The following is a 46,828-nucleotide window of genomic DNA, read 5'->3' as shown; positions in this document are numbered from 1 at the left end:
GACCGGCGCCGGCGCATTCTGGGCCAGCGCACTGCCGACGCCCGTCACGGCGGCGGCGGAAGCCGCGAGCCCTTGGACAAGCGTTCGTCGGGAAACGTTCGTGTCGCGCCGCGGTTGTTTCTGGTCGCTTCGTGGTTCTGTTTGATCGCTCCGCTCGTGGCGTGTCATCGCATCCTCCCGCTACTGTTGGCCGGCCGTTGATCCGGCCTGGCTCATGGGAGGTTAGACTGCTCGCGCCGAGGTTGCGAGTGACGGTTTTTCATCGCAGCGGGCGGAAATCTCACATTGTTGCGATGCCGCCTCCGTCATCGCAGTGTGAGAAGGCAAAAGCGCTGTACTCGCCACAAGCCCTCTTCGTTCGTTTGGTGCACACGTCGCGCCACATTCACAACTGTCGTCCCTGCGAACGCAGGGACCCATACGCCGCGGCGGGTGTTGTGAATGGGGCTCGTCGTTCCAGCATAATGCAACAATGAACATTCGTGGTTATGGGTCCCTGCGTTCGCAGGGACGACACTGAGTATGTTGCGCGATTTGTGAGGCAAACTCCGTTGACTCGCAATTGTCGGCTACGTGGACAAGCTCAATCCGGCCGGATCATCTCGAACATGTTTTCCGGCTTGATCTCGAAATAGTCGCCACGGCGGCCGGCGCGGACGATCGGGTGTGCGAGACCGGTCTGATAGACGCCGTCCTTGATGAAGGCCTTGTCGATGTGCACGGCGACGACCTCGCCGAGCGTCAGCCAGGCCTCGGCCTTCTTGCCGTCGGCGCCCTGGAGCTGGACGATCTGGCTCACCTTGCATTCGAACGACACCGGGCTCTCGGCGACGCGCGGCACGTTGACGAGCTTGCCGGCGACCTGCGTCAGCCCTGCGAGCTTGAACTCGTCGACATCGCGGGCGACATGCGCCGCGGTCGCGTTCATGTGCTTCGCCAGATCCATCGTCGCCAGATTCCAGACGAACTCGCCGGTGTCCTGGATGTTGGCGACGCTGTCCTTCCAGTTGGTGGAGGAGAAGCCGATGATCGGCGGCACGTAGCAGAAGGCGTTGAAGAAGCTGTAGGGCGCGAGGTTGACGTTGCCGCCCTTGTCACGCGAGGAGATCCAGCCAATCGGCCGCGGCGCCACGATGGCGTTGAACGGATCGTGCTTCAGGCCGTGGCCGTTCTTCGGCTCGTAGAAGTGCAGGTCTTTTGCGGTCACGGGCGCCCCTTCTCACGGTAGCCCGGATGAAGCGCAGCGTAATCCGGGACTCGTCTCACAAGCGGATGAATACCCGGATTGCGCTGCGCTTCATCCGGGCTAAGATGTCGCTTCGCTTGCAATGCGGGAAGAGTCAACTGACGAAAACGTCAGTGCTGGCGCTCAGTTCGCGCGGGCGCGCGGCGACAGGCCGGCGATGACGAAATCGATCATCTGGTCGATGGTCGGGCCCGGCTTGGTGGCGCATTGGGCGATCATCTGCGGATGGAAGAACCGCATCATCGCCGTGCAGGCGCAAAGTGCGGCGACCTCCAGATCCTCGACCTCGAATTCGCCCAAGGCCACACCCTGCGCGATCACCTCGCCAATGATGTTTCCGATCAGCTCCATATGGGCGACGCAGACTTCCCAGTCCTCCTGCATCGCGATCTCGACCATCTCGTGCAGCTTGGAATCGCCGACATAGCGCTCGGTGTTCATGCGATTGATGGTCGTCATCATCTGGCGCAAGCGCGTCGCCGCCGGGCCCTCCGACCGCGCGATGCGCTGCGCCTCGATCTCGACCTCGCCCATCAGGCCGCGCGCCACGCCTTCGTGGATCGACTTCTTCGAATCGAAGAAGCGATACACATTGGCGGGGCTCATCCGCAGCTCTTTGGCGATGTCGGCGACCGTGGTCTTCTGGTAGCCGATCTGCCGGAACAAGCGCTCCGCCACCACGAGAATCCGCTCGCGGGTGTCGGTTTCGCTATGTTCATGGATCAGCGTCATGTTGGCCTGCTGCTCAATCTTCAATTATTCGGCCGCCTCAGCAAGCGGAAATGCGAGTTCTCCCTTACCGGCATGCTGCGGCGCAGTATTGGTTTGCTCGGGGCCGCTCTCCTCGAGGGTCTTGCGGAACCAGAGGGCGTAAAGGCCCGGCAGATACAGCAAGGTCAGGAAAGTCGCAACAAACAAACCACCCATGATGGTGATCGCCATCGGGCCCCAGAACGCCGAGCGCGACAGCGGGATCATGGCCAGGATCGCGGCGAGCGCGGTCAGCACCACAGGCCGGGCGCGCCGGACGGTGGCCTCGACGATCGCCTCGCGCCGGGTCAGGCCGGACGCCACGTCGCTCTCGATCTGATCGACCAGGATCACGGTGTTGCGCATGATCATGCCGGCGAGCGCGATCAGGCCGAGCAGCGCCACGAAGCCGAATGGCTGGTTGGCGACGTTGAGCCCGAGCGAGGCACCGACGATGCCGAGCGGCGCGGTCAGGAACACCAGCGTCAGGCGCGAGAAGCTCTGCAGCTGGATCATCAGCAGCGTCAGCATCACCATCACCATCACCGGGAAGAGGATGAAGATCGACGCATTGCCCTTGGCGGATTCCTCGAACGCCCCGCCCGGCTCGATCCGGTAGGCCGGCTCGAGATGGGCCTGGATATCCTTCAGCTTCGGCGAGATCTGGTTGGTGACGTCGGGCGCCTGCACGCCGTCGACGACATCCGAGCGCACGGTGATCGCCATGTCGCGGTTGCGCCGCCACAGGATCGGCTCCTCATGCGCATATTCGATCTTGGCAATCTGCTGCAGCGGCACGGCGACGCCGTTGCGGGTGGTGATGGTGAGATCGCCGACGCGGCCGAGATCGAGCCGCTCGGACGGCACCGCCCGGGCGACCACGCCGACCTTCTCGATGCCGTCGCGGATCGTGGTGACTGGCGCGCCCGAGATCAGCATCGCCAGCGCCTGCGAAACGTCCTGCGGGGTCAGGCCGAGTGCGCGCGCCCGATCCTGGTCGACGGCGAGCTTCAGATAGGGCGACTGCTCGTTCCAGTCGAGCTGCACGTCCTTGACGTTCTTGTTCTGGCGCATGACGTCGCGGACCTGATAGGCGATGTCGCGCACCTTGTTGGCATCCGGCCCGATTACGCGGAACTGGACCGGGAAGCCGACCGGCGGACCGAAATTGAAGCGGTCGACCCGGACCCGCGCCTCGTTCAGCGCGCCGTCGGCGGCGGCCTGCTCGATCTTGGCCTTGACGCGCTCGCGCGCCTCGACGTTCTTGGCGAGGATGACGATCTCGGCGAACGCCTCGTTCGGCAGTTGCGGGTTGAGGCCGAGCCAGAAGCGCGGCGAGCCCTGGCCGACGTAAGCCGTGTAGGTCTGGATGTCGTCGTCGCCCTTCAGCAGCCCTTCGGCCTTCTTCACTGCCTTCTCGGTGACGTTGAAGGCCGTGCCTTCCGGCAGGCGGAGTTGCAGGAACAACTCGGGCCGCTCCGACAGCGGGAAGAACTGCTGCTGGACGTGGCCGAAGCCCACGATCGCGGCGACGAACACGCCGACGGTCGCGACCACCACCTTGATGCGGTGATCGACGCACCACTGCACGACGCTGCGCAGGCCGCGATACATCCGCGTCTCGTAGATCGCGTGCGGATCGTGGTTCTGGTGCACCTTGATGTTGGGCAGCAGCTTGACGCCGATATAGGGCGTGAAGATCACCGCGACGAACCATGAGGCGACCAGCGCGATCGCCACGATCCAGAAGATGCCGCCGGCATATTCGCCGACCGCCGAATTGGCAAAGCCGATGGGGAGGAAGCCAGCGGCTGTGACCAGCGTCCCCGTGAGCATCGGAAACGCAGTAGATTCCCAGGCAAAGGACGCCGCCTTCATGCGGTCCCAGCCCTGTTCCATTTTCACCACCATCATCTCGACCGCGATGATGGCGTCGTCGACCAGAAGGCCGAGCGCAATGATCAGCGCGCCGAGCGTGATGCGGTGCAGGTCGAGCGACATCGCGTTCATCACGATGAAGACGATGCCGAGCACCAGCGGCACCGACAGCGCGACCACGATGCCGGTGCGCCAGCCGAGCGCGACAAAGGAGACGAACAGCACGATCGCCAGCGCCTCGACAAAGGAGTGCACGAACTCGCCGACGGCGTGCTCGACCACCTTGGGCTGGTCGGCGATCTGCTGGACGTCGATGCCCTGCGGCACCGCCTTCAGGAACTCGGCGGTGGCCTGCTGGACCTCCTTGCCGAGCTCGAGGATGTTGGCGCCCTTGGCGGTGACGACGCCGATGCCGAGCGCGGGCTTGCCTTCCTGGCGCACCTTGAAGGTCGGCGGATCGACATAGCCGTGGCTGACGGTTGCGATATCGCCGAGCCGGAACACGCGGCCGTTGCTCTCGACCGGCGTCTCGGAGACCGCCTTGACGCCGTCAAGCGCGCCGGTGACGCGCAGCGGCACGCGCTGCGAGGAGGTCTCGACGGTGCCGGCCGGCGTGACGTTGTTCTGCTTGGCGAGCGAATCGAACAGCGCCTGCGGCGTGATGCCGAGCGTCGCGAGCTTGGCATGCGAGAACTCGACGAAGATGCGCTCGTCCTGGGTGCCGTAGAGGTCGATCTTGGTGACTCCAGGCACCTTCAGCAGGCGCTGGCGGAAGCCTTCGGCGACCTTCTTCAGCTGCGCATAGTTCGCGCCGTCGCCGGTCATCATATAGAGGATCGAATCGACGTCGGAGAATTCGTCGTTGACGACGGGACCGAGGATGCCGGAGGGCAGCTCGCCCTGCACGTCGACCAGCTTCTTGCGCAGCAGATAGAAGAGATAGGGCACGTCCTTCGGCGAGGTCGAATCCTTGAACGAGACCTGCATGGCCGTGAAGCCCGGCTTGGAATAAGTCTGCACCTTGTCGAAGAACGGTAGTTCCTGCAGCTTCTTCTCGATCGGATCGGCGACCTGCATCTGCATTTCCTGCGAGGTCGCGCCCGGCCACATCACCGAGACGTTCACCACCTTGACGGTGAAGAACGGGTCTTCGGCGCGACCGAGCTTCTCATAGGAGAAGAAGCCGGCGACGCCGAGGATGATCATCAGGAACAGCACCAGCGTCGGATGGCTGACCGCCCAGGCTGAAAGGTTGAAGCGCTTCATCGAACTCTCCAGGTCCAAATCGTCTCGACTTCAATCGTCATTGCGAGCGAAGCGAAGCAATCCATTCTTCAGGTCGCGGCGACGTGGATTGCTTCGTCGCTCCGCTCCTCGCAATGACGCGGGACTAAAACGACAGCGACGACACGACCCGCACCTTCTGGCTCGGATCGAGTTTCTGCACACCGAGCGCGACCACCTTGGCGCCATCGTCGACACCGCCGGAGATCACGACGTTATTGCTCTCATAGGCCTTCACCTTGACCGGCTTCAGCGCGATGTCGCCCTTGTCGTCGACGATGTAGAGCGAGGGATCGCCGCCCTGGCTGTACAGCGCCGACAGCGGCAGCTTCGCCACCCGCTCGCTCGCCTTGTCGGCCAAGGTCAGCGTCGCGGTCATGCCGAGCGAGACCGCCTCGTCGGCATCCGGCAGCGAGAATTTTGCGAGATAGGTGCGGGTGGCCGGATCGGCCTGCGGCGCGACCTCGCGCAGCCTGGCGGCGTAGGTCTTCTTCGCATCCGACCACAGCGTCACCGTGGCAACGCCCGACCTGGCACGAGCGAGAAGCGTCTCGGGGATCGCGACGACGGCTTCCTTCTCGCCAAGTCGGGCGACACGGATCGAGGCCTGGCCCGCGGCAACCACCTGGCCGGGCTCGATCATGGTCGCTGTGACGACACCCCGGGTGTCGGCCACCAGCGTTGCGTAAGAGAGGGAGTTCCTGGTCAGTTCGACCGAGCGCTCGGCGCGGTTCAACCGCGCGCGGGCCTCGTCGCCGGCAGCCTTGGCCGAATCGAGCGCCGCATCGGTGGTCCAGCCCTTGACCTTCAGATCCTTGGCGCGCTGCTCGGCGGCCGCGGCCTGCGCCAGCACGCCGGTGGCGGCGCGGAACTCGGCCTCCGCCTGCTCGGCCTGCAGCTTCAGGTCGACCTCGTCGAGGGTAGCCAAGGGCTGGTCGACGTCGACTGTCTGTCCGACTTCGACCAGCCGCTTGGCCACCTTGCCGGCAACCCGGAAGCCCATATCGGCTTCGATACGGGGCTTGATGGTGCCGACAAAGCTGCGCTCAGGGGTTTCGGCTTCGTAATGGACGGTCGCCACCAGGACGGGGCGTCCGGGATCGGCGGTTTCGGCTGCCTTTTCGTTGCACCCGGTCAGCGCGAACACCGCGAAAGCCAGCGCGGCTCCCGTCAAGAGCCTGTAATAGCTCGAGAAAATGGAACGGCCGAACATCTGAAATCTCCATCGGGCTGACGACTGATGAAGAGTATCGATTTATCACTGATGAATGTCAATATTCGTCATTAGTAACCAGTTCGTGAGGAGGGGCGGCATTCGGCCGGGAGACTGGCGAGTGGAAAGCAGTGCGTAGCAGGATGAAGGCAGCAGCTCGCGCGAATGCGCGCCCGATGACTGGCTTGGCGCAATCCGGGACTGTGCATGGGGTTGTTTTCGATTTTTTTGTCTAGTGCGTAGCCCGGACGGAGCGAAGCGACGCAGCCGTCACGACGCGAGCTACTTCGCCCCCGCAAACTCGGTCTTGGTCTCGTGGCTGCCGAGGAACACCAGGAGCCCGCCGATCAGCGGCAGCAATGACAGCACCAATAGGCCGGTCGAGGTGCTGCCGGTCGCCTCCTTGACCCAGCCGATCAGATAGGGTCCGCCGAAGCCGGCGAGGTTGCCGATCGAGTTGATCAGCGCGATTGCGCCGGCGGCGGCAGTGCCGGACAGCCAGGCCGTCGGCAGCGTCCAGAACACCGCGAAGGTGCAGAAGATACCGATCGCGGCGACCGTCAGCACGACCATGGTCATGATCGGATCGGTGATGGAGCTGGAGACGGCGAGCGCCAGCGCCGTCAGCAGCAGCGGCGCTCCGACATGAAACACCCGCTCGCGCGCGGCGTCCGAGCGGCGTGCCCACAGGATCATCGCAACCGTGCCGAACGCATAGGGGATCGCGGTGACGAAGCCGGTCTGCGCGTTGGTCAGGCCGAACGCCTTGACGATCTGCGGCAGCCAGAACTGCATGCCGTAGAGCGCGGCCACGAAGCCGAAATAGATCGCGCTGAGCGCCAGCACCTTCGGCGAGGACAGGGCCTCGAACAGCGTGAAGTGCTTGGCCGCCTGCTTCGCCGCGACCTCGGCATCGAGCTTCGACTTCAGCCAAGCCTTCTGCTCGGCCGAGAGCCAGTCGGCCTTCTCCGGCCGGTCGGTCAGATAAAACCAGGTGACGATGCCGAGCAGCACCGAGGGAACGCCCTCGATGATGAACAGCCACTGCCAGCCCTTCAGACCCAAGACGCCGTCGAGCCCGAGCAGAAGGCCCGAGATCGGCGCGCCGATCGCCGTCGAGACCGGGACGGCGATCGCGAAGGCGGCGAGGAAGCGGGCGCGATATTCGGCCGGGTACCAGTAGGTGAGATAAAGGATGATACCGGGGAAGAAGCCGGCCTCGGCGACGCCGAGGAGGAAGCGCAGCGCGTAGAAGCTGTGCTCGTCATAGACCGCCGCCATCAGGGCCGAGAGAATGCCCCAGCTCACCATGATGCGGGCGATCCATTTGCTGGCGCCGAACTTCTCGAGCGCCAGATTGCTCGGTACCTCGAAGATGAAATAGCCGATGAAGAAGATGCCGGCGCCGAACGAGAACACAAGCGGCGAGAACTTCAGCTCCGCGTTCATGGTGAGCGCGGCGAAGCTGAGATTGACGCGGTCGAGATAGGAGAAGAAGTAGGCCAGGATCAGGAACGGGATCAGCCGCCAGGAGATCGCGCGGATCGTGGACGTCTCGACCTCGCTGCGGGCGCCGCCATCAGGCGCAAGGGTTGCGGTCTGGCTCATCTGTTTCCCCCAAAGCTATTGCTTGCCCTGAGGATTATTGGGTGGCCCGGCCTTGAGCAATGACAAAAACTCGTAGCGCACAGCCGGAATGCGGAACTTTATTCGGCGAGCTGGAATCGCTCGAAGCGGTCGAGCTCCTCCTCGATGCGGCGCTTCAGCTCCTTGCGCGAGGCCGGCTTCCTGCCGTTGCCGACCCAGCTCCATTTCTGCATCAGCAGCTTCTTGTTCTGCCGGTCGGTCTTCAGGTCGAGGGCCGCGACGATGTCGTCGCCGACCAGCACCGGCAGCGCGAAATAGCCGAACAGGCGCTTCTCCTTCGGCACATAGGCCTCGAAGCGGTGGCCGTAGCCGAAGAACAGCTCGGTCCGCTTGCGCTGGATGATCAGGGGATCGAACGGCGAGAGGATGTGGACCAGGGAGGGATCCCCCTCGCCGGCCGCTTCCAGAACCTCGGGGCGCGCCCAATGCTCCTGCTTGCCGGCGCCATCGAGCGCGATCCGGACCAGCTCTTTTCGGCGCACCCTCGCCTCGATCAGGCTGCGCACCGCCTTCTTGCTCGGCGCATCGAGATGGCAGATCGAATCCAGGCTGACGATGCCCTGCGAGCGCAGCGCGCGGTCGAGCAGATAGGTTGTCCGGGCCGAGGCCGGTGCGGGTTTCGGCGGCTTGTCCCAGCCGAAATGCCTGCTCATCAGCTCGTAGGTCTTCAGCATGCCGGCGCGCTCGCTGATCGTGACCACGCCGCCATAGAAGGCGAGCTGCAACGCGCGCTTGGAGGGTTTCCGGCTCTGCCAGAGATGCTCCTTCTCGGTCAGCACGTCATCTTCGATGTCGCGGATGGTCAGCGGTCCCTCGCGCAGCAGCCGCATGATCTTGCGGGTATCCGCGGGGGTCACCGACGAGAACCATTTGTGGCCGTCGCGCTTGTGCGCCTTCATCGCCGGCAGGAAGATGCCGATGTCCTTGGACGGCACGTAGGACAGCGCGTGCGTCCAGTATTCGAACACGCTCTTGTCCTGGCTCTGCGCCTGCTTGAGGTCGGCGCGGCGGTAGTCCGGAATCCGGGTGAACAGGATGTGGTGATGGCAGCGCTCGATCACGTTGATGGTATCGATCTGCACATAGCCGAGATGGTCGACCGCGGCCGCCACGGCTGACGCCCCCTCTCCGAACGGCGCCTGTGTATCGAGCCGCTGCGCGCGCAGCCAGATGTGGCGGGCGGCGGCATTGTCCAGGGATAAGGGTTCGGCGGCGCGGGGCATTGCCCAAGCAATGTAGTGAGATTCGCGCAGGTGTGGAGAGCCGCGCGGTGGAAATCAGCCCCGCATCATCATGCCTGCTCTGGCGTACCAGCTATTCCGGCCTGCCAGGCCGATCCACAGCCCGCCGCAGCCAGGGAACGTCTGCCATCGCCGCCGCGAGCGCGGCGCTTTCCTCATGGAAGACCCGGGACGAATGGCCGCCAATTGGAAACCAGCCGCGGCCATCTTCCACGTCCCGCCGAAATTCCTCGAAGCCGATGCTGCCTTCCGGGCGCAGGAAGATATCGACGCAGCGCGTGGCGTCCTCGTCATTGATCGAGCGAAGGACGCGATTGACGTGGGCCATGCTGCCCTCCCTCTCCGCAGTCTACCCCCGGTTGGCACAGGGGGCGCGGCACACCAAACCGTGACCCAGATCACATTCCGGACTTTGAACCGGTCCTAGGTTCCCAGCATCAAAACGACAGCAAGCCGGATCGGCTGGCACAGATTTAAGGACGAAAACCATGCCCCGCTCTCTTTCCATGTCTCTTTTGACAATCGGCGCCGCGCTGTCGATGACGGCGGGCGTCGCACTGGCCGGCAGCGACACCATTCCGGCCGCCCAGATCCTCAATGCGTTGAAACCGAAGTCCGCCACCCGCAGCCTCTCCGGCACGCAGGTCGACCCGGCCGCAACGGCCAGGGAGACGAGCTTCCTCAACACCGTTCGCAACCGGCAGACCCGTTCGCTTTCGCTCGGCGAACGCCAGGAGATCGCCGACATCGCCGCCAACAAGCCGAAGATCGATCTGGAGATTCACTTCGACTACAACTCCGCCGATATCAGCAAGGGCTCGACCCAGGCGGTGCAGGAACTCGGCAAGGCGCTGTCGGATGCCAGCATGAAGGGCTCCACCTTCGTCCTCGCCGGCCATACCGACGCCATCGGCGGCGAGGCCTATAATCAGGACCTCTCGGAGCGCCGCGCCGACACCATCAAGACCTATCTGGTCGAGCACTACGGCCTGAACGGCTCCGATCTCGTGACCGTCGGCTACGGCAAGACCCGGCCGAAGGACCCGAACGCGCCGATGGACCCGACCAATCGCCGCGTGCAGGTCGTCAACATGGATACCAAGACGGCGCAGCAATAATCTCCCGCACTCCCGATCCGCCTGCCATGCCCGGCAGGCGGATCGCTTGTTTCAGAGAGATTCAAATCCAGCTCTGGAACAGCATCAGCCGATTGAAAGTCGCCATCGACGTACCGACGAATGCGGCCGTGACCGGCAGCATCGCGATGAATCCCGCGCATCCCACCGCCACGAAAGCCCATAGCAGCCAGTGCGGTGCGCCCCTGCGCGTCAAGGCGTAGACCAGCACGAAGCTCGCAGTCGTCGCGGCCGGAAGATAGTAATAGATGAAGCCGAGCGTGCGCGGCAGCAGCGCCCAGGCGAGATACGGGCCAAGGTAGAACGCCAGTACGAGAAACGCATCGCGGCTGCGCCCGACGATCCAGTCGCGCAACGCGACGATCAGCGCGATCAACGCCGGCCACAGCACCAGCGGGTTGCCGAGAAACACGATCGCGGCGAAGGTGTCGTCGCCGACCTTCTCGAACAGATACCAGACCGGGCGCACCAGGAACGGCCAGGACGGCCACGAGCTCATATAGGTGTGGCCCGCGATCGCGGTCGTGGTGTTGTCGGCAAAGATGCGGCGCTGCGCCTCCATGATGTCGCTGAACGAGAGGCCGTAGAGCGGCACGAAGGTTGCGAGATAGGCGGCAGCCGGAATCAGCACGAAACAGGCAATGAACTGCGAAAGGCGGAAATCCGGCCAGAGGTCCGGCCGGTACCAATCCTCCGCATTGGCGTCGGCAAAGCGCGTGCGCCAGCCCTGCATCAGGCGGATCACGACTACGATCGCGACACAGGTCGCGAGCACGAACAGCCCGCTCCATTTGCACGCACACGCAAGCCCCGCGGCCAATCCCGCCAGCGCGAAGGCGGCGTGCGGCCGCGCTTGCCGGAAGCCGTGGATGAACGCTGCAATCGCGAACAGGCAGAAGGCGAGCGCGAAAATATCCAGCATCGCAATCCGCGACTGCACGAACAGCATCTGGTTGAAGACGGCGAGCAGCATGGCTGCGACGGCGCGTTCCTGCGATGCGAACAGCGCCAGCGCGCCGAGATAGACGGCGACCAGTGCGAGCGCACCGAACAGCGCCGCGGGATAACGCCATCCCAACGGCCCGTCGCCGAACGCCTTGATCGAGAGCGCGATGATCTGCTTGGCGAGCGGCGGATGCATGGGGTTGAGGATCGGGCCATCGAGCACCGGCAGGAGCATCTGCCGCGCCGCCGGCACGTAATGCACCTCATCGAAATAGAGCTTGTCCGGCGTGGTGATCCCGAGCAGCAGCGCGACATGGGCGATGACGAAGATGATCGCCGCGACAACCGCCGCGCGCGCGGCAGGACGCCGCAGACCTGAGGAAGATTTGGATGCAATGATCAAAGGGCGAGCACGCTGCGAGGAGAACGAGTGTGAGCGAAGTGTGAGCTATCGCGCCGTCGCGCGCGACGAGTGTGACCTGTGTGATCGGAACTCACTTTCACATCCGCGGCGTTGAACGTATTCGAATCGACCGACACTAACCATCCAGTCACCTCGGGGGAGTTTGTGACATATATACAATATCAGATGCATGGCCGATCCGGTACGATGACAGCGTTCAGTCGATCGGTATTGCAATGAATTCGCCTCGCAGCCTTTTCTCCCTGCTTACACTCGGTCTTGCCGTCGCACTGACGGCGCATCCCGCTCAGGCGCAGACACGCGTCGGCGAGGCGGCGATGGTGAAGAACGAGGTGGTCCGCGTTGCAGCCGCCACCACGCCGATCAATGTCGGCGATGCGCTGCTGCGCGATGAGACGGTGCGCACCGGTCTCGAAAGCGCCGCGCGGCTGGTGATGGCCGACAGCACCAACCTCTCGCTCGGGCCGAATGCCTCACTCAAGCTCGATCGCACCGTGTTCGACGACGAGCATCATTATCGAGATGTCGCGATCCGCCTGACCTCGGGCGCGTTCCGCTTCGTCACCGGCCACTCTGATAAGGCCGCCTACAAGATCGTCACGCCGCTCGCGACCATCGGCGTTCGCGGCACGATCCTCGATATTCTGTCACAGCGCGGCAAGACCGTTGTGGTGTTGCAGGAAGGCGCATCGACGGTGTGTACGTCGAACCGGCAGTGCATCGACCTGACCCAACCCGGCGACACCGCGATCATCACCTCGAGCGGCGGCCGCACCACGATCCAGAAGACCAACAACCCGCCCTGGACCTTTGCCGCGACTTGTAGCCAGGCCGCAGGGCTCTGCACCGTCACCCAGTTCGCCGATGCGACACCGGTGACGCCTCCGGTCGACGACACCGGCATGCTGTGCGGACGGTGACGATGGCGCGGCGCTTCCATCACCTGATCCTGCCGGCGGCCGTGACGTTGGCGCTGTCGCTCGCGATGCTGCAGGCGCTGGCTGCTCCGGCCCAGGCTCAATCTCCAACGCCGAACTGCAACTCGGATACCAACCTGTCGTCGAACTGTGGAGCGACCCCCACACCGACGCCGACACCTACGGCCACACCATCGCCTACGCCGACACCCACACCCACTCCCACGCCGACCCCAACGCCGAGCCCCTCTCCGACACCGATCACCGGCGCGCCGTCGAGCGGCAGTTCGATCAACGGCCTCGCCGACCAGCGCTTCAACCAGATGATCACCAACCGCGTGCTCGGCTCGGTGCTGCTCGGCGTCAATGAGCAGGTCAATTGCGACGACTGCATCAGCGCGTTCGGCTCGGCCGGGTCGTTCTCGGCCGGCATCCACGGCCGCAAGACCATTACGCCGAATCTGTCGCTGCTCGCCGGCATCGCCTACACGCAGTATGGCGAGGGCGGCTACAACGTCACCAGCGCGCCGATCGGCGCCTTCGCGCTGCGCTACGACTTCGTCGACTGGGGCTCGTCGCGCCCGTTCTTCGACATCGGCACCATCCTCTCGCCGTCCGAGAAGGTGCGCTACACCCGCAACTATGCGACAAGCCTCGGCCCGGTGTCGGTCACCAGCCAGACTTCGAGCGAGAATTACGGCGTCTACGGCCGCGCGGGCTGGATCAACCGGCTGTCGGCGCGTGACGAGCTCGCAGCGTCCGTCGAAGTCTGGCAGCTGTGGCAGCGGGTCAAGGGCTACAGCGATCCCGCCATGGCTTTCAATCCGTTCGACGCCACCATCGCCGACGGCACCGATCGCACCAGCCTGGTCAAGATCGGCGGCCAGTGGACGCATCTGTTTGGATCGAACATCGAGACCAACATCAATGGCGGCTGGGTGCAATCCTTCGCCTCCCATTCCGGGATCGTCGCCACCGTCACCGGCGACGGGACCATCGTGCCGACGATCGGCAACCAGGGCTGGTTCGAATATGGCGGCCGCGTCGGCTTCCGCATCACCAAGGGCTGGATCGCCGATATCTTCCTGAACGGCACCGCGGGGCCACAGCCGGTCGGCAACACGCTTCACGGCGGCGTCGGGCTGCGGATCAGCTATTAGGACGGGGCTTCCGGTCTGACTTCTCACAGCGTGGCGGAGACAGCGGAGATCCTTCTCGCCCATCAGCGGCGGTGATGTGCGGCCAGTTGGGCGCCGTCGCCGACTTGCAGCGACGACGCCCAACTGCGTTCAATCGTTATCCCAGTAGCCATCCGAGTATCCTTCGCGATATCCGGATGTATAACCGTGATCATATCCGCCCGGATATTCGTCGCCATAGTCGTAGACGTGACGATGGTAGTGGACGACAGGGGCAGGCGAATAATAGCCCCTCTCGTAGACATAGGCCGGAGCTGCCCGCGCAGTCATGGTGGAGCCCAGCAGGGCGCCGACGGCGAGGCCGCCAACAATGCCAACAGCCACGGCATCTCCGCGCCTACCACCCGCAGCAGCTTCCGTCGACGCGAGACTCCCCATGACGATCACGGCGACGGCCGAGACAACAGCTACTCGTTTCATTCAAGCATATCCCTATTTGAGTTCAGGTGCCGCGCCGGCCGATCGCAGTGATCGACCATCGGGCTTACCGCAGGATGACATCGCGGCGGGACCAGCGTTCTCCGATGTGCCCCCGCGCCATTCGGATTGTTTCGTCGAATCCACGCCGAACGACCGGCATGCGGCGAACAAGGCTCCCTAGAACGTGACGAGATCCTTGATCTCGATCCTGACAAATCGCGGCACGATCCGTCTCGCCACGAAATCGTTCCAATCCTTGAATTTCGACTTCGCCCTCGCCTCCGTGATCGCGGTAACGCCGCGGACGCTGAGGTGCGGAATCTTCACCAGCTCGCTGACAGGAGCGGTGTTGAGGTTGACCCTTTCGACTCGACTGGCCGCCTCTCGCGTCGCGGGCGCCTGGTGGCTCAAACCGGTCTTTGATGGAGATGTCTGTGCGAATGCAGTAGCACCGATTACACCGCAAACGCCCAGGCTGATGCAAACCGACCTGATAAGCATGGACCGCTATCCTTCGTGATATGACTTGACCCCGGCTGCCGATAAAGCGGCCGTCGATTACCGCAAGATTACCGTCGCGATCGTCGCTGTGACATTCTGGCGATGAGTCTGTCAGCGCATCAAGACGAACAGGTTTTGCGACTCCATGATTCTGTCTGCGGATATCTTGCCCGCACCAACATCATTGGCGAGACTTGAGGATGTGCTGTCCGGCTCGCGAAGCGGTGCCACCAGGAATGCAACGAGGTTTCGTTTGACACCCGGAATTCCGAGCAAGCTGGATTGAACGGAAAATTCGCGCCTGAGATAGCTTCCGGCCTGGGCTGCCATTCGCTCGGTCCATTCAATGCAATCGTACTGATCGTCGAAGCACAGCGCTGCCCAGCCACGCTCCGGTGTCACCTCGTGAGGCAATGCCAATGAATATTGGTAGGCGAAAGGGTCCCCATAGTGCGGGTGATCGGAGCTGTAGAAGGCCACCGCAAGTCCAAGGCTGTCGTTGCCTCCGACGATTGAAAGCGGGGTACCTATCTGCTCGTGCCACAGGCGGGTGAGCTCCTCGGCCGCCTGGTGGTAAAAGCTTCGTCCTTCCTCATAGCCGTGGCTGTTGCGGTAGAGAGCATGGGCCGGGGCCGCGATCAGGGCAGCAACAATCGCTATTCCGGCAACGAGGAGCGCTGCATTGACCGTGTAAAAGCGCTCGATCCGGTATCTTGTGCTGCAAACGACAGGCACGGCAAGCAGAAACAATCCTTGAAGCGCCCACAGCGACGGAAGGTCGGTGCAAAGGAATACGGATATGGCGACAGGAAGAACGATCGTGCCGATCGCGACGTGCCAGATCAGCTTCAGATTCGGATCCGACGCCGCGATATCCCGAGAAAGGCGCTTTATGCGATATCCGGCGATCAGCACCCACGTCACGGCGGACACACTCACTGCCGCAGCAAGACCCAACAGGAAATTGGCGGCGTCCTGCAACGACGTCAGGAAATCGGCCCGCACGTGTGTCGCCGCATAGTAGACCGGCTCCGCGCCTGTCTCGGCCAACCACTGAAGATGCGGACATAGCGCGAGCAACCCGGCCGCGGTGGAGATCCAGGGCGAACTGGACGTGAGATAAGCACGTCGCGCAGGGTGAATGGTGGCCGACAACGCGAAGCTCGCCACCAGAAAGATGGAATAGTATTTGCCGAGCATGGCGAGAGACGCCGCGAACCCGGCGGCAATCGCCCAGAGCGGCGCCCTTGTTTCAAAGGCGCGGAGGAAGCAGTAGGTGGCAAGCGGCCAGACAGCGAGCAACACGGCATTGGCGTTGAAGCGCTGGGCATGAAACTCGTAGGCCGGAGTAAGCATCAGCAGGAGCAGCACGATCAGGCGCTTGTGTCCGGTCACGAACCTTCTTGCAATGAGGTCCACGAACCACAATGCCAGCGCTGCATTGGTCATCGCCATCAGCTGCAACGACCAGTCGGTGAGCGGAAAGACCGAGGTCCACGCACCGGCAATCCACCCCATCAGCGGCGGGTGCTTGGGATACCCCCACGCGAAATGCCGTCCATACGTCCAGGTCTCCAGCACGTCGGGATGCAGGCCGGCACCGTGATAGGCCACTGACAGATACAGAGTCCAGACGCTGACGAAGCAGGCGAGGAGCAGTGGCACCGACCACCCCGCCTCTACCCCCTCCAGCCATCGATTGAACGGACGGCGCCAAGACACCGGGCTGCGATCTGACCGCTTGGCCATCGCTGAGAACGCAAAATCGACCGGCATATCGTTCGGAAGCCTGGGACGGAGATCGGAAAGCGCGATGCGAGCCGCGTTGTCCGACATGCTTTTCACAGCCACCATTACGACAGCCTGACGTGACCCCGCTCACGCCTCTGTCGACGTATTGTCGCGCGCGCCGACGCGCCGTCATTCGTCGGTCATGTTGATCGACCTCTCTGGCGGGGACATCGCCGAGAGGAGATGCGCATGCGACAGCTCGCGACCATGACGCCGATCGGCTTTGGAGCGCTGAAGTGTCCCGCGCCGGTTACGGGGCAGCCGTAGCCGCAGGGGCCATTGGCGGTTCGGCGATCGGCGTGTTGGCCGGTGCGGTGCCCTCGATGAGTCTTTCGGGCTGACGCGCATCGGGTACCGATCCGATCACCACCGCCGCTCCCGAAAGCCGATCGAGCGCCTGAGGAAAAGGTCAATTATATCAATGCACCCGAGTGGACACCGCAGATTTCTTGCCGGCCGTAATCTTATTGTAATCCATCCGTAATGGTAGAAACATTGGTTTACACTTGGGAGAACGTGGTGCGAGTTCTGGTCGTGGAGGATGACCCTCAGCTTGGGCCCTGGCTGCGGGACACTCTGGGAACGGCCTTCGGTTCATCTGACATGGTCACAACGCTCGAGGAGGGACGAGCCGCAGTCGCGGTGCGAAACTTCGAACTCGTCGTGATCGACCGCGGACTGCCGGATGGCGACGGTTTGGCGTTGCTGCGCGACCTGAAGCAACAGAAGCCGAGCCCTGCCACCATCGTGCTGACGGCACTCGATGATCCGATCGATATTGCGCGCGCCCTGGACGAAGGCGCGGACGACTATGTCGCCAAGCCGTTTGAACCGATCGAGTTGGTTGCGCGAGCAAAGGCCGTGCTCCGACGTCTCTTTCTGGACCGAGGAGCGATCGTTCGCATCGGCAATTTGAGCTACGACGTCCTCAATCGCGAAGTCTGCGTCGATCATACACCTATCGTCGTCCCGCGGCGTGAATTGGCGATCCTGGAAGCGATGGTCCGGCGCATAGGGCGCGTCGTCCTGCGCGAGACGCTTGAAGTTGCCGCTTACAGTTTTGACGATGAAATTCAATCCAACGCGATCGAGGCACACGTGTCGCGGCTGCGCCGGCGCCTCCGCGCGGCCAACTGCAGAATCGTCATCAAACCGGTTCGCGGCCTCGGATATCTATTGAGTGGTGAATGATGATGTTGAAGTGGCAAACGCTCAGGCGCAGCCATCGCTCGATTGCGGTGCTGTCCGCGACGCTGATCGGCGCGGTGACGACCATCATGCTGCTCTGCGCAGCCGCCCTGCTCATCCGATTTGGCGGTGACGATGATGGCACCTGGGCGGCCGCAGACGTCGCCGACGCATTGAAAGAGGCCGTCACACGCAACGAAGCCGGGCAACTCGCGCTCAAGCCGACGTCACGGCTGGAGGAGATCACCCGCAATTTCCCGACATTCTGGTATGTCGTGTCCGACAAGAACGGGGAGGTCAGCTACGGCCCGATACCAAAGTGGCGCCCACCGAAGACTCAGACGTCCCGTGACGGGACGAGCTTCCTCGCCTACGCGTTCGACGGCGAGACCACGAGGCTGAAGAAGATGGCCGCGGTCAGAAATACGCCCGTGGGTGAGGTATGGATTGAAACCGGCGGCGTGGTCTATACGGCAAGCCAGTTGACGACCGGAATGCTCACTGATGCCACGATCGTTGCGCTCCCCATCATCCTTGTCCTGGCAGCGACGGCGATTACCGCAATGGTTTTCGTGCCGACGTTGATTGCGCGTCCTGTCCGAGCCGTCGCGGCGGCCGCGGAGATGATCGATGGGGTTTCGGATGGCCGACGACTGCCGGAAGAAGATGCGCCGGCCGAACTCCTGCCGCTCGTGGTGGCGTTCAATCGCGCGCTATCGCGAATAGACGTCGCTTCCAGGGCGCAACGAAATTTCCTGTCGAATGCGGCCCACGAGCTTCGTACGCCGTTGACCAATGCGCGCACCATCCTTGAGCGGGTCCAGGATCCTGCGTTGCGTACCAGGCTGATAGCCGAGAACCAAAAACTGTCATCGATCGTCACCATGCTGCTCCAGTTGGCGCGTATCTCGGCCGAACCTGCCGAACTGGTCGAAATGGATCTTGCGGCGCTTGCGCGCAGGGTTGCGGCCGAACACGTGCCGATGGCGTTGAAGAACGGAAGCGATGTCGAATTCGCCGAGCCTCCACACCCGGTCTGGGTGCGTGGCTCGGAAGCCGCGATCGCGGTCGCGCTCTCGAATCTGATCCGAAACGCCGTGACCCACGGAGAAGCGGGCGGCTCCGTTCTCATCAAGGTCGGAGCACCCGCGCGGTTGAGCGTGATCGACTTCGGATCCGGTCTCCAATTTGGTCAGCCCGAACTTCTGCTCGAGCCCTTCAAGCGCGGAAGCACGCGCACGGAAGGGACAGGGCTGGGGCTTTCGATCGTCTCCCAGGTGATGACCACCCACAACGGCAGCGTTTCTCTCTCCGAGACGCCCGGAGGCGGCGCCACGGTCGACCTGAACTTTCCACCCTGTCGGCCATCCGACCCGCCACTGGGAAGAAAAGCCGCCCACACCATGGCCGACGCACGGCCGGACGGCATCTCCGCTGCCTGAACTCCTGTCGCAATCCGCCGAGCGGATTGCGACCTGTCACTTATTTTAAAATGGCCGCGTTGCGCGGCGGCTCAGGCGGTGGCCGCGGCAGTCTGCGCCTTCGTTGCGGCCTCGACGTCCATCCACATCACTTCCCAGATGTGACCGTCCGGGTCCTCGAAGCTGCGGCCGTACATGAAGCCGTAATCCTGCTTCGGCGACGGATCGGCGCTGCCGCCCGCGCCCGTCGCCTTGGTCACATAGCCGTCGACGGCCTCGCGGCTCTCGGCGGAAAGGCAGACCAGCACCTCGCTTGTGGTCTTCGCATCGGCGATCTTTTTCGACGTGAACTGCCGGAATTTGTCGTGGGTCAGCAGCATGACGAAAATGGTCTCGGAAATCACCATGCAGGAGGCGGTATCGTCGGAGAATTGCGGATTCTTCGTCGCACCGACCGCCTCATAGAAGGCGGTGGCGCGGGCGAGATTGCTGACCGGCAGGTTGACGAAGATCATTTTGGGATTGGCCACGAGAGAACTCCTGTTGGCGGGGTTGTGCCCCGAGGACGAACCGCATAGCCGGATCCCGACATCGCCGCGCAACTTTTTTATTGCGGCGTCCTGCCGCAGGCTTCAGGTCACGATCGGCGCCGGCATGGTCAGAAACGCCCGCGTCACGTGCCAGAACAGCTCACGATTGGTGGCGAGCGCCACCGAATGGGCGGTGCCGGGCAGGATGATGAACTGCCGGTCGCCATTCGGCAGCTTGTTGAAGAACTCCTCGAGATCCGGCACCGCCGCGATCCCGTCATACTCGCCGCGGACCAGCAGCAGCGGCGCCAGCACCTTCTCCGGATGCACCACCGGCAGATTGGCGGTCATGTCGAGATAGGTGCCGGTCGGGATCTGATCGCCGAACTGCATCTCGGCATCGGCCAGCGCTTCCATCACGGCGGGGTCTGACGTGCCCGGCCTGTCGCGGGTCGCGATCGAGCGGATCATGTCGCGGTCGCGTTTGCGCATGTTGTGGCTGCGGTAATAGGCAAGCTGCTCGGCGCGTTTGGCCAGCGTCGGCGAGCCCTCGCCCTTGTAGGTGAAGGCGGCGAACACCAGCCGGTCGATGCGCTCGGGCGCGGCCATCGCGAACGCACCCGCCCGCAGCGCGCCGGAGGATTCGCCGACGAAATGATACCTGGCCTGCCCGGTCTCTCGCGCAATCACCTCGACAGCCGCTTTGAGATCCTCGACGCCACTGGCGATATCCGCATTATCAGACGTGCGGCCCGACTTGCCATAGTTTTCATGGTCCATGGTCCAGCAATCGAAGCCGTACCGCGCAAATGTGTTCAGCAATGAATACTCGCCCTTGCCGGGCACCGTGAGGTCGAACGCCCGCGATGTCACCGACGAGCCGTGGACGAAGAACACCACGGGCCGCGCCGGCTCGCCCGGCTTCGGCGCGCCGATCCGCTTGCGGAACATCCACAGGGGGATGTCGCCCTTCTTCGCCCAGTATTCGTTGCTCCATATTTCTCCTTCGGCGGCAACTGCGGTCGCGGCCTGCGCCGGAGCTTCGCCGAGCACACCGGCCGCCGCCGCAACGCCGATACCCTTGATGATGGTGCGCCGCGAATGGTCGTGCATGGTTCGCCTCCCTTCCGGATTTCTTCGCCCGATCCGGTACGATGAAGCATAGCAGCGTGCATGCCCGGTTGCGCGGCGGGCGCATCTCGCGGCCGCCGATACGATGCACGATTTTGTGAACGCGGCTTCCGGCAATCGGCGCGGACGACGAACGGACTTGGTCCTAGTCTCCGCGGCGGTCCGACCGGAAAAATCCGGCGAGAAGCGGGAGCGAAGAATGAGCAGCAATCTCACCGACGAAGAACTTGCCGCCTTGATGCCCTCCGAATTGTGCCAGCACCAAACGCCGATCCCGACCCAGATCGTTTCCAGCGACGAATTCTATCCCGACCCGCAGAACGAACGGCAGCGCGAGGTCGAGGCGCGATTGCTTGCGATGGCCGACGATCTCGGCGGCAAGCAGGGCCTCGATCGCCGAAAATTCTTCCAGACCGCGGCCGGCATGGCCGCCTCCTTCGTCGCGATGAACCAGGTCTATGGCGAGCTGTTCGACGTGACGCCGGCCGAAGCCGCGACGCCCGCGATGGCGCAGGAGCGGGCCAACGCCCTGAAGGATCAATTCATCATGGACATGCACACGCATTTCCTGCGCGACGACACCCGCATCATGGGTTTCGTCGAAATGCGCAAGGCGGTCGGCAAGGCCGGCTGGAACAAGGAGCTCAACGAGCACGAGCAGACCATCGAGGATCTGAAGTTCAACAACTACAAGAAGGAGATGTTTCTCGATTCCGACACCAAGATCGCGCTGATCTCCTCGGCGCCGTCGGACATCGAGCAGGACTGGTTCCTGACCAACGAGCAGATGGCCGACGCGCGCAAGAAGTTGAACGACGAAGCCGGTTCGCGGCGCGTATTCTGCCACGCCATCTTCACGCCCGGACAGCCCGGCTGGCTCGACAAGCTCGACGCCGCATTGGCCTTGAGGCCGGAATCCTGCAAGGGCTACACGATCGGCGACAACACCCACAAGGAGATCAGCCGCTACCCGTGGCGGCTGGACGACGAGAAGGTCGCCTACAAGGGCTATGAGAAGATGGTGAAGGCGGGCATCAAGAATGTCTGCGTCCACAAGGGACTGTTCCCGCCCGGAATCGAGAAGCAATATCCGAATCTGCGCGGCTTCGCCGACGTCGCCGATGTCGGCCAGGCGGCCAAGGACTGGCCGCAGCTCAACTTCATCATCTATCACTCGGCCTATCGCCATGTCGGCGGAGATCCGAAGGTCGCGCTCGCGGAATTCGAACGCACCGGCCGGATCGCCTGGACAAGCGACCTCGCCGACATCCCGGCGCAGTATGGCGTCAGCAATGTCTATGGCGATGTCGGGCAATTGTTCGCCACCACGCTGGTCGCCGAGCCCAATGTCTGCGCTGCGCTGATGGGCACCCTGATCAAGGGCCTCGGCGTCGACCACATCTGCTGGGGCACCGATGCGCTGTGGACCGGTGCGCCGCAATGGCAGATCGAGGGCCTGCGGCGGCTCGAGATCCCCGAAATGATGCAGAAGAAGTTCGGCTACGCGCCGCTCGGCCCCGCCGACGGACCGGTGAAGACGGCGATCTTCGGCGACAACAATGCGCGGCTCTACAATATCCAGCCGAAGCGCGCGATGCTCGACATCAAGGGCGACCGCTTCGCGATGATGAAGGCGCAGTATGAGAAGGCCGGCCCCGAGCCGTCACACACGCGCTACGGCTACGTCGTGCCGAATGGCCCGATCGATCACAAGGTGTTTGCGTAGTCGCTCTATCCGTCATTGCGAGCGCAGCGAAGCAATCCATTTCTAGGCGTCAGGATAGATGAATTGCCTCGTCGCTATCGCTCCTCGCAATGACGGCGGAGCGCGATCGGTCCTACTTCCCCGTAAACCTCGGCTTCCGCTTCTCGCTGAATGCCTTGACGCCTTCCTTGAGGTCGTCGCTGTCTCGCACTTCGTCAAGCAGCCGCCGCACGTCGGCGACCGTCTCCAGCGGCCCCTTAGGCATGGCTTCACGGGCCAGCTTCTTCAGCGCGCGGACCACCAACGGCGCGTTGCCGGCGATCTTCGCGGCCATCTCCTGTGCCATCGCGACGTGTTGTCCCTTCGGCACGACCTTGTTGACGAAACCGATCTGGAAGGCGCGTTCCGCCGACATCTCCTCGCCGACCAGAAGAAACTCCATGGCGATCTTGTGCGGCATCCGCGCCATCACCGATGAGACGCCACCGGCGGTCGTGCCGATCTTGCCCTCGGGATAAATGAAGCGCGTCGTCTCGGAGGCGACGCACAGATCGGCCATCTGGACCAGCACGAAGGCCCCGCCGACCACCCAGCCCGACGTCGCCGCAATGACCGGCTTGTCGAGATCGACGCCGAGGCCAGGCACCGCATGCCACATATTGACGGGAAGGTCGGCCACATCGGCGCCGACCGAGAAATACTTCTCCTCCGCGGAGGCCAGCACCGCGACGCGATCGTCGCTGTCTTGAAACCGTAGCCAGGCGTCACGCAATTCGGTGCACAGCGCGTTGTTGAGCGCGTTGTGCTTCTCATTGCGGGTCATCGTAATGGTGGCGACGTGATCCGCGCTCTCGTAGCGAACGAGCGTCATGCTGGCCTCCCTGTTTTGTTATATTTTGTTTCGTCGCGGCCAGGCCGCGACGTTACTTGTTCTCGTCGGGATGCCGGTGCACCGGATCGACCCACAGCACGTTCTCCGGCTTCTCCACCGGCTCGATGTCGAGATTGATCGCCACGGCCTCGCCGTCGGAGCGCACCAGCACGCATTCCAGCACCTCGTCGGGACTGGCGTTGATCTCCTGATGCGGCACGTAGGGCGGCACGAAGATGAAATCGCCGGGACCGGCTTCGGCGGTGAACTGCAGCTTCTCGCCCCAGCGCATCCGCGCCTTGCCCTTCACCACATAGATGATGCTTTCGAGATGGCCGTGATGATGCGCGCCGGTCTTGGCGTCCGGCTTGATGCTGACGGTGCCCGCCCACAATTTCTGCGCGCCGACGCGGGCGAAATTGATCGCGGCCTTGCGGTCCATGCCGGCGGTCGACGGCACGTTCGGATCGAGTTGGTTGCCCGGAATCACGCGGACGCCGTCGTGCTTCCAGCGATCGTCGTCGTGATGGTGATGATCATGGTCGTGAGGATGGGTGTGATCGTGGGAACCGCTCATCGTTCTTGCTTTCGTTGGCCTGATTGCGTGCGCGGAACGCTAGCGAAAAGCAGGCGCGCAGGCGAGCGGAAAATCGGAACATCGCCGACTCGGAACATCGCCATGTGCCGGCGCGTTGTCTCGGCGTATTCCGAAGGAGTAATTTCATGGGTAGCACGACAGATAGGATCAAGGGCACGACCAACGAGGCGATCGGCAGGTTCAAGCGACGTCTTGGCAAGGTCACCGGCTCTCCGGCAATGCAGGGCAGAGGCGCGATCCTGCAAGCCAAGGGCAAGGGACAGAGGGCACTCGGCGGCATCAAGAGGATCGTCGGCAGGGTGACCGCAGCGGCTCACTGGCCTCGCTGAGCGCGAGATGACACGGCCGCTCCATCGAGACGGTCGTCGAGTGTGAGCGATGCCGGTCAGCCGCGCGGACGCGGATGTGCCAGCACATCCGGATTCACCACATTGGTCGGCCCACCGGCAGCATAGGCCACGATCTGATCGAAGATATCGGTGAACTGGATCTCGTATTCGTCGCGCGAGACGTAGCCGAGATGCGGCGTGCAGACCACATTGTCCATGTTGAGCAGCGGGTCCGACGTGTCGCGCAACGGCTCCTTCTCGTAGACATCGATCGCCGCCATGCCGGGCCGGCCGGCGCGCAGCGCATTGACCAGCGCACCCGGCTCGATCAGCGGCGCGCGGCTGGTGTTGACGATCAGCGCGGTCGTCTTCATCCGCGCGAGGTCTTCCGCCTTGACGATACCGCGCGTCGCGTCGACCAGCCGCATATGCAGCGACAGCACGTCACAACGGGCAAAGAAATCGGCTTTGCTTGCCGCGGTCTCGTAGCCGTCGGCACGCGCCTTCACCATCGCCGGCTCGCGCGCCCAAACCAGCACGTTCATGCCGAACGCCCTGCCGTAACCCGCGACCACGGCGCCGATGCGCCCATAGCCGTAGATGCCGAGCGTCTTGCCGCGCAGGGTATTACCGATGCCGATCTGCCATTTGCCGGCCTTCAGCGCCGCCATCTGCTGCGGGATCGCGCGCATCGCCGCGAGGATCATGCCCCAGGTGAACTCGGCCGTGGCGTAGGACGGCGTGTCGGCATGCTGGCTCGACGACACGATGATGCCGAGCCGCGTGCAGGCGTCGATGTCGATATGCGGATAGACGCTGCGCTGACTGATCAGCTTCAGCTTCGGCAGACGCTCGAGCAGCGGCGCGCGGATCTGGGTGCGTTCGCGGATCAGGACCAGCGCGTCGGTGTCGCGCAGCCGCTCGGTGAGCACATCGACGTCCTGGACATGATCGTTCCAGATCGTGACGTCGTGGCCGTCGAGCTTGTGGAAGCAATCGAGGGTGCGCAGCGTGTCGAAATAATCGTCGAGGATCGAGATCTTCATCGCTGCGCCCCTCTTGTCGTGGGCCGGTTACTTGACGGCCGCTAGCCTACTTTACACCAAGCAGTTCGACGTCGAACATCAGCGTCGCATTCGGCGGGATCACGCCGCCGGCGCCGCGCGCACCATAGCCGAGGTTCGGCGGGATGATCAGCGTACGCTTGCCGCCGACCTTCATGGTTACGACACCCTCGTCCCAACCCTTGATCACGTGACCCTGGCCGATCGGAAACTCGAACGGCTCGTTGCGGTCGACGGAGGAGTCGAATTTCTTGCCCTTCTGGCCGTTCTCGTAGAGCCAGCCGGTGTAGTGCATGACGCAGGTCTGGCCGGTCTTCGGCGAGGCGCCGGTGCCGACCTTGCTGTCGATGATCTGGAGGCCTGAAGCTGTGGTCATGGGCTTTCCTGCTGTTTGGGCCATCGCCGTTTCGCCGGCAACGGACGTGGAGACTGCCGCCGCAAGGCCGGCAAACGCAGTCTTGATGATCGTGCGTCGTGAAGATTGCATCCTGGACGTCCTTCCTTGATTGATGTCGATCGCGATCAGTAGCCGAGTGCGCAGCCGTCCTTGCGCGGATCGGAGCCGCCGGTCAGCGTGCCCTTGTCCCAATCGATCCAGATCCCCTGGCCGCCGCCGAGCGGCGCGACCACGCTGGTGGTCTTGTGGCCGATCTTCTTCAGGCCTTCGACGATCTCTGCCGGCACTGAGTCCTCGAGTTGATAGACGCCCTCGTAATGCAGGCCGCGCGGCATGTCGATCGCCTCCTGGATGTCGCAGCCATAGTCCAGCATGTTGGTCAGCACGCGGGTCTGGCCGACCGGCTGATACTGCCCGCCCATCACGCCGAACGGCATCACCGCACGGCCGTTCATGGTGGCCAACGACGGAATGATGGTGTGCAGCGGACGCTTGCCCGGCGCGATGCAGTTCGGATGGCCGGGCTGGATGCGGAAGCCGCCGGCGCGGTTCTGCAGCAGGACGCCGGTCTTGTTGGAGACGATCGCCGAGCCGAACGAATGTGCGATCGAGTTGATGAACGAGCAGACGTTGCGATCCTTGTCGACCACGGTGATATAGACCGTCGACGGGTTCATCGGCGGTGCAACGTTCGGCAGTTCGAGCAGCCGGTCCATCCGGATGTTCTTGATATGCTCGTCGGCGAACTCCCTGGAGAGGATGCCGGCAACGTCGACATGCGCGTGCTGGGGGTCGCCGATATACTGCTCGCGCATCATGTAGGCGATGCGCGCCGCCTCGGCCTCGAGGTGGAAGCGCTCGACGCTGAGCGGCTTGAACTTGGTCAGGTCGAAGCGCGACAGGATGTTGAGCATCACCAGCATGGTGATGCCGGGGCCGTTCGGCGGGCACTGCCAGACGTCGTGGCCCTTGTACATCGTGCCGATCGGCGAGGTCGTCTCGGTCGAATGCGCGGCGAAGTCTTCCAGCGTGTGCAGCCCGCCGATGCCGCGCAGCGTGTCGACCATGTCGGCGGCGATCTCGCCGCTATAGAAGGCGTCGCGGCCCTTTTGCGCGATCGCGCGCAGCGTCTTGCCGAGCTCCGGCTGGCGGATCACGTCGCCGGCGACCGCAGGCTTGCCGTGCGGCAGCAGATAGCGCTCGGTGTTGGTGCCGTTCTTCAGCTTCTCGAAGCCGTTCTTCCAGTCGAAGGCGATGCGCGGAGCGACGACATAGCCCTCTTCGGCGGCCTTGATCGCGGGCTGCAGCAGCCGGTCGAAACCGAACTTGCCGTGATCCCTGAGGATCACGTCCCAGGCATCGATCGCGCCGGGAATGCTGACGGCATGCGCCGAGGTCAGCGGCACCGAATGGATCTTGCGTTCGAGGTACCAGTCGGCGGTGGCCGCCATCGGCGCCCGGCCGCTGCCGTTGTAGGACACGATCTTGCCCTCGCCCTTCGGCTGGATCAGCGCGAAGCAGTCGCCGCCGATGCCGGTCGATTGCGGCTCGATGACACCGAGCAGTGCGCAGGCGGCGACCGCAGCGTCGGCCGCCGTACCGCCCTCGCGCATCACCTCGATGGCCACCAGCGCCGCCTCCGGATGCGACGTCGCCACCATCGCGTTCTGGGCGTGGACCGTGGAACGGCCGGCGAAGTGGAAATTCCTCATAACGGAGAGCTCGCTTGATCGTGATGGTCTGATGCTGTCGCGGCGGAAGGATGCAGGTACATGGCACATTCATCCCCGGCAGGGCAATGCATGGCATGCCAGAGGAATTATCCCGATAATGCATGGCTTTGCGGGGTTTCGCCGGCCTGGCCGGCCTGATAAACCCCGGCCATGCCCCTCAAGGTCGCCGCCTTCTACCAGTTCGCCGCGCTGCCCGACTTCCGCGCACTGCGCGAGCCGCTGCGTGCGCGCTGTGCCGAGCTCGATCTGAAGGGCAGCGTGCTGCTCGCCCATGAGGGCATCAACGGCACCATTGCCGGCACCGATGAAGCCATCGATGGCTTCATCGCGGAGCTTAAGAATGGGCCGCTGTTCGGCGGCCGCCTCCACAATCTCGAGCTGAAATTCTCCGAAGCCGCGCAGATGCCGTTCCAACGGCTCAAGGTGCGGCTGAAGAAGGAAATCGTGACGCTCGGCGACCCTACGGTCGATCCGACGCGGCAGGTCGGCACCTATGTCGATCCAGCCGACTGGAATGAGCTCATCGCGGCGCCCGACGTCATGGTGCTCGACACCCGCAACGCGTTCGAGGTCGCGATGGGTACCTTCGAAGGCGCAGTGGATCCGAAGATCGCGAGCTTTGGACAATTCAGGGGATTTGCCGCGCGGCACCTCGATCCGGCGAAACACCGCAGGATCGCGATGTTCTGCACCGGCGGCATCCGCTGCGAGAAGGCGAGCGCCTATCTGCTCGCGCAAGGATTTGGCGAGGTCTATCACCTCAAGGGCGGCATCCTCAGATATCTCGAGGAAACCCCGCAGCAGGACAGCCGCTGGCGCGGCGACTGCTTTGTGTTCGACGAACGCGTCGCGCTCGGCCACGGCCTGCACGAGCGTGGACAGCTGGACGCCGTCCATGAGTGACGCGGCAAAACTGAGCGAGCGGATCGACGCGCTGGAGGTCCGCCTGACCTACCAGGACGAAGCCATCGAGACGCTGAACCAGACCATCACGGCGCAATGGAAGCAGATCGATGCGCTGACCCGCCAAATCGCCGAACTGCGCGACCGGCTTCAGGAGGCCGAACGCCAAGGTCCGGGACCCGCCAACGAGCGCCCACCGCATTATTGATCGGTACCGCCGGAATGCGGCGGCACCGGACTACATGTTGCTCACCTGACGCATCGGCTTCGCGCCGCTGAAGAACAGGCTGGACAACCGCTGCACCATCGCCGTCGCACGGCTTCCCTCGAGGCCCGGACGGACGCACAGCAAACGCTTCTGCAACGGAAGCTCCGGGAGATAGTAGTCCTTCGCCGAGACGAGGGAGGACGGGATCATCCGCTCGGGGCACGCCGTCAGGCCGTATCCGGCCCGAGCGGCTTCCAGTCGCAGTTGGTGGTTCGGGCTCCTGAACACGATCTTGTACGAGATGTTGTGCTTGGTGAGCGTCCGGATCATCCAGTCGTCACCGGGCCACGCCAGGATCGGGATCGGGGCGCCCGGCCGCAGAACGAAATCGCGTGACCGAACCCACACCGAGCGCTCGTCGGCCTCGGCGGCGATCGTCACCTCGTGTTCGTTCTCCAGCGAAGGGTTGCTGTAGACGAAGGCGATGTCGACGTAGCCGTCGATCAATCCTCTGATGACGATCGGCGACATGTCGGCGTGAACCAGCACGTCGGCGAGTGCGTCAGCCGGATGCAGCTTGAGGAATTCCTCGGCGAGCATCGTGCTTATTCCCAGCCGCAATGGCTGGGGTCCTTCATGATTGCCGCCGAGTCGAAGCAGTTGATCGTTTGCTTCGAGGATTCGCCTTGCCTGCTGCACGGCGACCTTGCCTAACTCTGTGGTTGTCGTGCCGTTTGCCGTTCTGACGAACAGCGCGCCACCAATCAGGCTCTGCAGTCGCTTGACCTGCGAACTGATCGCCGGCTGGCTCAGGCCGAGCCGCTCCCCGGCCTTCGATAAACTTCCCGTCTCTGCAATCGCAACGACGGTGCGAACGATTTCAGTAGGAATATTCAAATGCTGACGCGGTCTGTGCATCGCGAGCCCTCCAATCTCAGCACGGGACGCAGTTCCAATCTCCACAGTATGTGATCAGGCTATACTAACATTTGGTTGCACTTTCGTTTAGCCACAATTGCCGACAAGGCACTGATATTGCAGGCCATATGTATCGTTACGTGCATTACCCCGCATATCACGGTATCCCACAACTGCATCTCAACACGCCGCAGCACCTCAACCGCACCGCACTCCGGGTTTTTGCGGGGATCGCATCAGAGATTCTGATCACCCCATTACGGATTGCCGACCCGATAAGTCTGAATTGACGCCACTGATTCGCGGAAGCGTTTTCATAGTTTTCCTTAATCAAAGCCTCGCAACGTGACGCCGTAGCTTGCGGTTCGAGGTGTGCCATGACCAGGTTGTTTCGCTGTCGAAGCGGCGCGTCAGCTGTTGAATTTGCGCTGATGCTGCCGCTGTTTCTCGCCTTCATTTTCGGCATCATCGTTTTCGGCTCCTATCTCGCCATGGTGCATGGCGTCCAGCAGCTCGCAGCCGAAGCGGCGCGGTCGTCGATTGCTGGAATGACCGACACCGAACGCAACAGCCTCGCGACGAATTACGTAACCGCCAACGCGTCGACCTATCCGCTGCTCGTTGCCAGCAATCTGACGGTCAATGCCGCGCCGTCCCCATCGAACGCCAACGTCTACGTCGTGACGGTCAACTACAACGCGGCCGGCAACTTCATCTACAGCCTTCCTTTCATACCCAAGCCTGCGAGCACCATCGCCCGCTCCGCCGCTATTCAGTACGGAGGGTTCTAGGATGGGAGGCATCCTCATGCTGATGCGGCGCTTCAGCGCCGACGAGCGCGGCAACTTCGCGATGATCTCAGCCGGCCTGATGACGCTCGTCATCGGGTGCGCCGGGCTTGCAATCGACCTCGGCTCGATCTTCGCCGACCGGCGCAAGACGCAGACCACCGCCGACCTCGCCGCGATCGTTGCCGCCGCCAACCTGAGCAATCCGGTCAACGCCGCCACCGCGACGGTGACCCAGAACAACTATCCGGCCAGCGCGCTGGTCAAGGTCGAGACAGGGACCTACACCGCCAACAGCGCCATCGCGCCGCAGTCCCGGTTCGTGGCCCCGGCGGTCGGCGTTCCCAATGCCGCACGCGTCACGCTGAACACCCAGACCCCGCTCTACTTCGCGCGCTATCTGACCGGCGCGAACAGCTTCACCATCAAGACGACTGCCACCGCGACATCGACCGAAATGGCCACGTTCGAGATCGGCTCGAGGCTGCTCTCGGTCAATGGCGGCGTGATCAATGCACTGCTCGGCTCGATGCTCGGCACCTCGCTGTCGCTTTCGGTGATGGACTACAATTCGCTGATCAGCGCCAAGATCGACGCACTGGACTTCCTGTCGGCGCTGGCAACCCGGGTCAACCTGACCGGCGTCACCTATAGCGACCTGCTGAGCAGCAACGTCAAGGTCGGCGATCTCATGGCCGCCGCGCTGACCACACAGCAGATCACCAACGGTGCGACCGCCGCCACGACCGCCCTGTCGACGATCTCGCAGGCCGTCACCGGCTCCTCAACCAAGATTTCGCCGGGCACCCTGATCGACCTCGGTCCCTTTGCCAACCTCACGGTCGGGCAGAAACCGAAGGTCGGCGCCAGCGTCTCGGTATTCGACCTCATCAACACGGTGGCGCAGATCGCCAACGGCAGCCATCAGATCGCAACCTCGATCAATCTCGGCCTGCCCGGAATCGCCAACGTGTCCGTGATCGCAACGATCGGCGAGCGCCCCGTCGGCTCGAGCTGGATCGCGATGGGCACCCAGGGCGTGAGCGTCCACACCGCGCAGACCAGGATCCTGGCCACGATCACCGTGCTCGGCTCCGGCAGCGTTTCTACGATCAACCTCCCGGTCTATGTCGAGGTCGCCTCGGGTACCGCGACGCTGAACGCGGTGTCCTGCGGCCATCCGGACATCAGCACCTCGCAGGTCACGATCGGCGTGACGCCGGGGATCGTGGACGCCTGGATCGGCAACGTCACGGCCGCCGACATGACCAACTTCACCACCAAACCCAATCCGCCGCCCGCGATGCTGGTCAATCTCGGTCTCGTCACCGTCACCGGCCTCGCCCATGCCGGCATGGGCAACACCACGCCGACCAACGTCAATTTCAGCTACAGCGACATCCAGTCGGGGACCAAGAAGACGGTGACGACGACGAACTTCCTGTCATCGCTGACAGGAACGCTGCTCGGCGACCTCTCGCTCACCATCAATGTCGGCCCGCTCGGGCTTCCGATCCCGGGGTTGGGCGCGCTGGTGATGGGCATCCTGAACGCCGTGACGAGCCCGATCGATCAGGTGCTGGCGTCGTTGCTCTCGACGCTCGGCATCGGGCTCGGCCAGGTCGACGTCTGGGTGCTGGGCATCCGCTGCGACGGCGCAGTGCTGGTGAACTAGGGCGCGATCGCGGGGTAGGAGACTGCCGTGAGCATAACGATAAGAAGATACAAGACCGACAGCCAGCGAACGCCCCTGATGAAGCGCGGAGCGATCTTCTTCGGCAGTACCACCGTGGACTGCCTCGTGCTCAACATCTCGACTGGAGGCGCAGGGCTCGCCGTGGAGAGCGACGCCGCAATCCCGTTCGCATTCGATCTCGAGATCGAGAGCGAGCCGATCCGGCGGCACTGCATTCTGGTCTGGCGTCTGGAGCGCCGGCTCGGCGTGATGTTTGAATTCGACCGGATGCAGCGCCCCGAAGGCGGCCCGATCTAGCCTGCTCCGACGACCACGATATTCGGGCGGCCAATCGTTCCCCTGCTGGTCGAACTCATTTGCATCGTGGTTAGCGACCGCTGGGATATACCAGCTAATTGTCCCGATTGCCGTCGTGCTTCGACGGCGCGGGCTGCGTCACGCTGACCGGGTCGGAGGCCGGAAAGGTTTCCTCCAATCCCTCACTCAGCCGCGAGCGAGCCTTGCGGTCGACAGCCCGTGCCTCGTGCGGCTTCTCGGCATGCTTGTCATGCGGGGCAGGATCGAATTTCTCGGTCATGGCATCCCTCCATTCCAGGAAACAACGCGCCCGCGCAGACCGGGGTTCCAGAACCGCCTTGGCCCATTGCGCCGCAGCGTGTATCAGGGGGCGCAAATTTTGACCGTGCTCAGGAACTAGCCACGTGCCCCAGGATCCCATCAAGAAGCCGCTCATCGACCTCCTGTCGGGCCACCGCCAGGCCGTACCGCCGCTCTGGATGATGCGGCAGGCCGGCCGCTATCTGCCGGAATACCGCGAGCTGCGCGCCAAGGCCGGCGGCTTCCTCGATCTCTGCTTTACGCCGGAATTCGCGACCGAGATCACGCTTCAGCCGATCCGCAGGTTCAACTTCGATGCCGCGATCATCTTCTCCGACATCCTGGTGATCCCCTACGCGCTCGGTCGCTCGGTACGCTTCGAGGCCGGCGAAGGGCCGCGGCTCGATCCGCTGGCGACGCCCGGCGAGATCGCGACGCTGGCTACCGAGGCCAATTTCGACCAGCTCGAGCCGGTGTTCGAAGCGCTGCGCCGGGTCCGGCGCGAGCTTGCGCCCGAGATCGCGCTGATCGGCTTCTGCGGCGCGCCATGGACGGTTGCGACCTACATGGTGGCCGGACAAGGCACCCCGGACCAGGCCCCCGCGCGGATGCTCGCCTATCGCCACCCGGACGCGTTCGCTGGGATCATCGACGTCCTGGTCGAGAACTCGATCCACTATCTGGTGGGTCAGTTGAAGGCCGGCGCCGACTGCCTGCAGATCTTCGACACCTGGGCCGGCGTGCTGCCGCCGCGCGAGTTCGCCCGCTGGTCGATCGAGCCGACCCGGCGCATCGTTGCCGGGGTGCGCAAGCAGGTCCCCGGTGCCAGGATCATCGGGTTTCCGCGCGGTGCTGCAGGCATGCTGCCGACCTATGTCGAGCAAACCGGCGTCGATGCCGTCTCGATCGATTGGACAACCGAACCGTCAATGGTCCGCGAGCGCGTGCAGAGCCGCGTCACGGTGCAAGGCAATCTCGATCCGCTGGCCCTGATTGCGGGCGGCGCCACGCTCGACCGCGCCGTGGACGATGTGCTGGAGAATTTCGGCAAGGGCCGGCTGATCTTCAACCTCGGCCACGGCATCCTCCAGGAGACGCCGATCGCCCATGTCGAGCAGATGGTCGCGCGGGTACGGGCGTATAAGGGCTGAGGCCTCGTAGCCCGGGTTACGCCACTTCATTGCGGGGCCACGCCCCACTCCATCACCGTCACCCTGAGGTGGCCGCTTCTTCAGCGGCCCTCGAAGGGTCGACGGCCCATCTGTGGCCGTGCATCCTTCGAGGCTCGCTACGCTCGTACCTCCAGCGACAAAGGCGAAGCCTTTGCGCGGGGATGACGGATTGCCTAATAATCGATTCCTACCTTGCATCCTCCAAAATCATGTCCGACGCCTTCTCCGCGATCATGATCGTCGGCGCATTGGTATTGCCCGACATCAGGTCCGGCATCACCGAGGCGTCGACCACGCGCAGGCCCTCGACGCCGCGCACCTTGAGCCTGTTGTCGACGACCGCGAGCGGATCGTTGCCCATCCGGCAGGTCGAGGTCGGATGATAGACCGTGCTGCCGGTGCGGCGGCAGAACTCGAGCAGGTCGTCGTCGCTGACCACCTTGGCGCCGGGATCGACCTCCCCGACCGCATATGATTTCAGCGCCGGTGCGGCCAGGATCTTGCGCAGGATGCGGATGCCGTCGATGAAGGCGCGGCGATCGGTCTCGGTCGCGAGATAGTTGATGCGGATCTCCGGCGGCACGCCCGGGTCCGCGCTCTTGATCTTGAGCGAGCCGCGACTCTCCGGGCGCAGCTGGCAGACCGAGGCCGTAAAGCCCGAGAACGGATGCAGCTGCTCGCCCATCTTGTCGGTCGAGAACGGCAGGAAATGGATCTGGATGTCGGGCGACGCCAGCCGCGGGCTGGTCTTGAAGAACGCGCCGGACGTTCCGGCAGCGATCGTCAGCGGCCCCTTGCGCAGCGCCGCGTAGCGCAGGCCAGCCATGACGCGGCGCACCGGGTTGTTGACGACGTCGTTCAGCGTGACGCTCTGCGCGCAGCGTGTGACGATCCGCACCTGCATGTGATCCTGCAAATCGTTGCCGACGCCGGGTGCATCGAGCACGATCTCGATGCCGTGCTGCTTCAACAGATCGGCTGGGCCGACGCCGGAGAGCTGCAGCAATTGCGGCGAGTTGTAGGCGCCGCTCGACACCAGCACCTCCTTGCGTGCCTTGGCGGTGCGCAGCTGCCCGTTCTGCCTGTATACGACACCGCTCGCGCGCTTGCCGTCGAACAGGATGCGCTGCGCCAGCGCCGACGTCTCGACATGCAGATTGCCGCGCGTCAGCGCCGGCCGCAGATAGGACCGCGCCGTCGAGGCACGCCGGCCGCGCCGTGTCGTGGTCTGGAAGAAGCCCGCGCCCTCCTGGGTCGCGCCGTTGAAATCCGGATTGGTGGGAATGCCGACCTCGGCCGCAGCATGCACGAAGGCTTCCGACAGCGGATCGTGATGGCGCCAGTCCGACACCGGCAGCGGGCCGCCGGCGCCGTGATACTTGTCGCCGCCGCGCTGCTGATCCTCTGCCTTCCTGAAATAGGGCAAGACGTCGTCATAGCCCCAGCCGGCATTGCCGCGCTGCCGCCAGCGATCGTAGTCCTCGTGCTGGCCGCGCACATAGAGCAGGCCGTTGATGGAACTGGAGCCACCGAGCACCTTGCCGCGCGGCTGGAACACCTGCCGCCCGTTCAGGCCGGGCTCCGGCTCGGTCTGGTACATCCAGTTGACGGATTTTTCCTTGAACAGCTTGCCGTAGCCGAGCGGGACATGGATCCAGATGTTGGTGTCTTTCGGACCGGCCTCGAGCAACAGCACCGAGTGCTTGCCATCGGCGCTCAGGCGGTTGGCGAGCACGCAGCCGGCCGAGCCGGCGCCGACGATGACGTAATCAAATTCGGCGACGTCGTTCGGCGACGCGCCATGCTTGTTGTTCATTCGTTTCCCCCGGGCCATGCGGCACGGCCGGCGGATCGCGACGGGAGTTGATATCCCCTAACGGAACGCATGCACGCTCCGTCGCATCTCCGCTCGGCTCCAAAAGAGGTAGCGAGCGTGGCAGACGGGGTCAAGAAAGATAGCGCCGCGATCCCGGGAGGTACAACGGGACCTCCGCTCGCTGCCTCAGCATCTGCAAGCGCGGCGGCGCTTCGGCTGCGTCAACTCTCGGTCTTTTTCCGCCGCGTGGCGCTCCGCTGCGGACTTCGGCGCGCAGGCTTGGCCGCAGCGCTCCGAGCCGCATTCGAACCGGACGGCAGACCGTATTTCGCCGATATCGCCTCCAGCGAGGCGCCCTCATCCGGCACATGCAGGCTCGAGAGAAAATCCGCCCCCGCCCGCATCACATGCTCGGCCGCGAGCGTGGCCGCAGCACGCTCGTCGCCGGCGATGATGGCGCGCAGGATCGCGGCATGCTCATCCCAGGTGCGGGCCTGGCGCACCGGATCGGTCGGTGAGAACAACATCGCCGTGCGTTCGCGCAGCCGCTTCAGCAGATCCGCGAGCACGCGGTTGCGGCCGGCCTCCGCCAGTTCATGGTGGAATTGCTGGTTGAGATCCGACAACAGGTCGTAGCGCCGCCCGGCGACCGCCTCGTTGCCCTGCTTCAATACTGCCGCGATGCGCTTGATAATGCTTTCCTCGCGACGACGCGCAGCGAGGCGCGCGTTTTGGCCCTCGAGCACCGCGCGCACCTCGATCGTCTCGCGCGCTTCCTCATCGCTCATCGTGACGACGGAGGCACCGCGCCGCGCGGTCACCTCGACGAGCCCCTCGGACTCCAGCACGCGGATCGCCTCGCGCACGGGATTGCGGGAAACGCCGAGCTCGTCGGCGAGGCGGCCCTCGACCAGCCGCTCGCCGGGCTTCAGCCGCCGGCTCAGGATCGCCTGCCGCAACTCCTCGATGACCCTGCCGTGGAGGGAGAGGTAATCGTCGCCTAGACGTTTGGAGCTTCCGAGCCTGCCTGCCATGAACTGACCTGTCCGGCCGCGCTTCGCTCAACGCATGGACACAGGAGGTCCAACGAGCTGCCAGAGTCCTGGCCAAATGACCGCAATTGCGTATTTAGACCGCCGGCTGCATGCCATCAAGCCGCGCTCATTCGCCGTCAACAGCTACAGGTCGAGCCGGCTGCGCCACGGCTTTCGGCACCCACGACACGCTCACGCTGCCGGTGAGAAAGGTCTGGCACGCCATCCGATAGCCGGCGGCGAACTGCTCGTCGGTGAGGTGCTTTCGCTCCTTCGGCTTGATCGCATCGGTGTTCTCGATGCCTTTCTCGATCAGGCATTTGCAGGTCCCGCACAGGCCGCCGCCGCATTTGAACGGAATGCCGCCCTGCTCGCGCAGCGAGACACGCAGCAGATTGCTGTTCTCCGCCGCGGTCACGGTTTTCCCGCCGTTGGTCAGAAACGTGACTTCGATCATCCCGCCATCCGCTCAGCGCTTGCGCAGCTTCGTGTCCATGTGACCGAACGTGACGAGGTGCTCGAGCTCGTTCAGCGCCCGCTCGGGCGTTTCGAACTTCTCGAGGAATTTCGAGGGCACCTCGTTCACGATCGGCGGCGACCAGGCCTCGTCGATCACCTTGACCTTGGTCTCCGCGACCAGCTCGGCAATCACGAACGTTGCCTTCCTGATGCCGTAGAACAGGTAGTCATAGGCCGCGAGCGGACGCAGGCCCTCGACGATCTCGGTGCGAAACTGTCCCGGCTTGCTCGTCAGTATCACATACATCGCTCACGGCCTCCCAACCGCGCTACCTGCCGGCGCGACGACGTCGACCAGCGGGGCCGCCTCCTGTGACAGTTCAACGTCATGCGTAAGCCAGAGCTGGCAGGCGAGGCGATACCCCTGATCGATCCTGGCACCGAGGCGTTTCTTCTCTTTCCAGTTCGGCTCCGGCAAATGCTCGCCGCCCTTGATGATCAGCGACGCGCACTTCCCGCATTTCCCCATCCCGCAGCCGTAAAGGAAGTTCGGATAGGGAAACTGGCGGATGCCGGCGCGGACGACGAGATTGGTGTTCTCCTTGACCTCGCCGACAAAGGTCTCGCCGTTGCGGTGAAAAACCACGTTGGGCATCGCGCCGCTGCTCCCCTTGCGGATCAGGCCTGCAACAACACGCGCTCTTCAGCGGTGACGCCGCTGGCGAGATCGAGCTCGGCCATCGCGATGTCGTTCGCGACATAGTCGTGGTACAGCGCAGTGGTGTAGAGCAGCCGCATCTGCGCGCCGATCTCGCAGATCTTGAGGCAACGCTGCTGCAGCTCGACCGTGTTGGCGTGCTCGAGCACGATCTGGTAGCCGCGTTCGCCGTGAATCTCGTCCGACACGATGTGAAGGTCGAAGAACTCGACCTCCTCATCGGTGAACTTGTACTTCTCGCGCAGGGTCGGCGTCTGCTTGCGATAGATCGAGGGCACCTGCGATTCCAGACCGACCACGAGGCCGGCGACGGCGACGATCGGATCCTCACGCATCGCCACCGAATAGCACCAGCTCTGCAGCCCGCGCGTGGTCGGCGTCATGTTGTCGGGGTCCTTGACGCGCGCCGCGGTCGTGCCGCAGGCCTCCGCGAAGCGGATCAGCAGATCGGTGTGACGATCGCCCCCGATCTCCTCCTCATACATGTTGGCAAGCAGGAAGTCCTTGGCCTCCTGGTACTGCTCGGGCATCCGCGCATAGATGTAGCCGAGGTAATCGGCGAACGGACCGACATAGTGGTAGTGGTTCTCGGCCCAACGCGCGAGATGCGCGCGGCTCAGCTTGCCGCTGGCCCAGGCGACGCTGAACGGAGCCTTGTTGGCGCTCTTTCCCTTGATGGCATTTTCGAGGGCCGCTCGAAATTCCACGTGATCCATCAGCTTTTGCATCGTGGCGCTCCTGTGCCGTGAAGGATTGCTGTCCAGGCAACGAGGCGCCCGGTCGCGTTCTGATGTTTGTATACTGTATACGATTTTAGCGGCTGTCAACAGCCAGAATTGCGGTTTCCTGCCCTCCAACCCGCCGGCATCACGCGCACCTGCCCGCCGCTATTTTGTGCTTTCCATGCATAAATTGCGACCAAGGATGCTTCCTGCCCTTGCGCCATCGCCTGGTCGCAGGCCTGCAATTTGATCTTGCCATTCTTGAATACAGTATACATTATTTGCGCGACAGAGGGGAAACAACAACCATGCAGCACGTTCCGATCGTTGCCGCGCACTGGGTCTATTTGCTCGGCGTCGCCGTCATCGTTCTCACCATGATCTGGCGCGCCAACGTCGTCGTGCCATCGGTGATCGCAACGCTGCTGGTCGCGCTTGCATGGACGCACAGCCCGGTTGCGGCGCTCGCCAGCGTCTTCAACGCGAGCTTCACCGCGGCAAGGGAGCTCTTCAACATCTTCCTGGTGATCGCGTTGATGACCGCGCTGCTGAACGCGCTCAAGGTGCTGCGCTCGGACATCCGCATGGTCGAACCTTTCCGCGCCGTGATGAAGAGCGGACACACCGCCTACTTCGTTCTCGCTGCCATCACCTATGTGATCTCGCTGTTCTTCTGGCCGACACCGGCAGTGCCGCTGGTCTCCGCGGTGTTGCTGCCCGCGGCGATTGCGGCCGGCCTGTCGCCGCTCGGCGGCGCCATCGCGATCGCGATTGCCGGACAGGGCATGGCGCTGTCGTCGGACTACGTGATCGGCGTCGCACCGGGGATCAGCGCCAAGGCGGCCGGCGCCGCGGTCAGCGCCGCCACCGTCGCAGACCGTGCGCTGGTGCTCTCCCTCATCACCGGCGGAATAGCGTTGACGCTCGCCTATTTCTCGATCCGCAAGTCGATCACCAAGCCCGACGACACGCTGCTGGAACGTTGGCAGGCGCAGTCCAGCAACGGCGAATTGGCACGGCTGGAGCAGGAGGGCACTTTCGACAAGGCGGAGATCGCGCGCGCCACCGCGGAGGGCCAGCGGCCGTTCGCGACCCAGGCGCAGATCGACAAGGAGCTTGCGAAGCTGCCGCCCCGCCGCGAGGGCTGGTCGAAATTCTTTGCGGTCGCAACGCCGCTTGCCTTTCTTTGCGTCATCGCGGTGATGGTGCTCGCCAAGCTCGGCATCGGCCATGACCTCAAGGGCGGCGACGCCGCAGCCCTGGTCGGCGGCGTCGCCGCGATCCTGATGATCTGCGCATCCTTCATCACCGACAACCTGCGCAAGTTCCTCGACACCAGCGCCGATCACGTCACCGAAGGCTTCGTCTTCGCATTCAAGGCGATGGGCTCCGTGCTGCCGATCGCGGGCTTCTTCTTTCTCGGCGCCGAGCCGGGCCTTTCCGCTCCGATCCTCGGAGTGCCCGCGGCCCAGGCGCCAAGCCTCCTGTTCGAACTGATCCAAACCGCACAAGGCTGGATCCCGAGCAACGAGTTTTTCGTCGCCTTCGGCATCCTGATCTCAGGCATGATCACCGGCATCGACGGCTCGGGCTTTGCCGGCTTGCCGCTGACCGGCTCACTGTCGGGCGCGCTGGCACCGTCGGTCGGGATGGAGCCCGCGACGCTCGCCGCGATCGGTCAGATGGGCGCGGTGTGGACCGGCGGCGGCACCCTCGTCGCGTGGTCGTCGCTGATCGCAGTGGCCGGCTTCGCGCGCGTCCCCGTGTTCCAGATCGTGCGGACCGCGATGGTCCCGGTCTTGACGGGGCTGGCGATATCGACCGCTTGCGCGGTCCTGATCTGGCATTGAGGAGAATCCCGTGACGATAACCGAAACGACCGCACGCAATTCGCGTCCCTCCACGGAGGGCACAGCGGGGATCGAGGAATTTCCGAACCTGATCGCCGGCGAGCGATTGCCCAGCGCCTCCGGCAGACTGTTCACGAACGTCAATCCCGCCGACAACGCCGACCTGGTCGGACGCTTCCAGCAATCCACCGCCGCCGAGGCGGAAGCGGCCGTCAATGCCGCGGCCGCCGCGTTCGAAGGCTGGAGGCGGACGTCGATTTCCAGGCGCGCCGCCATCCTGAACCGGGCCGCGGATCATCTCGAGGCGCGTGCGGATAACATTGCGCGGGAGATGACGCGGGAAATGGGCAAATCGCTCGGCCTCGCCCGCGACGAGGTGCTGCGCTCGGCACAGACCTTGCGGTTCTACGCCGTCGAGGGACAGTCGCTGACCGGCGAAGTGTTTCCGAACGACGATCCGGACATGACGGTCTATACGCTGCGCGAGCCGCTCGGCGTCGTGTCGGTGATCACGCCCTGGAATTTTCCGATTTCGATTCCGGCGCGCAAGATCGCGCCGGCCCTCATCACCGGCAATACGGTGGTGTTCAAGCCGTCGTCGGATGCGCCGCTCAGCGGCTATCGGCTGGCGGAAGCGCTGATTGCGGCGGGCCTGCCGAAAGGCGCGCTCAACTTCATCACCGGCAAGGCCGGCGAGATCGGGCCTGCGACCACCGAGCCACCGGTGATCCGCGCGATTTCCTTCACCGGATCGACGACGGCCGGCGAACAGATCTGCCGCGCGGTCGGCTTCACGACCCGCACGCAGATGGAGCTCGGCGGCAAGAACCCGCTCATCGTGATGGACGATGCCGATCTCGACCTGGCGGTCGATCTGACGGTCAAGGGCGGCTTCTCGCTGGCCGGCCAGGCCTGCACCGGCACCAGCCGGGTGCTGGTCATGAAGCAGGTGCGGGCCGAGTTCACAGCAAAGCTGCTCGCCAAGGTGAAGGCGATCAAGCTCGGCAGCGGCCTCACCAGCGGGATGGAGATGGGGCCGCTGGCGACCGCCAGGCAGCTCGAAACCGTGCTGCGCTACATCGCCATCGGGAAGAAGGAAGCGACGCATCTCTATGGCGGCGACCGGCTCACCGGTGCCAGCTATGACGGCGGATACTTCGTCTCACCCGCGATCTTCACCGACGTGACCCAGGACATGACGATCGCACGCGAGGAGATCTTCGGCCCTGTGATCGCGATCATCGAAGTCGACAGCTATGCCGATGCGATCGCCAAGGCCAATGCCAGCGAATACGGCCTGTCGGCCGCGATCGTGACCCGCAACCCGCGCGTCATGCATGATTTCGCCAACGACATCCAGTCCGGCACCGTGAAGATCAACCGCACCACCACGGGCAATCTGATCAACGCGCCGTTCGGCGGATTGAAACGGTCGAGTACCTCGACCTTCCGCGAGTCTGGCCGTACCGGCCTCGAATTCTACACCCAGATCAAAACGGTCTACCGCGGCGCTTGAGCGGCCGTCGACGTCCACTCCAATCCCGAAAGACAGCGATGAAACAGTCGTTCAAGCTTGAACTTGCCGAAGCCCGCCACATGATCGCCGCGGCGATCCGAAAATCCGCCGAGATCGGCGTTGCGGAGACGGTCTGCGTCACCGACGAGGGCGGCTACCCGCTGGCGCTGGAGCGGATGGACGGTGCGCGGATCACCGGCCCGCAGATTGCCTGGAACAAGGCGTTCACTGCGGCCGGGCACAAGCGCTCCACCCATCTGTTCAACCAGCCGCCGAACGGACCAGCCCTCCCCGGCAATGAGGCCTTCGGCATCCAGTGGAGCTTCGACGGAAAATTTGCCGTGTTCGTCGGCGGCTTTCCGATCGTCGTCGACGACGAGGTTGTCGGCGGCATCGGGCTGAGCGGCGGCAATGGCGAGCAGGACACCCAATGCGGCGTCGCGGCCCTGCAGGCCCTGCAAGAGTTGCTGCGCGGCCATCGTGTGCTGGTCGCGGCCGACATCAAGAAGTGACTGGCGCCGGCAACGACGAACCTTTCGCACCGAGGCCTTCGAGCAGTTGCCCGACAAGCCTGTTGAGCTCATCGGCGTTGCCGGCGGCCCCGAAGACGTAACGGTCGGGCCGCACGATGACCGCCGCGGCGCGGTGGTGCCGCATCCAGTCGGCGAACAGCCCGTCGCGCTCGACCACGCTCTGGATGCCGCCGGCATCGCCGCTTTCGCCTGATGCGGTGATGACGACGCGCTCGCCGGCGAGATGCTGCCAGGCGGCGCGGGACGCGTCCGACAGCCAGGCCATCGGCTCGGCGGCCGCCGTGACGATCGCAAATTCCGGTTGCAGCAGATCGTCGAGCCGGCAGGTCCGCCCGTCCGGCGCATGCACATGCGGCTGCACGAACAGCCGTCCGGCAAGATCACCATCGCGCGCGATCAGGCCGGAGACGAGATCGGGAATGAATTTCTGCCTGATGGTTTCGGCCGTGCCCGCCTTCAGTTCGGCGCGCAGGCGCAGATCGCGTGCGGCCGCGGCTACCGGATCGAGCTCGCCGATGATCTTGCCGAACTCCTTGGCACTGGCGACGACGGCGCGGACATGTGGCTTGCGCTCGATCTCGTAGCTGTCGAGCAGCGCCTCATCGGCATCGCCGCGCAGCACCAGGCGGAGCTTCCAGGCCAGGTTCACGGCATCGCGGATGCCGGCGCACAGACCTTGCCCGAGGAACGGCGGCGTCTGGTGCACGGCATCGCCCATCAGCAGCACGCGGCGGTCGCGCCAGCGCTGCCCGAGCAGCGCGTGAAAACGATAGAGCGCCGAGCGCCAGATCGTGAGGTCGGAGATATCGGTGAAGCCCTTGAGCAGCTTCACCACATTGTCGGGCGCGCGGCCGCTTCGGGATCCTCGCCCGGCAGCAGCTTGATCTCCCAGCGCCGCAGATTGCGCGGCCCCGGCACGAAGGTGCCGGGGCGCGACGGCCAGCAATACTGAAAGCTCTTGGCCGGCCGCCTGGCGGGATCGCTGGTCAGCGTGTCGACCACCATCCACCATTCATCGAAGGCGAGGTCATCCAGGCCGATACCGAGCTGCTTGCGCACGAAGCTGTTGGCGCCGTCGCAGCCGACCAGATAGTGCGCGTGGATCGAAAACTCCTCGCCAGACTCGCGCTGTGCGGTCAGCGTGACCGCGTCGCCGTCCTGCCGCAGCGCCACGCCGTCCGCAGCAAGGAAAACGTCGGCATGCGGATAGTCGGCGAGCTTGTCGCGCAGCGCCTGCTCGAGGTCCGGCTGCACGAAGGTGACGTTCGGAATCCAGCCGAGCGGAAACGGCGGCGGCATCGGATCGAAGATCTTGATGATCTCGCCGTCGACGCCGAGATAGTGCGAGCCGTTGTGCGGGGCGATCGCCTGCTCCATGAAATCGCCAAGCCCGATCGCCTGCAGCACGCGCAGCGCCTCGTGATCGAGCGTGATCGCGCGCGGCTTGTCATAGATGTCGGCGACGCGCTCGACGACGGCGACCCTCAGGCCGGCTTGCGCGAGCAGATTGGCGAAGATGGCACCGACCGGCCCGAGGCCGACGATCGCCACGTCATGGATGGAGTTCGCGACCGGGGCTGACATGCTACTTCGCCAGGTTGCTCTCGAGCGTCAGCGGCTTCGGTTTCACCTGCACTTCGAAGAACGCCTTGAGCCGGTCGAGGTCGTCGTCCTGAAAGTCCCGCAAGCCGAGCCGCGCGCAGACGGCGCCCTCGCCCTTGCGCAACACAAGGCTGTGATGACAGGCCTTCTCGACGCCGCGGAAATAGAGCGCGTCGCCCTCCTCCGCTGTCAGGATCAGCCCGATCACCTTTTCGTAGAACTGCCGGCTCGCCGCGAGGTCACAGAAGGTCAGGACGACATGGCTTGCCCGTGTGATCCGAAACCCGGGATCGTGGTTCGTGGTCGGGAGGCTCATGCGCACCCTTCTGGTCTTGCCGTTCGCGGAAATCCCGGTCGTTGCCAACTCATTGCGAAAAACCGGCGGAGGATCAAGCAGGGTGGCGCCGGGCAGTCTTTGCCCATCTGTGACGTCACACCGCTGGTCCGTGACGTCACGTCACGCGTTTGTATCGATTTGTTAGCAATGCCCGCCCGTGGAACTGAACCGGGTCCCCGCGGTGGCACGGTCCGTTGCAATAGTTCATAGTTTGTCAAAGGTTTGCAGAGAATTCTTCGCCACAGCGCCATGGCCAAACCGCGCAAGAACGTAGTGGGATGCGTACCTATCTCAGATCATATTTCGCGACCTTGTTCGCGGGTGACCTCGCCGCCTTCGGCGCACCACCGACGGATGAAGCGCTAGCCGGCCACATCCGCGCCGAGCAGGTTTCGCTCGTGCTCGGCTATTCCTTCGGCATCATGCTGGCCAATGCCTGCAACGCGCTCGTGCTCGCGGCTGCGCTCTGGCAATCGGCCGACTGGGCCTTCGCGCTGGTGTGGGCGGCCGCGGTGAGCAGCGCCGCGCTGTTCTTCGGCTTGCAGGCGCGCGCATCGCGCCGCATCGCCAAGCCGCAATTCGTGTCGCGCCGAACCATGTACCGGCTGGTGCGCAATGCGCTCGCGCTCGGCACGGCCTGGGGCGTCGTCCCGGTCGCCTTCTTCGCCAACGCCTCGAGCGGCGCGCAATTGGTGATCACGTGTCTTTGCGCCGGAATGCTGGCCGGCGGCGCCTTCGCGTTCTCGACGATCCCGATCGCCGCGATTGCCTTCACCGGGCCGATCTTCGTCGGCACCGCAATCTGCCTCGGCAGGGACGGCGACTTCATCTATCTGCTGATGGCCGTGCTCGTCCTGATCTACGGCTCGGTGCTGCTGCGCGGCGTGTTCGTCCATGCATTCGAGTTCCGCCGCCGCATCATCGCCCAGCACGAGGCCGAACGGACGGTGCGCCAGGATCCGCTGACCCATCTGCCGAACCGCGTCGCCTTCAACGAGGCGCTCAACGGCGCGCTGAACCGGCTGTCGCGCTCCGGCGAGGAATTCGCCGTGCTGCTGCTCGATCTCGATCGCTTCAAGGAAATCAACGACAGGTACGGCCATCCGGCTGGCGACGAGTTCCTGGTGCAGCTTGCGGCCCGGTTGCAGCGTTGCACGCGCGCGGCCGAGCATGTCGCGCGGATCGGCGGCGACGAGTTCGCCCTGATCATGTCCAATCTGACGCGGCCGGTGGATGCGCTGGCGATCGCCGAGCGTTTCGTGGCGGCGTTCGCCGAGCCATTCCCGATCGACGGGTTCGAGATCAGCAGCGCGATCAGCATCGGCATCGTGCTCGCGCCGCGCGACGGCAACACGTCCCATGATCTGCTCAAGCATGTCGACATCGCGCTCTACCGGGCGAAGAAGTCCGGCCCCGGCACCATCTGTTTCTTCGAGGCCGGCGACGACCGGTCGGCGCGCGACCGGCGCGCGTTGCAGCGCGACCTCGAACAGGCCATCGAGGCCGACCAGCTGTTCCTAGTCTACCAGCCGTTCCTCGATATCCGCAAAGGCCGCGTCACCGGCTTCGAGGCGCTGCTGCGCTGGCAGCATCCGACGCGCGGCCTGATCCCGCCTAGCGTCTTCATTCCGATCGCCGAGGAGAGCGGGCTGATCCACCAGCTCGGCGAGTGGGTGATCCGGCGCGCCTGCGCGATGCTGTCGCGCTGGCCCGACAACGTCAGGATCGCGGTGAATTTCTCCGCGGTCCAGTTCCAGAATGTGAGCATCCTGCAGACCATCGTCGAGGCGCTTGACGCGGCGAACGTCGCGCCGAGCCGACTCGAGATCGAGATCACCGAGTCGATGCTGATCTCGAAATACGGATCGGCGCCCGCAATCCTGAACGGACTGCTCGAGCTCGGGCTAACGGTCGCGCTCGACGATTTCGGCACCGGCTTCTCGTCGCTGACCTATTTGCGCAAGCTACCGTTCAGCCGCATCAAGATCGATCAATCCTTCATCCGGGACATGCTGACCCAGCCGGATTGCGCCGCGATCGTCAAATCGGTGATCGGCCTCGCGCAGGACTTGCAGATCGGCGTCGTCGCCGAAGGCGTCGAGACCGCGGACCAGCTCGAATATCTGCGCCAGACCAGCTGCGACGAGGTGCAGGGCTATCTGATCGGCCGGCCGATGTCAGCCGGCGAGATCACCGCCCTGCTCGACCACGATCCGCAGCACTCGGTGCACGCGGCGTAAAGCGCGATGAAGTTTGGTTGAATCGGCTTGGCGCGGTCTTGGTTCACCTCTCCCCATTGGGAGAGGTCGGATTGCGAAGCAATCCGGGTGAGGGCTCTTGCTCTCTCGTTAGACCGTAACCCCTCACCCGATTTGCTACGCAAATCGACCTCTCCCAGGG

General features: G+C 63.9%; 47 protein-coding genes. 17 read left to right on the top strand and 30 right to left on the bottom strand.

What is annotated here, in order from left to right; all coding sequences use genetic code 11:
* Positions 1-583: 583 nt before the first annotated feature.
* The 7 genes from H8A92_RS20110 to H8A92_RS20080 all read right to left on the bottom strand — a co-directional run bounded on the left by H8A92_RS20110 (position 584) and on the right by H8A92_RS20080 (position 9,587).
* Positions 584-1,207 carry a flavin reductase family protein gene (locus H8A92_RS20110; protein WP_028338596.1) on the bottom strand — a complete coding sequence of 208 codons (624 nt, stop codon included), beginning with the start codon at positions 1,205-1,207 and terminating at the stop codon, positions 584-586.
* Between the two features lie 162 nt (positions 1,208-1,369).
* On the bottom strand, positions 1,370-1,978 hold the full coding sequence (locus H8A92_RS20105) for a TetR/AcrR family transcriptional regulator (protein ID WP_229197372.1): 609 nt from the start codon (positions 1,976-1,978) through the stop codon (positions 1,370-1,372).
* Positions 1,979-2,002: 24 nt separating this feature from the next.
* Positions 2,003-5,140: an efflux RND transporter permease subunit gene (locus H8A92_RS20100; RefSeq protein ID WP_229197368.1), complete on the bottom strand. Its 3,138-nt coding sequence runs from the start codon at positions 5,138-5,140 to the stop codon at positions 2,003-2,005.
* Between the two features lie 124 nt (positions 5,141-5,264).
* A complete protein-coding gene (locus H8A92_RS20095; protein WP_229197367.1) occupies positions 5,265-6,371 on the bottom strand; it encodes an efflux RND transporter periplasmic adaptor subunit in 1,107 nt (368 codons plus the stop codon).
* A gap of 282 nt (positions 6,372-6,653) precedes the next feature.
* Positions 6,654-7,979: an MFS transporter gene (locus H8A92_RS20090; protein WP_229197366.1), complete on the bottom strand. Its 1,326-nt coding sequence runs from the start codon at positions 7,977-7,979 to the stop codon at positions 6,654-6,656.
* A gap of 98 nt (positions 7,980-8,077) precedes the next feature.
* Positions 8,078-9,241, bottom strand: a complete 1,164-nt coding sequence (locus tag H8A92_RS20085; RefSeq protein ID WP_229197365.1) for a winged helix-turn-helix domain-containing protein — start codon at positions 9,239-9,241, stop codon at positions 8,078-8,080.
* 91 nt (positions 9,242-9,332) lie between these two features.
* Positions 9,333-9,587, bottom strand: a complete 255-nt coding sequence (locus tag H8A92_RS20080; RefSeq protein WP_229197364.1) for a hypothetical protein — start codon at positions 9,585-9,587, stop codon at positions 9,333-9,335.
* Positions 9,588-9,747: 160 nt separating this feature from the next.
* On the opposite strand from H8A92_RS20080, the gene H8A92_RS20075 reads away from it, so the two are divergent.
* On the top strand, positions 9,748-10,377 hold the full coding sequence (locus H8A92_RS20075; protein ID WP_229197363.1) for an OmpA family protein: 630 nt from the start codon (positions 9,748-9,750) through the stop codon (positions 10,375-10,377).
* 61 nt (positions 10,378-10,438) lie between these two features.
* On the opposite strand, the gene H8A92_RS20070 is transcribed toward H8A92_RS20075, so the two are convergent.
* Positions 10,439-11,743 (bottom strand): phospholipid carrier-dependent glycosyltransferase, encoded by a 1,305-nt coding sequence (locus H8A92_RS20070; protein WP_229197362.1) that lies wholly within the window; start codon positions 11,741-11,743, stop codon positions 10,439-10,441.
* Between the two features lie 236 nt (positions 11,744-11,979).
* Between H8A92_RS20070 and H8A92_RS20065 the strand changes: the two genes are divergently transcribed.
* Both H8A92_RS20065 and H8A92_RS20060 read left to right on the top strand, forming a co-directional pair.
* Entirely contained in the window at positions 11,980-12,684 is a 705-nt protein-coding gene (locus H8A92_RS20065) for a FecR family protein (RefSeq protein WP_229197361.1), read from the top strand.
* Positions 12,685-12,686: 2 nt separating this feature from the next.
* Positions 12,687-13,841, top strand: a complete 1,155-nt coding sequence (locus tag H8A92_RS20060) for a hypothetical protein (protein ID WP_229197360.1) — start codon at positions 12,687-12,689, stop codon at positions 13,839-13,841.
* Between the two features lie 129 nt (positions 13,842-13,970).
* Here the strand turns inward: H8A92_RS20060 and H8A92_RS20055 are convergent, their stop codons facing one another.
* The 3 genes from H8A92_RS20055 to H8A92_RS20045 all read right to left on the bottom strand — a co-directional run bounded on the left by H8A92_RS20055 (position 13,971) and on the right by H8A92_RS20045 (position 16,637).
* Positions 13,971-14,300: a hypothetical protein gene (locus tag H8A92_RS20055; RefSeq protein WP_229197359.1), complete on the bottom strand. Its 330-nt coding sequence runs from the start codon at positions 14,298-14,300 to the stop codon at positions 13,971-13,973.
* Between the two features lie 177 nt (positions 14,301-14,477).
* Positions 14,478-14,627, bottom strand: coding sequence for a hypothetical protein (locus H8A92_RS20050; RefSeq protein ID WP_229197358.1), 150 nt, complete (start codon positions 14,625-14,627; stop codon positions 14,478-14,480).
* Positions 14,628-14,912: 285 nt separating this feature from the next.
* Entirely contained in the window at positions 14,913-16,637 is a 1,725-nt protein-coding gene (locus H8A92_RS20045) for a glycosyltransferase family 39 protein (RefSeq protein ID WP_420831343.1), read from the bottom strand.
* A gap of 474 nt (positions 16,638-17,111) precedes the next feature.
* Here H8A92_RS20045 and H8A92_RS20040 point away from each other — a divergent pair, with 474 nt between their 5' ends.
* Positions 17,112-17,783, top strand: coding sequence for a response regulator (locus H8A92_RS20040; protein ID WP_229197357.1), 672 nt, complete (start codon positions 17,112-17,114; stop codon positions 17,781-17,783).
* A complete protein-coding gene (locus H8A92_RS20035; protein ID WP_229197370.1) occupies positions 17,783-19,222 on the top strand; it encodes a sensor histidine kinase in 1,440 nt (479 codons plus the stop codon). Before H8A92_RS20040 ends, H8A92_RS20035 begins: the two co-directional genes overlap by 1 nt.
* Before the next feature lie 71 nt (positions 19,223-19,293).
* On the opposite strand, the gene H8A92_RS20030 is transcribed toward H8A92_RS20035, so the two are convergent.
* The gene (locus H8A92_RS20030; protein WP_229197369.1) at positions 19,294-19,716 is read right to left on the bottom strand and encodes a VOC family protein; all 423 of its coding nucleotides are present in this window, start codon (positions 19,714-19,716) and stop codon (positions 19,294-19,296) included.
* 117 nt (positions 19,717-19,833) lie between these two features.
* Positions 19,834-20,844, bottom strand: a complete 1,011-nt coding sequence (locus H8A92_RS20025; RefSeq protein ID WP_229197356.1) for an alpha/beta hydrolase — start codon at positions 20,842-20,844, stop codon at positions 19,834-19,836.
* A gap of 217 nt (positions 20,845-21,061) precedes the next feature.
* Between H8A92_RS20025 and H8A92_RS20020 the strand changes: the two genes are divergently transcribed.
* Positions 21,062-22,588 (top strand): amidohydrolase family protein, encoded by a 1,527-nt coding sequence (locus tag H8A92_RS20020; RefSeq protein ID WP_229197355.1) that lies wholly within the window; start codon positions 21,062-21,064, stop codon positions 22,586-22,588.
* 112 nt (positions 22,589-22,700) lie between these two features.
* Here H8A92_RS20020 and H8A92_RS20015 read toward each other — a convergent pair whose 3' ends face one another.
* Together H8A92_RS20015 and H8A92_RS20010 are read right to left on the bottom strand one after the other, a co-directional pair.
* Entirely contained in the window at positions 22,701-23,438 is a 738-nt protein-coding gene (locus H8A92_RS20015) for an enoyl-CoA hydratase/isomerase family protein (protein WP_229197354.1), read from the bottom strand.
* A gap of 52 nt (positions 23,439-23,490) precedes the next feature.
* A complete protein-coding gene (locus H8A92_RS20010) occupies positions 23,491-24,015 on the bottom strand; it encodes a cupin domain-containing protein (protein ID WP_229197353.1) in 525 nt (174 codons plus the stop codon).
* A 146-nt stretch (positions 24,016-24,161) separates the two neighbouring features.
* On the opposite strand from H8A92_RS20010, the gene H8A92_RS20005 reads away from it, so the two are divergent.
* Positions 24,162-24,365 (top strand): CsbD family protein, encoded by a 204-nt coding sequence (locus H8A92_RS20005; protein WP_229197352.1) that lies wholly within the window; start codon positions 24,162-24,164, stop codon positions 24,363-24,365.
* 56 nt (positions 24,366-24,421) lie between these two features.
* On the opposite strand, the gene H8A92_RS20000 is transcribed toward H8A92_RS20005, so the two are convergent.
* From H8A92_RS20000 to ggt, 3 genes are read right to left on the bottom strand one after another with little or no spacing between them, the layout of a single operon-like run.
* Positions 24,422-25,411: a D-2-hydroxyacid dehydrogenase family protein gene (locus H8A92_RS20000; RefSeq protein ID WP_229197351.1), complete on the bottom strand. Its 990-nt coding sequence runs from the start codon at positions 25,409-25,411 to the stop codon at positions 24,422-24,424.
* Between the two features lie 46 nt (positions 25,412-25,457).
* Positions 25,458-25,916 (bottom strand): FKBP-type peptidyl-prolyl cis-trans isomerase, encoded by a 459-nt coding sequence (locus H8A92_RS19995; protein ID WP_229197350.1) that lies wholly within the window; start codon positions 25,914-25,916, stop codon positions 25,458-25,460.
* A 35-nt stretch (positions 25,917-25,951) separates the two neighbouring features.
* A complete protein-coding gene (ggt, locus tag H8A92_RS19990) occupies positions 25,952-27,538 on the bottom strand; it encodes a gamma-glutamyltransferase (RefSeq protein ID WP_229197349.1) in 1,587 nt (528 codons plus the stop codon).
* A gap of 171 nt (positions 27,539-27,709) precedes the next feature.
* Between ggt and trhO the strand changes: the two genes are divergently transcribed.
* Positions 27,710-28,462: an oxygen-dependent tRNA uridine(34) hydroxylase TrhO gene (trhO, locus tag H8A92_RS19985; RefSeq protein WP_229197348.1), complete on the top strand. Its 753-nt coding sequence runs from the start codon at positions 27,710-27,712 to the stop codon at positions 28,460-28,462.
* Positions 28,455-28,670: a SlyX family protein gene (locus tag H8A92_RS19980; RefSeq protein ID WP_163160512.1), complete on the top strand. Its 216-nt coding sequence runs from the start codon at positions 28,455-28,457 to the stop codon at positions 28,668-28,670. The genes trhO and H8A92_RS19980 overlap by 8 nt, the downstream gene beginning before the upstream one ends.
* A 30-nt stretch (positions 28,671-28,700) precedes the next feature.
* Here H8A92_RS19980 and H8A92_RS19975 read toward each other — a convergent pair whose 3' ends face one another.
* On the bottom strand, positions 28,701-29,588 hold the full coding sequence (locus H8A92_RS19975; RefSeq protein ID WP_229197347.1) for a LysR family transcriptional regulator: 888 nt from the start codon (positions 29,586-29,588) through the stop codon (positions 28,701-28,703).
* A 377-nt stretch (positions 29,589-29,965) separates the two neighbouring features.
* Here H8A92_RS19975 and H8A92_RS19970 point away from each other — a divergent pair, with 377 nt between their 5' ends.
* From H8A92_RS19970 to H8A92_RS19960, 3 genes are read left to right on the top strand one after another with little or no spacing between them, the layout of a single operon-like run.
* Positions 29,966-30,379 carry a TadE/TadG family type IV pilus assembly protein gene (locus H8A92_RS19970; protein ID WP_229182054.1) on the top strand — a complete coding sequence of 138 codons (414 nt, stop codon included), beginning with the start codon at positions 29,966-29,968 and terminating at the stop codon, positions 30,377-30,379.
* A 1-nt stretch (position 30,380) separates the two neighbouring features.
* Positions 30,381-32,051: a pilus assembly protein TadG-related protein gene (locus H8A92_RS19965; protein ID WP_229197346.1), complete on the top strand. Its 1,671-nt coding sequence runs from the start codon at positions 30,381-30,383 to the stop codon at positions 32,049-32,051.
* A gap of 27 nt (positions 32,052-32,078) precedes the next feature.
* Positions 32,079-32,369, top strand: a complete 291-nt coding sequence (locus H8A92_RS19960; protein ID WP_229197345.1) for a PilZ domain-containing protein — start codon at positions 32,079-32,081, stop codon at positions 32,367-32,369.
* A gap of 94 nt (positions 32,370-32,463) precedes the next feature.
* On the opposite strand, the gene H8A92_RS19955 is transcribed toward H8A92_RS19960, so the two are convergent.
* Complete coding sequence (locus tag H8A92_RS19955; protein WP_229197344.1) at positions 32,464-32,649, bottom strand: hypothetical protein; 186 nt, start codon at positions 32,647-32,649, stop codon at positions 32,464-32,466.
* A 124-nt stretch (positions 32,650-32,773) separates the two neighbouring features.
* Here H8A92_RS19955 and hemE point away from each other — a divergent pair, with 124 nt between their 5' ends.
* A complete protein-coding gene (gene hemE, locus H8A92_RS19950) occupies positions 32,774-33,820 on the top strand; it encodes a uroporphyrinogen decarboxylase (protein ID WP_229197343.1) in 1,047 nt (348 codons plus the stop codon).
* 208 nt (positions 33,821-34,028) lie between these two features.
* Here hemE and H8A92_RS19945 read toward each other — a convergent pair whose 3' ends face one another.
* From H8A92_RS19945 to H8A92_RS19915, 7 genes are all read right to left on the bottom strand, one after another.
* Positions 34,029-35,657, bottom strand: a complete 1,629-nt coding sequence (locus tag H8A92_RS19945; RefSeq protein WP_229197342.1) for a GMC family oxidoreductase — start codon at positions 35,655-35,657, stop codon at positions 34,029-34,031.
* 221 nt (positions 35,658-35,878) lie between these two features.
* Positions 35,879-36,691 (bottom strand): GntR family transcriptional regulator, encoded by an 813-nt coding sequence (locus tag H8A92_RS19940; RefSeq protein ID WP_229197341.1) that lies wholly within the window; start codon positions 36,689-36,691, stop codon positions 35,879-35,881.
* 127 nt (positions 36,692-36,818) lie between these two features.
* Complete coding sequence (locus H8A92_RS19935) at positions 36,819-37,148, bottom strand: 2Fe-2S iron-sulfur cluster-binding protein (RefSeq protein ID WP_229197340.1); 330 nt, start codon at positions 37,146-37,148, stop codon at positions 36,819-36,821.
* A 12-nt stretch (positions 37,149-37,160) separates the two neighbouring features.
* Positions 37,161-37,457 (bottom strand): ferredoxin, encoded by a 297-nt coding sequence (locus H8A92_RS19930; protein WP_229197339.1) that lies wholly within the window; start codon positions 37,455-37,457, stop codon positions 37,161-37,163.
* A gap of 3 nt (positions 37,458-37,460) precedes the next feature.
* Positions 37,461-37,805, bottom strand: coding sequence for a 2Fe-2S iron-sulfur cluster-binding protein (locus H8A92_RS19925; RefSeq protein WP_229197338.1), 345 nt, complete (start codon positions 37,803-37,805; stop codon positions 37,461-37,463).
* Positions 37,806-37,828: 23 nt separating this feature from the next.
* Positions 37,829-38,596, bottom strand: coding sequence for an iron-containing redox enzyme family protein (locus H8A92_RS19920; RefSeq protein WP_163160521.1), 768 nt, complete (start codon positions 38,594-38,596; stop codon positions 37,829-37,831).
* A 95-nt stretch (positions 38,597-38,691) separates the two neighbouring features.
* Positions 38,692-38,868: a hypothetical protein gene (locus H8A92_RS19915; protein ID WP_229197337.1), complete on the bottom strand. Its 177-nt coding sequence runs from the start codon at positions 38,866-38,868 to the stop codon at positions 38,692-38,694.
* Positions 38,869-38,898: 30 nt separating this feature from the next.
* Here H8A92_RS19915 and H8A92_RS19910 point away from each other — a divergent pair, with 30 nt between their 5' ends.
* The 3 genes from H8A92_RS19910 to H8A92_RS19900 are packed head-to-tail and all read left to right on the top strand — an operon-like array spanning position 38,899 to position 42,468.
* Positions 38,899-40,440 carry a hypothetical protein gene (locus H8A92_RS19910; protein WP_229197336.1) on the top strand — a complete coding sequence of 514 codons (1,542 nt, stop codon included), beginning with the start codon at positions 38,899-38,901 and terminating at the stop codon, positions 40,438-40,440.
* A gap of 10 nt (positions 40,441-40,450) precedes the next feature.
* The gene (locus H8A92_RS19905) at positions 40,451-41,956 is read left to right on the top strand and encodes an aldehyde dehydrogenase family protein (RefSeq protein WP_229197335.1); all 1,506 of its coding nucleotides are present in this window, start codon (positions 40,451-40,453) and stop codon (positions 41,954-41,956) included.
* 38 nt (positions 41,957-41,994) lie between these two features.
* Positions 41,995-42,468, top strand: coding sequence for a GlcG/HbpS family heme-binding protein (locus tag H8A92_RS19900; protein WP_229197334.1), 474 nt, complete (start codon positions 41,995-41,997; stop codon positions 42,466-42,468).
* Here H8A92_RS19900 and H8A92_RS40835 read toward each other — a convergent pair.
* From H8A92_RS40835 to H8A92_RS19890, 3 genes are read right to left on the bottom strand one after another with little or no spacing between them, the layout of a single operon-like run.
* Positions 42,458-43,321: an FAD-dependent monooxygenase gene (locus tag H8A92_RS40835; RefSeq protein ID WP_338026569.1), complete on the bottom strand. Its 864-nt coding sequence runs from the start codon at positions 43,319-43,321 to the stop codon at positions 42,458-42,460. The two genes, H8A92_RS19900 and H8A92_RS40835, sit on opposite strands and share 11 nt — an antisense overlap.
* Positions 43,318-44,073, bottom strand: coding sequence for an FAD-dependent monooxygenase (locus H8A92_RS40830; protein WP_274613418.1), 756 nt, complete (start codon positions 44,071-44,073; stop codon positions 43,318-43,320). Before H8A92_RS40830 ends, H8A92_RS40835 begins: the two co-directional genes overlap by 4 nt.
* A gap of 1 nt (position 44,074) precedes the next feature.
* Positions 44,075-44,407: a VOC family protein gene (locus H8A92_RS19890; protein WP_229197333.1), complete on the bottom strand. Its 333-nt coding sequence runs from the start codon at positions 44,405-44,407 to the stop codon at positions 44,075-44,077.
* Positions 44,408-44,706: 299 nt separating this feature from the next.
* Here H8A92_RS19890 and H8A92_RS19885 point away from each other — a divergent pair, with 299 nt between their 5' ends.
* Complete coding sequence (locus H8A92_RS19885) at positions 44,707-46,668, top strand: putative bifunctional diguanylate cyclase/phosphodiesterase (protein WP_229197332.1); 1,962 nt, start codon at positions 44,707-44,709, stop codon at positions 46,666-46,668.
* The last annotated feature ends 160 nt before the right edge of the window (positions 46,669-46,828 follow it).

This window comes from Bradyrhizobium acaciae (genome assembly GCF_020889785.1).
In the GTDB taxonomy this organism is placed as follows: domain Bacteria; phylum Pseudomonadota; class Alphaproteobacteria; order Rhizobiales; family Xanthobacteraceae; genus Bradyrhizobium; species Bradyrhizobium acaciae.
The sequence above is the reverse complement of the archived record's forward strand: the minus strand, read 5'-3'. Positions and strand labels throughout refer to the sequence as shown.

Coding starts and splice junctions, on each gene's coding strand:
- H8A92_RS40830 (WP_274613418.1), bottom strand. CDS start 44,073: ATGTCAGCCCCGGTCGCGAACTCCATCCATGACGTGGCGATCGTCGGC.
- H8A92_RS20015 (WP_229197354.1), bottom strand. CDS start 23,438: ATGACGCTCGTTCGCTACGAGAGCGCGGATCACGTCGCCACCATTACG.
- H8A92_RS20095 (WP_229197367.1), bottom strand. CDS start 6,371: ATGTTCGGCCGTTCCATTTTCTCGAGCTATTACAGGCTCTTGACGGGA.
- H8A92_RS20035 (WP_229197370.1), top strand. CDS start 17,783: ATGATGTTGAAGTGGCAAACGCTCAGGCGCAGCCATCGCTCGATTGCG.
- H8A92_RS19915 (WP_229197337.1), bottom strand. CDS start 38,868: ATGTATACTGTATTCAAGAATGGCAAGATCAAATTGCAGGCCTGCGAC.
- H8A92_RS20090 (WP_229197366.1), bottom strand. CDS start 7,979: ATGAGCCAGACCGCAACCCTTGCGCCTGATGGCGGCGCCCGCAGCGAG.
- H8A92_RS19980 (WP_163160512.1), top strand. CDS start 28,455: ATGAGTGACGCGGCAAAACTGAGCGAGCGGATCGACGCGCTGGAGGTC.
- H8A92_RS19970 (WP_229182054.1), top strand. CDS start 29,966: ATGACCAGGTTGTTTCGCTGTCGAAGCGGCGCGTCAGCTGTTGAATTT.
- H8A92_RS19995 (WP_229197350.1), bottom strand. CDS start 25,916: ATGCAATCTTCACGACGCACGATCATCAAGACTGCGTTTGCCGGCCTT.
- H8A92_RS20020 (WP_229197355.1), top strand. CDS start 21,062: ATGAGCAGCAATCTCACCGACGAAGAACTTGCCGCCTTGATGCCCTCC.
- H8A92_RS20045 (WP_420831343.1), bottom strand. CDS start 16,637: ATGTCGGACAACGCGGCTCGCATCGCGCTTTCCGATCTCCGTCCCAGG.
- H8A92_RS20025 (WP_229197356.1), bottom strand. CDS start 20,844: ATGCACGACCATTCGCGGCGCACCATCATCAAGGGTATCGGCGTTGCG.
- H8A92_RS19890 (WP_229197333.1), bottom strand. CDS start 44,407: ATGAGCCTCCCGACCACGAACCACGATCCCGGGTTTCGGATCACACGG.
- H8A92_RS19945 (WP_229197342.1), bottom strand. CDS start 35,657: ATGAACAACAAGCATGGCGCGTCGCCGAACGACGTCGCCGAATTTGAT.
- trhO (WP_229197348.1), top strand. CDS start 27,710: ATGCCCCTCAAGGTCGCCGCCTTCTACCAGTTCGCCGCGCTGCCCGAC.
- H8A92_RS19940 (WP_229197341.1), bottom strand. CDS start 36,691: ATGGCAGGCAGGCTCGGAAGCTCCAAACGTCTAGGCGACGATTACCTC.
- H8A92_RS20030 (WP_229197369.1), bottom strand. CDS start 19,716: ATGATCTTCGTCAACCTGCCGGTCAGCAATCTCGCCCGCGCCACCGCC.
- H8A92_RS20065 (WP_229197361.1), top strand. CDS start 11,980: ATGAATTCGCCTCGCAGCCTTTTCTCCCTGCTTACACTCGGTCTTGCC.
- H8A92_RS20005 (WP_229197352.1), top strand. CDS start 24,162: ATGGGTAGCACGACAGATAGGATCAAGGGCACGACCAACGAGGCGATC.
- H8A92_RS19930 (WP_229197339.1), bottom strand. CDS start 37,457: ATGTATGTGATACTGACGAGCAAGCCGGGACAGTTTCGCACCGAGATC.
- H8A92_RS19900 (WP_229197334.1), top strand. CDS start 41,995: ATGAAACAGTCGTTCAAGCTTGAACTTGCCGAAGCCCGCCACATGATC.
- H8A92_RS20080 (WP_229197364.1), bottom strand. CDS start 9,587: ATGGCCCACGTCAATCGCGTCCTTCGCTCGATCAATGACGAGGACGCC.
- H8A92_RS20055 (WP_229197359.1), bottom strand. CDS start 14,300: ATGAAACGAGTAGCTGTTGTCTCGGCCGTCGCCGTGATCGTCATGGGG.
- H8A92_RS19910 (WP_229197336.1), top strand. CDS start 38,899: ATGCAGCACGTTCCGATCGTTGCCGCGCACTGGGTCTATTTGCTCGGC.
- H8A92_RS19965 (WP_229197346.1), top strand. CDS start 30,381: ATGGGAGGCATCCTCATGCTGATGCGGCGCTTCAGCGCCGACGAGCGC.
- H8A92_RS19925 (WP_229197338.1), bottom strand. CDS start 37,805: ATGCCCAACGTGGTTTTTCACCGCAACGGCGAGACCTTTGTCGGCGAG.
- H8A92_RS20000 (WP_229197351.1), bottom strand. CDS start 25,411: ATGAAGATCTCGATCCTCGACGATTATTTCGACACGCTGCGCACCCTC.
- H8A92_RS20075 (WP_229197363.1), top strand. CDS start 9,748: ATGCCCCGCTCTCTTTCCATGTCTCTTTTGACAATCGGCGCCGCGCTG.
- H8A92_RS19935 (WP_229197340.1), bottom strand. CDS start 37,148: ATGATCGAAGTCACGTTTCTGACCAACGGCGGGAAAACCGTGACCGCG.
- H8A92_RS19885 (WP_229197332.1), top strand. CDS start 44,707: ATGCGTACCTATCTCAGATCATATTTCGCGACCTTGTTCGCGGGTGAC.
- H8A92_RS19975 (WP_229197347.1), bottom strand. CDS start 29,588: ATGCACAGACCGCGTCAGCATTTGAATATTCCTACTGAAATCGTTCGC.
- H8A92_RS20100 (WP_229197368.1), bottom strand. CDS start 5,140: ATGAAGCGCTTCAACCTTTCAGCCTGGGCGGTCAGCCATCCGACGCTG.
- H8A92_RS20060 (WP_229197360.1), top strand. CDS start 12,687: ATGGCGCGGCGCTTCCATCACCTGATCCTGCCGGCGGCCGTGACGTTG.
- ggt (WP_229197349.1), bottom strand. CDS start 27,538: ATGAGGAATTTCCACTTCGCCGGCCGTTCCACGGTCCACGCCCAGAAC.
- H8A92_RS20010 (WP_229197353.1), bottom strand. CDS start 24,015: ATGAGCGGTTCCCACGATCACACCCATCCTCACGACCATGATCATCAC.
- H8A92_RS20085 (WP_229197365.1), bottom strand. CDS start 9,241: ATGCCCCGCGCCGCCGAACCCTTATCCCTGGACAATGCCGCCGCCCGC.
- H8A92_RS20105 (WP_229197372.1), bottom strand. CDS start 1,978: ATGACGCTGATCCATGAACATAGCGAAACCGACACCCGCGAGCGGATT.
- H8A92_RS19955 (WP_229197344.1), bottom strand. CDS start 32,649: ATGACCGAGAAATTCGATCCTGCCCCGCATGACAAGCATGCCGAGAAG.
- H8A92_RS19920 (WP_163160521.1), bottom strand. CDS start 38,596: ATGCAAAAGCTGATGGATCACGTGGAATTTCGAGCGGCCCTCGAAAAT.